Below are 54,982 nucleotides of genomic sequence, written 5' to 3' on the forward strand. Positions count from 1 at the left end.
CACGTGCGAAGGCGGACGGGATTCCGCCGGCCGCGGCGGCCGACCGGATCGCCGAGCAGCGCTTTCCCGTCCTGCGTATCGGCCTTGACACCTCACCGCATCTGACGGACAGTCAGAAATCTTCGCGAGGACGGTGGGAACCGGACCGGCGGCTGCCGTGTACCAGAAGTGTCTACGCGATGCGGACGGGATGTCGGACGACGAGGGGGCGAAGGTGAGCGACAAGTCGGGGGTGAGCGGCCTGGAGCAGCGGCTGCAGGCGTACGAGGGGCGGCCTTCGGCCGTCGCCGGCAGCGGCAAGGATCCCGTCAACCTGCCCATGATCCGGCACTGGTGCGAGGCCATGGGCGACACCAACCCGGCGTACACCGGCCCGGACGCCGTGGCCCCGCCCACCATGCTTCAGGCGTGGACCATGGGCGGCCTCTCCGGTCACACCGGCCGGACCGAGGCGTACGACGAACTGCTCACCCTGCTCGACGAGGCGGGCTGCACCTCGGTGGTCGCCACCGACTGCGAGCAGGAGTACGTGCGGCCTCTGCGACCTGGCGACGAGGTCACCTTCGACACGGTGATCGAGTCGGTGTCGGAGCGCAAGACGACCAGGCTGGGCGCGGGACACTTCGTCACGACCCGGACGGACATCCGGGTGGGCGACGATCTCGCGGGCACCCACCGCTTCCGGATCCTCAAGTACGCCCCCGCACCACACCGTGAGACACCCCCGCGTCCCCGCCCCGTCGTCAACCGTGACAACGCCGGTTTCTGGGAGGGCGTCCGACAGCACCGCCTGCTGATTCAGCGCTGCACCGGCTGCGGCACCCTGCGCCACCCCTGGCTGCCCGGCTGCAACACCTGCGCAGGCCCGGACTGGGACACGGTCGAGGCGAGCGGTGAGGGCGCGGTCTATTCGTACGTCGTGATGCACCACCCGCCCTTCCCCGCCTTCACCCCTCCCTACGCCGTCGCCCTGGTCGAGCTGGCGGAAGGCGTGCGGATGATCAGCAACGTGGTCGGGACGGCGCCCGACAAGGTGCGGATCGGCATGCCGGTCCGGCTCGCATTCCAGGAGTACGACGACGCGTTGGTGCTCCCCGTCTTCCACGCCCGCCAGGAGCCGCATGAAACCCGGTGACGCGCTGCCGCCCCTGGAGGTCCCGGTCACCCGCACGCTGATCGTCGCCGGGGCCCTCGCCTCCCGCGACTACCAGGACGTCCACCACGACGCCGAACTGGCCCGGCGGAAGGGCTCCCCCGACATCTTCATGAACATCCTGACGACGAACGGACTGGTCGGCCGGTACGTCACGGACCACTTCGGCCCCCGGGCCGAACTCCGCAGGGTGGCCATCAGACTGGGCGCGCCCAACCACCCCGGCGACACGATGGTGTTGACGGGCACGATCGAGGACGTGCGCGAGGACACGGACGGCGCCACCGCGACCGTTCGCGTGGTCGGCGTCAACGGGATCGGCAGACACGTGACCGGCACCGTGACGGTCACCGTGCCGGTGGGCGATGCGGGTGATGACGTGGGCGACGGGAGCGACGGGAGGGAGGCGGGATGAGTGTGCGCACCCGGGACGCCCTCGGAGGACGGGCGGCGATCGTCGGCATCGGGGCCACGGAGTTCTCCAAGGACTCGGGGCGCAGCGAACTGCGGCTGGCGACGGAGGCGGTACGGGCCGCGCTGGACGACGCCGGGCTGCGGCCGGCCGACGTCGACGGCATGGTCACGTTCACGATGGACACCAGCCCGGAGATCACCGTCGCCCAGGCCTGCGGAATGGGAGAGCTGGCGTTCTTCGCCCGCGTCCACTACGGCGGTGGGGCGGCCTGTGCCACCGTCCAGCAGGCCGCGCTCGCCGTCGCCGCGGGCGTGGCCGAGGTCGTCGTCTGCTACCGCGCCTTCAACGAGCGGTCGGGCCGGCGATTCGGCTCGGGCGTGCGGCACCGGGAGCCGTCGGCGGAGGGAGCCGCGCTCGGCTGGTCCCTGCCCTTCGGGCTGCTCACCCCGGCGTCCTGGGTGGCGATGGCTGCCCAGCGGTACCTGCACACGTACGGCCTGACTCCGGAGGCGTTCGGGCACGTGGCGGTCATGGACCGCAGATACGCGGCGACCAACCCGGCGGCCTACTTCCACGGCCGCCCGATCACCCTCGCCGACCACGCGGCCTCCCGCTGGATCGTCGAGCCGCTGCGGCTGCTGGACTGCTGCCAGGAGACCGACGGCGGCCAGGCGATCGTGGTCACCTCGGTGGAGCGGGCCCGCGAGCTGCCGCACCCGCCCGCCGTCGTCACCGCGGCCGCCCAGGGCGCGGGCCGGGCGCAGGAGCAGATGACCAGCTTCTACCGTGACGACCTGACGGGCCTGCCGGAGACGGGTGTGGTGGCCCGGCAGCTGTGGCGGACGTCCGGACTCGGACCGGCCGACATCGACGTGGGGATCCTGTACGACCACTTCACGCCGTTCGTGCTGATGCAGCTGGAGGAGTTCGGGTTCTGCGGGAAGGGGGAGGCGTCCGGCTTCGTCGCCGAGGAGCGGCTGCCGCTGAACACACACGGAGGACAGTTGGGGGAGGCCTACCTGCACGGCATGAACGGCATCGCGGAGGGAGTACGACAGGTCCGGGGCACGGCGGTGAACCAGATACCGGGAGCGAGCCGGGTCCTGGTCACGGCGGGGACGGGGGTGCCGACGTCGGGCCTGGTGCTGACCTCGGACGGGTGAGCCGCCCGGACGGCCGGCGGGATGACCCCCAGGGGTAATCCCGCAGTACCCCCGATCCGGTCGTCCACCTCCAGGAGGTGCAGCCAGCACCACCTCTACAACCTGAGGCGGACTCGTCTTCGGGACCTGCGGCCGATGAGCGGAAGGCGCCTGCGCTCATAGCGTGGAGCCATGACCACACCCGTCTGCACCAGCGCTTCGAAGGCCGCCACACCGGCGACGCAGACCCTTCCGTACCCCTCGTTCTCGTCGTACGTGAAGGCCCGCCAGCCGGTGCTGCTGCGTACCGCCCGGTCGCTGACCGCGAATCCGAGCGACGCGGAGGACCTGTTGCAGACGGCGCTCACCAAGACGTACGTCGCCTGGGAGCGGATCCAGGACCACCGCGCGCTCGACGGCTATGTGCGCCGCGCGCTGCTGAACACGCGCACCTCGCAGTGGCGCAAGCGCAAGGTCGACGAGTTCGCGTGCGACGAACTGCCCGAGCCGGAGTCCGTGCCCACCGGCGACGACCCGGCGGAGCAGCAGGCGCTGCACGACGCGATGTGGCGGGCGATCATGAAGCTGCCCGCCCGGCAGCGGGCGATGGTCGTGCTCAGGTACTACGAGGACCTCAGCGAGGTGCAGACGGCCGAGGTGCTCGGGGTGTCCGTGGGCACGGTGAAGTCGGCGGTGTCCCGAGCACTGGGGAAGCTGCGCGAGGACCCCGAACTGGTCGTGGCCCGGTAGCGAGGTCCCTATCCGGTCCTGTCCGTAGCGGGCACGGGCCCCCGAGCCGGCTCTGCCCGGTGGGGCGTCTGCCCATCCGGCCCTGGCCCGGTAGCGAGGGTCCTATCCGGTCCTGTGCAGGCGGCCCGGGACCGGACCGGCGGTTGCGGCGCGTCGACCCCGTACCGTCTCCACACGGCGAGTGCAACGTGACGTGATCGATCACTTTTCCCTAGTGACATACCGCGCGGTATGCGCGCAGAATCTGCGCAACCCCTTACTACCGCGTAGGCAATGTCGCCTCGGGAGGACGCCGTGCTGAGCACCATGCAGGACGTACCGCTGCTGATCTCCAGGATCCTGGCCCACGGGTCGACGGTCCACGGCACATCGCAGGTGATCACCTGGACCGGCGAGGACGAGCCGCACCGCCGCTCCTTCGCCGAGGTCGGCGCCCGTGCCGCCCAGTTGGCGCACGCGCTGCGCGAGGACCTCGGAGTCGTCGACGACGACCGTGTGGCGACCCTTGCCTGGAACAACGCCGAGCACGTCGAGGCCTACTTCGCGATCCCGTCCATGGGCGCGATCCTGCACACCCTCAACCTCCGCCTCCCGCCCGAGCAGCTGGTCTGGATCGTGGGCCACGCGGCCGACAAGGTGGTGATCGCCAACGGCTCGCTGCTCCCCCTGCTGGCTCCGCTGCTGCCGCACTTCAAGACGGTCGAGCACGTGATCGTGACCGGCCCCGGCGACCGCTCCCTCCTCGCGGGCGCCACCGTCCAGGTGCACGAGTACGAGGACCTCATCGCCGGGAAGCCGACCACGTACGACTGGCCCGAGCTGGACGAACGCCGGGCCGCGGCCATGTGTTACACCTCCGGGACCACGGGCGACCCCAAGGGTGTCGTCTACTCCCACCGTTCGATCTACCTGCACTCCATGCAGGTCAACATGGCCCAGTCGATGGGCCTGACCGACCAGGACACCTCGCTGATCGTGGTGCCCCAGTTCCACGTCAACGCCTGGGGCCTGCCGCACGCGACCTTCATGACCGGCGTGAACATGCTGATGCCGGACCGCTTCCTCCAGCCGGTCCCGCTCGCCGGGATGATCGAGAGCGAGAAGCCGACCCACGCGGCCGCCGTGCCCACCATCTGGCAGGGCCTGCTCGCCGAACTGACCGCGAAGCCGCGTGACGTCTCCTCCCTCACCCAGGTCACCATCGGCGGCTCGGCCTGTCCGCCCTCGCTCATGGAGGCGTTCGACAGGCTGGGCATGCGGGTGTGCCACGCCTGGGGCATGACGGAGACCTCGCCGCTCGGCACGGTCGCCCGCCCGCCGGCCCACGCGGTCGGTACGGAGGAGGAGTTCGCGTACCGGATCACCCAGGGCCGTTTCCCGGCGAGCGTCGAGGCCCGCCTCACCGGCCCCGGCGGCGAACGCCTCCCCTGGGACGGCGAGTCGGCCGGCGAGCTGGAGGTGCGCGGACCCTGGATCGCGGGCGCCTACTACAACGGCTCCGACGCCGAACCCCTGCGCCCCGCCGACAAGTACAGCGAGGACGGCTGGCTGAAGACGGGGGACGTCGGCACGATCTCCCCCTACGGCTACCTCACCCTCACCGACCGGGCCAAGGACGTCATCAAGTCCGGCGGTGAGTGGATCTCCTCGGTGGACCTGGAGAACGCGCTGATGGCCCACCCGTCCGTCGTCGAGGCGGCCGTCGTGGCCGTACCCGACGACAAGTGGGGCGAGCGTCCGCTGGCCACGGTCGTCCTCAAGGAGGGCGCCACCGCCGACTTCGCGTCCCTGCGCGCCTTCCTCGCCGACGAGGGCCACATCGCCAAGTGGCAGCTCCCGGAACGCTGGACGATCATCGAGTCGGTACCGAAGACGAGCGTCGGCAAGTTCGACAAGAAGGTACTGCGCAGGCAGTACGCCGACGGGCAGCTGGACATCACGAAGCTCTGAGAGCAGCACGCTCCGCCACCCCGCCACCCTGCTCCGACCAGGCCACACGCGCACGCCGGGCCGGCGACCTCACGGTCCCGACCCGGCGAACGCGCGCGCACGTCATCTCCGTACGGGCGAGCCCTCACCGTCGTACGGGCGAGCCCTCACGGTCGTACGGGCGGGCCCCCACCGTCGTACGGACGGACTCCCACCGTCGTACGGACGGCCCCCCAACCGTCGTACGGACGGCCCCCCGCCGTCGCGCGGACGGAGCCCTCACCGGATCTCTCGCCGCCGTACCGACGTACTCGCCCACCCCATCACCAGCCAGGCCCCCGCCACCGCGGAGACCCCGCTCCAGCCGAAGTGGGTGAAGGCCGGGGCGGCCAGGGCGGAGGCGAGGGCGCCGCCGGCGAAACCGGCGACGACGTAGGCCGTGTTGGCGGTGGCCGGGGTGGAGGTGGTGGTCAGTGCCAGGGTCTGGTTGGCCACGTGGGACGCCACCAGGGCCGCGTGGATCGCGATGGCGGCGACGAACAGGGCACCCATGACCTGCCCGCCGAGCCAGAACAGCGGTACGGACACGGCGGCGAGGAGGTACGCGGACCGGACGACCTTGGCGGCGCCGAAGCGGTCCACGAGCCCGCCCGCCAGGGGGGCCACCACGCTCGCCGCCAGGCCGAAGAGGCCGAAGAGGCCGGCGGTCGCGGTCGACAGGCCGTAGCCCGACCCGCCCGTCTCGGTCAGCAGCAGCGCGAGCGAGGTCCACAGGGCGCTCCAGGCGCCGTACATCCCGGCCTGGCGGACGCACGCGCGCCACAGGTCGGGCGAGCGGCGGACGACGGACGGCAGGGCGGCGAGGCCGGAGAAGAGGGAGCCGGTGCGGGTGCGGTGCTCGACGGGCAGGGCGTAGGCGGTCACCAGTCCGAGGACGGCCGTCAAGGCGGCCGCGCCCACGAACACCACCCGCCAGCCGAAGGCCTGGCCGATCAGTCCGCCGAGCACGCGGGCCGCCACGACACCGGTGAACAGGCCCGCGATGACGGCCGAGACATGGCGGGCGCGACGGTCGGCGGGGGCGCGCTGGGCGACCAGCGGGACGAGCAGCTGCGGGACGACGGTCGCTGCGGAGGCGACGAGGACGGTCCCGGCGAGGGCGGTGGTCCCGGTGGTCGTCGCGCCCGCGACCAGGGCGAGAGCCGCGACCAGCGACAGGACGGCGACCAGGCGGCGCCGGTTGACGCTGTCGCCGAGCGGGGCGAAGACGAGCAGGCCGGCCGCGTAGCCGAACTGTGCGACCGAGGCGATCCAGGCCACGGCCGAGGACGTCGAGCCGAAGTCACGGGCGATGAGGGGGAGCAGCGGGGCCGCCAGGTAGATGTTGGCGGCCGTGACGGCGGTGCAGAGGGCGATGAGGGGGAGGAGCAGGGCGGAGGCGGCCGTCCTGCCGGGCCCGGTGGGGGTCCGGACCTCGTGGGCTGCGGTGGTCGCGGATGGCATGAGCGGGAGTACTCCTTCGCCTGCGAGCGTCTCGGGGCCCGTTCTTCGAGCCGACTCCAACAACCAACTGGTTAGTTGGATGTCCGGCTCAACAGTGTGAGCCGCTCGCGCATTCCCGTCAACCAAACGGTTGGTTGCCCGGGCGGTACGCTGCCGTCATGGCAGTCAGGGACCCCGAGGCCACCAAGGCCCGGATCTTCGAGGCGGCGGTCGCCGAGTTCGCCCGCCACGGCATCGCGGGCGCCCGCATCGACCGCATCGCGGCCGCGGCCAAGGCGAACAAGCAGCTGATCTACGCCTACTTCGGCAACAAGGCGGAGCTGTTCACGCAGGTCCTCGGCGCACGGATGGTCGACCTCGCCGCCTCCGTCCCGGTCGACCCGGACGACATCGAGGGCTGGATCGACCGCCTGCTCGACTACCACGCCACCCACCCCGAACTGCTGCGCCTGCTGTTCTGGGAGGGCATCGAGTACGGCAGCGACGAACTGCCCGACGAGGCCGAGCGCCAGGACCACTACACCCGCAAGGTCACCGCCATCGAGGACGGCCAGGCCCGTGGCGTCATCACGGACGCGTTCCCGCCCCGCGACCTGCTGTTCCTGCTGACGGCCCTCGCCAACTGGGCCGCCGCCGTCCCGCAGATGCGCCGCGTCCTCACGGGCGCGCAGGACGCCGACCGGGAGCGGCTGCGCGCCTCGATCAAGCAGGCGGCGCGGCGGCTGATCGCGCCCTAGACGTACGCGTGAAGGACAGGCACCCGGCACAGGCCCTCGTCGCACCCGGCGCCGTGGCTAGTTGATGCCGATCCGGGCCAGCAGGTCCACGATCCGCGACTGCACCTCGGTACTCGTGGACCGCTCGGCGAGGAACAGCACCGTCTCGCCTGACGCCAGCCGCGGCAGGTCCGCCGGGTCGACGGCGGCGGTGTAGACGACGAGCGGGGTGCGGTTGAGCTGCCCGTTCGCCCGCAGCCAGTCCACGATCCCGGCCCGCCGCCGGTGGACCTGCATCAGATCCATCACGACCAGGTTCGGCCTGAGCTGCCCCGCCAGCGTCACCGCGTCGGCGTCGCTCGCGGCCCGCGCGACCTGCATCCCGCGCCGCTCCAGCGTCGCGGTCAGCGCCAGCGCGATCTCCGCGTGCTCCTCGATCAGCAGCACCCGCGGCGGATGCTGCTCGGTGTCGCGCGGCGCGAGCGCCTTCAGCAGGACGGCGGGATCGGCGCCGTACGCCGCCTCCCGCGACGCCTGACCGAGCCCGGCCGTCACCAGCACCGGCACCTCGGCCGCGACGGCCGCCTGACGCAGCGACTGGAGCGCGGTCCGGGTGATCGGCCCGGTCAGCGGGTCCACGAACAGCGCGGCCGGGAACGCCGCGATCTGCGCGTCGACCTCCTCGCGCGAGTGCACGACGACCGGCCGGTACCCGCGGTCGCTGAGCGCCTGCTGAGTGGTGACGTCCGGCGCCGGCCACACCAGCAGCCTGCGCGGATTGTCGAGCGGCTCCGGCGGCAGCTCGTCGTCCATCGGCTGCGGCCGAGGCGTGTCCGCCACCTCGACGGCACCGCCCGGTCCGTCCAACGGCTCGGGACCCTCGGCGGCGTTCACGTCGGGTGCCCCTATGGCGTACGACCGTCCCGTGCCCTCGGTCCCCTGCGCCAGCCGGGACTGCCCGGCCAGGGACGGCTGCGGCTGCTGCTGCGACTGCTGCGGTACGCCGGGCTGCTCGCCCTGCGGATGCGGACGGGCCGCCTGCTCCGGGTGTTCGGCGGCGGGATCGGTCCGCGTACCCAGTTTGCGACGCCGGCCGGAACCGCCCGGCTGCTGCGGGGGAGGCGTGGCCGACGGCTGCGGTGCGTGGGGATGCGGAGGGGCGGGGGACTGGCCCTGCGTCTGCCGCGTGAACGGTACGCCCTGCCCGAGCGTGCGCACGCTGATGGCCCGGCCCTGGGTCGAGTTGGGATCGACGGCGGGGTCGGGCGGTGCGGTGGGTGCGGTGGGGGTGGCAGGGGTGGCAGGGGTGGCCGGTGTGAGGGGCGCGGGCGCGGCCGACGGGGTCGCACCAGTGGCACCAGTGGCACCGGTCGCATCCGTCGCACCGGGAGCTTCTGCGGGCAGCGGCTGAGCGGCGCGGGGGTGGCCCGCGGTGGCCTGTGAGGGGAAGGGGGCGCCGGGGGGCACGGGTGCGCCGGGGGAGGGTTGGGGTGTCTGCGAGGGCTGTGGGACCTGTGCGACCTGTGCGACGTGTGCGGGCTGGTTGGGCTGGGGCAGCTGCGCGGCTTGGGCGGCGGCTTGCGGGCTCTGGGGAGCGGTGGGGGCGAGGGCGCCGTTCGGCGGTACGGGCATGCCGGCGCCGGACGTGCCCTGGGCGCCGGGCCACTGCTGGGGTGCGGGGGCGGTCTGCGCGGGCGTGCCTGGAGCGTGCGGGACCGGTGTCGGGGTGCCCGGTGCGGTCGTGCCCTGGGCCGGGGTGCCGTGCGGCGGAACGCCCTGCGCGGGGACCGGCTGCCCCGGGGTGCCCTGGCCGGCGGTGACGGCCTGACCAGGGGGAATCTGACCAGGGGGAACCTGGCCGGGGACGAGCTGGCCCGGGGCACCCTGACCGGGCGCGGGCTGACCGGGCGCGGCCTCGGCCGGCAGCGGCTGACCTGCGCCGGCGGGGCTGGCCACGCCTTCAGCGGCCGGAAGACCCTGAGCGGGGACACCTTGTGCGGGAACCCCCTGAGCCGGAACACCCTGAGCGGGTACGCCCTGGTGGGGCACGGCGGCCTGACCGGGCGGCATCTGACCCTGAGCGATCTGTTCCTGGGTGAGCTGGTTCGGTGCGGACTGCCCGGGAACGGGTGCGCCTTGTCCCGGTTGACCAGGTACCGGTTGACCAGGTACCGGCTGACCCGGTGTGACGTGCGCGGGCAGGCCGAGCTGCCCGGACGCGTGCTGCCCCGACGCGTGCTGCGCGGCAGCGGGGACGCCCTGCCCCTGGGCCGACGGCACCGACACCACGGGCGGGACCGCCGCGTCCTGCGCCACGACCGGCTGACCGGGCGCCATCTGGACCCCGTGCACGGTCGTACCCGGCGCGGGGACCGGAACCCCGGCCGGAACCCCGGCCTGAGCCGGCTGTCCAGCGGCCGGCACCGGCTGCCCGGGCAGCGACGCCGCCTGTCCTGCCGTATACCCCTGTCCTGCCGTAGGGCCCTGCGCGGCGACGGGAGCCCCCTGGGCGACGCGGGCCTGAGGCACGCCCGCCTGGACCGGCGTTCCCTGCCCGGCGGCTGCCTGCGCCGCGGCGCCCTGGGCGGGTACCTGCTGCACGGGCGCCCCGGCGGTCTCCGTCTCCGTCTCCGCTCGCTGGCCGACCGCCCGCCGACGGCGGCCCGTGGGCGCGTTCGTGGGATGCGGCTGCGGCGGCGTGTGGTCGTCGGCCTGGCTGTGCGGCACGGCGTCGTGCCGCCCGTCGCCGGCACCGGCGTCCGCGGGAACACCCTGACCAGGAACCTGCACTTGCCCCGCAGCCTGAGCCGGAATCTGAGCCGGAGCCGGGATCTGAGCCGGAGCCGGAGCCGCCGCTCCCGGCTGCCCCGCCGTCGCGCCCGTCGGGCGGTCCGCCTCGGCGGGCGGCAGGGCGAACACCGTACGGGGACCCGTCTCCTGCGTGGCCGCGCGCTCCGTGGCGGCGGCCAGCGCCCGCCGACGCCGTCCGGTGGGCTGCTGCGGATCCTCGGCGGAGCCGGCCGTCCCGGCACTCCGGGCCGGATCGGCGGAGGCCACGGCGGGCAGCGCCGGCGGCAGCGCGTGCTGCTCCCCGGAGTCGTGCCGGGCCCGCCGCCCGCCGGGCGCGGGCACGCCCTGCGGCGGCACCGTCCCGCCCAGCCCGGTCCCCGCGGCCGCGGTCCCGGCCGCATACTCGGCGGCGGTGACGACGGCACCTTCCGAAACCCCCGCGATACCGGCGATACCGGCGACACCTGCAGCACCGGCGACACCTGCAGCACCCGCGACGCCTACGACACCTCCGGCCGGTTCTGTCCCGACCGCGCTGTCACCACCGTCACCACCGTCACCAGGGCGAACGTCGTCACCACCGTCTCCGGCGGCGATCTCGGCGGGCCGTCCACGGCGTCGCCCGGTACCGCCGGATCCCTCAGAGGCCTCGTCCGCGGCCTGGGCGGGGAAGGGCGTGGGCTCCTGCGCGGCGGCGGCCCGGCGCCGGCGCCGTCCGGTCGGCGCCGCGGCCTCCGTCTCGCCGCCGTCCCCGTCGGCCGGTGCCTCGACGTCCAGGAAGGCGTCCGTGGAGGACCGCCGGGCCCGCCGCCGTCCGCCGCCGGAGGTGGCCTGCTCGGGCAGCGCGACCTCGCCGGGCGCCGCTTCCAGGGCGGCCGGGCCCGGAGCCGCGACGGCCCCCGCCCCGCCGCCGAGGGGCACTTCGAGGACGTACGCGCTGCCGCTCATGCCCGGCACCTCGTGCGTCTGCAGCACGCCGCCGTGCGCCCGCACGATCCCCCGCACGATCGGCTCGTGCACGGGGTCGCCGCCGGCGTACGGCCCGCGCACCTCGATCCGTACGACCTCGCCGCGCTGCGCCGCCGCCACGACGACCGTGTTGTCCATGTAACCGCCCGCCGAGACGGGCGCGTTGCCGGTCGCGTCGACGCCGGCGACGTCCGCGACGAGGTGGGCGAGCGCGGTGGCGAGCAGCCGGGAGTCGACCTCGGCCTCGATGGGCGGCGCGTGCACGGCGAACTGCACCCGCCCGGGCCCGATCAGCTCCACGGCCCCGTCGACACCCGCCGCGACGACGGCGTCGAGCATCACTTTCGTACGGGTGATGCCGTCCGTCCCGGTGTCGAGGCGCTGGTAGCCGAGGACGTTGTCGATGAGGGTCGTGATCCGCGAGTAGCCGGCCGACAGGTGGTGGAGCACCTGGTTGGCCTCGGGCCACAACTGCCCCGCGTCGTCGGCGGCCAGGGCGGACAGCTCGCGGCGCAGCTCGTCGAGGGGCCCGCGCAGCGACTGCGCGAGCAGCGTCAGCAGCTGCTCGTGCCGCCCGGCGAGGGCCTCGTAGCGGTCCTTCTCCCGCTCCCCGAGGGCGGCGTAGCGCTCCTCGCCCGCGGCGAGCTCCTCCTCGTGCTGCTCCTGGATCTCCTCCAGCTCGTTCACATGCTTCTGGCGCAGCGCGGTGAGCTCGGAGGCGTGCTCCTCGGAGAGCCGCTCCAGCTCCTCCTCGTGACGCTTCTCGGCGGCCGCCTTCTCCTCGGCGAGCAGGTCGTAGGGCCGCCGGTCGGCGAAGGTCATCACGGCGCCGACGAGTTGGTCGCCGTCACGGACGGGCGCGGTCGTCAGGTCGACCGGGACCTTGTCCCCCTTCTTCGACCACAGCACCTGCCCGCGCACCCGGTGCTTGCGCCCGGAGCGCAGGGTGTCGGCGAGCGGCGACTCCTCGTACGAGAAGGGGGTGCCGTCGGAACGGGAGTGGAGCACCAGACCGTGCAGCTCACGCCCGCCGAGGTCGCTGGCCCGGTACCCCAGTATCTGAGCGGCGGCCGGGTTGACGAGCACGATCCGCCCGTCGGTGTCGGTGCCCACGACGCCTTCCGACGCGGCCCGCAGGATCATCTCGGTCTGCCGCTGCGAACGGGCCAGTTCGGCCTCGGTGTCCACGGTGCCGGTCAGATCCCGGACGACGAGCATCAGCAGCTCGTCGGCGCCGTTGCCGTAACCGTCGTAGGCCTGCTGGCCGTTCTCGAGATTCGCGCTGGTGACCTCGACCGGGAACTCGCTCCCGTCGGTCCGCCGGGCGATCATCCGGGTCGGTTTGGTCCGCCCGCGAGGGTCCATGTGGTCGGGCCGTCGCATGGAGCCGGGGATGAGCTTGGAGTCGAACTGCGGCAGCAGGTCGAGCAGCCCCCGCCCCACCAGAGCCGTCCCCGGCGCCTCGAAGGCCTCCAGGGCGATGGTGTTGGCGTTGACGACGGTCCCGTTGGCGTTGACCAGCACCAATGCGTCGGGAAGCGCGTCGAGTATGGCTGCGAGGCGAGCAGCGCCTCGGGATGGCCTGCTGCTCACGAGACGCTTCCTCCCTGTTACCGCACCTTGCCGACCGCTCGGGCCATCTTGCCAACCGACCCGCAACGTGTCACGCGAGGGAGTCTAAGGGCAGCGGTTGCGCTCGCGACGCCGGATGAGAGGGAGGTCGCACGACGAAGTGACGTAGAACGTGTGACCGCATGCGCGACCGCACCCCTGGGCTCCCGGTTCCCCCGTGGCGTGACCTGGGCGGGATCATTCCGGGACGGGTACGGAGCCGGGGCATCCGCAGCGACAGTGCTTAGTGACAGCAGTAGCAGTAGCAGTAGCAGTATCAGTAGCAGAGCGGCTTGTCGTGTGAGGGCGGGGACGCCGGCTCGGGCGGGAGCAGCGGGTGGCAGCTGGTCCCGGACGGGGTCAGGAGCCCACCTCGGGCAGCAGCGGTACGAGCCGGTCCCACCGTTCGATCTGGCAGCCGTCGCCGCGGTCGAACGTCGCGTCGACGGGCCGTCCGGCCCAGGTTCCGGTGACGTGCGCGGTGGCGGGCCCGCCGTACTGCATGGTGCAGAAGCCGTCCTTCGGTGCGGGTGCGAAGACGTCCCTCCCCCACCGTGTGCTCCGGTCCACAGCGGCACAGGCGCCGCTCGCGTCGGGATGAGTCCCGCGACTGGGGTGACAGTCCACCTGGAACGTCCCGTCGGCGGAGGCACCCGCGTTCCGCACGGTGACGATGAGGTGATCACCGACGGGCGCCCGGTCCTCGCCCCGGACGGGCGGGGGCGCGAAGGAGGGGACGGCGGGAACGGCGGCCGCCGTGGGTACCGCGGCGATGGACACGACTGAGCTCACGGCGCCGGCGGAGCCGACGGCGAGGAGGAGCCGGGTGAAACCTGGGAACCGGCCGAGCCGGGTGACCTGCGACATGACCTGACTAACGCGGCGGATCACGGGACGTTGCGCGGCCCGGTAAGGACTTTGCCCTGCGGGCCGCCTGCCTAGTACCGTGGGAGGCGATTGGTGACACCCCGCTCGACTGTGTCATCATCTGCACGCACCACTCGCGCTCGCGCGAGCGGTTGTGCGGGAGGCGTCGCCTAGTCCGGTCTATGGCGCCGCACTGCTAATGCGGTTTGGGCCTTAAAGCCCATCGAGGGTTCAAATCCCTCCGCCTCCGCGCCTGATCACGAAGCCCCGGTCCACGGACTGGGGCTTCGTCGTTCCCGCCTCCCTCTTCTGACACGTTTCCGCAGGTCACAAGCGGTATGGCAAACGGATTTCACATGGCGGCGGCAGTCATGTAATGTTCTTCCTGTCGCCGCGAGCGGCCCAGAAGGGCCAAGAGCGGCGGAAAACAGAACAAGCACTCGTAGCTTAACGGATAGAGCATCTGACTACGGATCAGAAGGTTGCAGGTTCGAATCCTGCCGAGTGCACACAGGTCAAAGGCCCCGGATCACTCCGGGGCCTTTGGCGTTTCAGGGTGTACGGCGGGGAGAGGGCTGGGAACTCCCCGGGCAACCCCGTCCGGGCCCTCGGGAGAGCCGGTCGGTCGCGCCGGGCCTCCGCGGACGCCTCGTGCCTTTCGGGTGGGCCGCCTGGTCCGTCCGGTCCGTCCATTGCATCCGGTCCGTTCGGTCCGTTCGGCGGTCATCCGGCGAACGCCTGCGCTCTCACGAACGGAAGGTTCCAGTCGTCGTCCGTTCTGCGCGGCTGTGTGAAGTGGGGCTGCGGGGTGGTCGTCCTCGGCTCACGCGGTGTCCTCCGGTCGTGCGTCGCCGGCTGCTTGCGGTCGCCGGTCGTGAAGACGAACAGGCGCAGGACCAGGAAGCGGCCTATCCCGGCGAGACCGGACGCGGAGAGGTACACCGCCTGTTGCCACAGCATGCTCGGCGACGACTGGAGCGCGTGCAGCAGGAACACCGCGGCGCAGGTCACCACGTACGCGGCCGTGGCCGAGCCCGCGGACTGCAGGTGCCGGCGCCAGCCGGCGCGGCGGCCCGTGCCGAAGGTGAAGAGCGCGTGCAGCTCGGTGCACAGCAGGGTGGACGCGACGGTGATCACCGCGTTCGCGACCGCCCAGGGCATCGTCCGGGCGAGCAGCGGTACGGCGAGGCCGGCGAGGAGGCCGATGCCGCCGCCGCAGATCACGAACCGGATGAAGGAGGCGAAGGGGCCCGGAGCCGTGGTGGACGCCGTGGACGCCGTGGACGCCGTGGACGCGGGGGATGTGGGGGACGCGGGGGACGTGGTGGGTACGGAGATCGCGGAGGTCACGGGCGTCGTGCGGGCCGCTCGTGGCTCGCCGCGCGTGGGCTGCGGCTTCGGCGTGAGCAGCGACTCCATGACGATTCCTTCCGGACGGGCCTTGAACCTCGTGGATTCAGCTGACACCGGCCGGACTTCAATCGGCCTTCAGTCGAGCTTCAGCTGGGATCAGCCAGGTTCAACGATGCCCTCGTCCGCTAGCGGGAACGATGGAGCGCCCTACCGGATCGGGGGTGGAGCCAGCCCCACCATGCCCGGGGGGTCACCCCCGACGCCGCTCACCGCAGGAGCCGCAGAAAACCGCCGTGTGCCGCGCCCGAGCCCAGCAGTTGGGGCCAGTCGATCTCTTCGGGCATCCGGTCGAGGGACAGGACGATCGCGCCGCCCGCCTGTTCCGCGTCACCGCGCCAGGCGGCCATGGCGTCCATGCCGTCCTCGCTCGCGCCGGTCCCGTCGAGGACCGGGGCGACCATGGCCGGGATCATCACCCCGGCCTCACCCGGGCCGTCCACCACGCACACGGTGAGTTTGGGGAGAAGGCTCCAGCCCTGGCACAGGGGCACCGAGCCGTCCGGCGCGGTCACGGACGGCAGTTGGCCGTGGAGGACGGGGGTGTCGGAGAGGAGGAGTACGGGAGGACCGGGCGGCGTGGCTCTTATGAACAGGGTGTTCTCGGGATTCATCAGCACCGGGCCACTTTCGCAGGGGCACCGGGCGTGACGCGCCCTCGGTCCGCCTGTCGTGCGCGCCGGGTTTCCCGCTTCGGCACTGCGTCCGGTGTCACTCCCCCTTGGCGTCGCGGTCGCGGAGTTCCTCGATGTACCCGTGCGCCAGAGCCGTCGCGCGGGTGAACCAGTCGGTGATGGCGGCGAGTTCGCCGGTGGAGTAGTCGGCGAAGAGGTCGGTCAGGCGGGCGTAGTGGGGGGCGTAGAGGGCCACGACGCGGGTGACCGCGTCCGGCACGGCGGCCACGCGGACGCGGCGGCGGTCCGCCGGGTCGGGGACGCGGGTGACGTAACCGGCGCGTTCGAGGCGGTTGAGGATGCCGGTCACGCCGCCGGTGGTGACGTGGGCGCGTTCGGCGATCTCGCCGGCCGTCAGGAGGTTCTCGCCGGCCTGGAGGACGTAGGCGAAGCACAGGAGGTCGGTGACGTTCAGGCCCAGTCGCTGGGCCATCTCCTGCTGGCCGAGCAGGTGGGCCGCGACGAGGGAGTCCATCGCCGAGAGCGCCTGGGCCGGAGTGGCGGCGGGGCGCGACGTGGCTGGCATGACGAGTTCCTGTTTCCCTTAGCTTGTGAGAGGTTTAGGCGGTAAACTTCTTACGTCGTGAGGTACCCGTACGAGAGGAAGGCGGGCGGGCACGTGAGCGCACATCAGTATGACGAGGGGCACACGGTCGCGGGCTGGACCGGGTTCGGCATCGCGACCGTCGGGACCACGGTGCTGGGTCTGGGGGTGTGTCTGGTGTCGGTGCCGCTCCTGGTGGCCGGCGCCGGGATCGACGTCGTGAGCCTCCTCGTCACCTGGGTCCTGCATCTCACCGGCTGGGGCAAGCCGCCGGGGATCCGGCCGAGGGGGGAGTGGGGAATGCGGGTGCGGGACAGGGGAGCGCGTGCCGGGCACCCCGGGTGTGTCGGGTGCCGGCTGGCGGGGCGGGGGGTTCGTCGTACGGCGGTGGTGGCCGCATCCGGGGCGGGGGTCGTGTCCGGGGCGAGGGCCGTGTCCGGAGCTGGAGCTGGGGCCGTGTCCGGAGCCGGGGTCGTGTCCGGGGCCGGTGAACCGGTGCCGGCCACCGCTCCCTCCGGGGGCTGACGTCCGCGCCCCGGCCTCCGCGGGGCCGCCGTTGTCAGTGGTGCCCTCTACGCTCGGGAGGGATGGCACAGGCATGGAAGTGCTCGGGGCTGAGGTGGTCGGCGGACGGTCCCGTGCTGATGTGGGACGGCGGGCGGCGCACTGCGCTGACCTGGGGGAAGCGGGTGGCCTTCGAGGTCGCGGAAGGGGGCGTGCGGACATGTGTGGGAGCGCGGGGGCATCCATGTCCGAGGCGGGCGGCCGTCGCGGGGCGGAGTACGGGGGCGCGCTGCGAGGAGTGCGCGCGGCTGGACCGGGCGCACTCCGTCGCCGCCGACACGCTCGCGGACGACCCGCGGCCGTACCGGGTGTATCTGGCGTGGTTCGGGCCCGGTCTGCTCAAGGTCGGCATCACCGCCGAAGAGCGAGGCTCCGCGCGCCTGCTCGAACAGGGCGCCGTCTGCTTCAGCTGGCTGGGCACCGGCCCGCTGATGGCGGCCCGGCGCACCGAGGAACTGCTGCGTGCCGCACTCGGGGTGCCGGACCGCATCCCGTACGCGGAGAAGCGGGCGGTCCGGGCCCGGTTGCCGGGATCATCGGCGGAACGAGCCGCTGAGATCACGGAGGTGCACGCCCGGGCCGTGGCACTCGGCGGATGGCCGGAGTCGCTCACGCCCGCGCCCTGCGGGCCCGTCGATCACGTGGGCGTGTTCGGACTCACCGGCCTGGCCGTGCTCACCGGTGAGGTGAGCGAGCTCGTCGCCGGCGGTGCGGTCGGCGGGCGGCTGGTGGCGGTGGCCGGGCCCGACCTGCACCTGGAGACGGGCGACGGGGTGGTGGTGCTCGACACGCGGCTGATGACCGGGTGGGAGCTGGTTCCCTCCACGAGCGGGCAGCTGTCCGTGCCCGTGCGGGCGTTCAGAGGACCGGCAGTCGTGCAGGACGAGCTGTTCTGAGTCCCCGGGCAGCCCGGTTCCGCGAGAGGCGTACCCCGACCATCCGACCGCCCTCGACCATCCGGCCGCTCCGACCACCCGACCGACCTCGACCACTCGGCCGCCCCTGCCCGCTTCCAACCACCCGACCGCCCTCGACCACCTGACCGCCTCCGACCACCCGACCGACCTCGACCACTCGGCCGCCTCCGACCACCCGGCCGCCCCTGCCCGCTTCCAACCACCCGACCGCCCTCGGCCACCTGACCGCCCCCCGTCCACCCCGTGTGTCCGGTCCCACATCGCGCTTCCTGGTGGGCTTCCTGCCCCGGCGGTGGCCGAACCGGTGGGGTTCCCAGGACTTCCCTGAGAGTCACCTGTGCGTTTCTCAGGAAAATCACAGACAGCCGAAAGGGTGTTCTCAGGGGGCCCCGACAAGGTGTCCATCATGACCACGACCTCGCCCCAGGGGCGCACCGAACTGCTGAGGCCGGACGGGAGCCCCGTCCGAGTGCTTGTGGTGGACGACGAGTTGTCGATCACCGAACTGCTGTCCATGGCCCTGCGCTACGAGGGATGGCAGATCCGGAGCGCGGGTGACGGAACGGGCGCCATCCAGACCGCCCGTGATTTCCGCCCCGACGCCGTCGTCCTGGACATGATGCTGCCGGACATGGACGGGCTGACCGTTCTGGGCCGGCTGCGGCGTGAGCTGCCGGACGTTCCCGTCCTGTTCCTCACCGCGAAGGACGCCGTCGAGGACCGCATCGCCGGGCTGACCGCCGGGGGCGACGACTACGTCACCAAACCGTTCAGCCTGGAAGAGGTCGTCGCCCGGCTGCGCGGGCTCATCCGGCGCTCCGGTGCCGCCGACCGGCGCTCCGAGTCCACGCTGGTCGTGGGTGACCTCACCCTGGACGAGGACAGCCACGAGGTGTCGCGGGGCGGGGAGAACATCCACCTCACCGCCACCGAGTTCGAGCTGCTGCGCTTCCTCATGCGCAACCCGCGCCGCGTGCTCAGCAAGGCCCAGATCCTGGACCGCGTGTGGTCCTACGACTTCGGCGGCCAGGCCAATGTGGTGGAGCTCTACATCTCCTACCTGCGCCGCAAGATCGACGCCGGCCGTGAGCCGATGATCCACACCCGGCGCGGCGCCGGCTACCTGATCAAGCCCGCCGCCTCATGAGCGGGCGACGACGGCCGCGTACGCAGAAGAAGCGAGCGGGCAAGCCGCGCACCCTGCGGAGCCGGCTCGTCGTCGCGTCGGTGGTACTGATCGCCGTGGTCTGCGCGGTGATCGGCACCGTGACGACAATCGCGCTGCGGTCGCATCTGTACGAGCAGCTGGACGGGCAGGTGTACGAGGCCGCGGCGCGGGCGTCGGGTAACTTCGAGCCGCCCGGCGGCACCCCGGGCGGACAGCCGCCGCCCAGGAAGACCCTCGACCAGCTCGTCACGAACGGTCCGCAGCCGAGGGGCACCGTCGCGGCGGAGGTCGCCAACGGCTCCGTCACCGAGGGCAGGGTCGGCGAGAAGAGCGCCGAAGACTACGAGACGGACGCGGTGAAGCTCACCGCGGCCCAGCTGAAGGCGCTCGACTCCGTCCCCAAGGACAACAGCGCGCACACGGTGGAGATCCCCGGGCTCGGCGACTACCGCGTCACGTACGCGGACGGCCCCAACGGCGCCTACTACGTCGCCATCCCCACCGCCGACACCGACAGCACCGTCAACACCCTGATCCTCGTCGAGCTGAGCGTCACCGCCGCCGGCCTGGTCGCGGCCGGCATCGCCGCGTACGTGCTGGTCGGCGTCGCCACCCGCCCCCTGCGCAAGGTCGCCGCCACCGCCACCCGGGTCTCCGAACTCCCCCTGCACACCGGCGAGGTCAACCTCAGCGAGCGGGTGTCCGACTCCGAGACCGACCCGCACACCGAGGTGGGCCAGGTCGGCGCGGCGCTCAACCGGATGCTGAACCACGTCCACGGCGCGCTGCACGCACGCCAGCAGAGCGAGATGCGGGTACGGCAGTTCGTCGCGGACGCCAGCCATGAGCTGAGAACACCGCTCGCCTCCATCCGCGGGTACGCCGAGCTGACCCGGCGCGGCAGAGAGCAGGTCGGGCCCGACACCCGGCACGCCCTGGGCCGGATCGAGTCCGAGGCGGGGCGGATGACCTTCCTCGTGGAGGACCTGCTGCTGCTCGCCCGCCTGGACGCCGGGCGGCCGCTGCGGTTCGAGCAGACCGACCTCGTACCGCTCGTCGTGGACACCGTCAGCGACGCGCGCGCGGCCGGGCCGGACCACAACTGGCGGCTCGACCTGCCCGACGAGCCGGCGCTCGTGTCCGCGGACGCGGCCCGCCTGCAGCAGGTGCTGGTCAACCTGCTGGCCAACGCCCGTACGCACACGCCACCCGGTACGACCGTCACCGCGCGCGTGCAGCGGCGCGGGCCGTGGCTGTGCGTGGACGTGGAGGACAACGGCCAGGGCATCCCGCCGGAGCTGCTGCCACGGGTCTTCGAACGGTTCGCGCGCGGCGACTCGTCGCGTTCGCGTGCCTCCGGGTCCACCGGGCTGGGGCTCGCGATCGTGCAGGCGGTCGCGACCGCGCACGACGGCGCGGTGACCGTCGACAGTGTTCCCGGGCGCACCGTCTTCACCGTCCACCTGCCCGCACTGGGTCCCTCGGCGCCCCATCCGGCGCCCGAAACGAACTGGCAATCGCACTCACAGGCGCAGCACAGCGCCGCCATATGGGTGCAACAGCGGGCTTGACCAGAGTCGTTGACATGCGAACCGACTCTTCTCCCGGCACGCTGCCGGCGCGGGAGCACCTCCCGGCCACAGACGCCGGTACGCCTGTCCTGGACGTAGTGATCCCCGTCTACAACGAGGAGAAGGACCTCCAGCCGTGTGTGCTGAGACTGCACGACCATCTCCGGCGCACCTTCCCGTACACGTTCCGCATCACGATCGCGGACAACGCGTCGACGGACACCACCCCGCAGGTCTCCGCACGGCTGGCGGCGGAGCTCTCGGAGGTGCGGGCGTTCCGGCTGGAGCAGAAGGGCCGCGGCCGGGCGCTGCGGACCGTCTGGTCCGCCTCGGACGCCCCGGTCCTCGCCTACATGGACGTGGACCTCTCCACCGACCTCAACGCCCTGCTGCCGCTGGTGGCACCGCTGATCTCGGGCCACTCCGACCTGGCGATCGGCTCCCGGCTCGCCCGTAGCTCGCGGGTGGTCCGCGGGCCGAAGCGGGAGTTCATCAGCCGCGCCTACAACCTGATCCTGCGCGGCTCCCTCCAGGCCCGCTTCTCGGACGCGCAGTGCGGGTTCAAGGCGATCCGCCGCGATGTCGCCCAGGTGCTGCTGCCGCTGGTGGAGGACACCGGCTGGTTCTTCGACACCGAGATGCTGGTGCTGGCCGAGCGGGCGGGCCTCAGGATCCACGAGGTGCCGGTGGACTGGGTCGACGACCCGGACTCCACCGTCCACATCGTCAAGACGGCGACCGACGACCTCAAGGGCGTGTGGCGGGTGGGCAAGGCCCTGGCCACCGGTTCGCTGCCGCTGGACCGGATCGCCCGTCCGTTCGGCGACGATCCGCGCGACCGCGAGATCCAGGACGTACCGAAGGGGCTGGCCCGCCAGCTCGTCGGCTTCTGTGTGGTCGGCGGTCTGTCCACCCTCTTCTACCTGCTGCTGTACAGCGTCTTCCGGCAGTTCGGCGGCGCGCAGCCGGCCAACGCGCTCGCGCTGCTCGTCTCGGCGGTCGCGAACACGGCGGCCAACCGGCGCCTGACCTTCGGGGTGCGCGGGCGGGGCGGCGCCGTCCGGCACCAGGCGCAGGGCCTGGTCGTCTTCGGTATCGGCCTCGCGCTGACCAGCGGCTCCCTCGCCGCCCTGAACGCGGCGAGCGCCGCCCCGGAGCACTCCACCGAGCTGGCGATCCTCATCGCCGCCAACCTCGCGGCGACGGTGCTGCGCTTCCTGCTCTTCCGGGCGTGGGTGTTCCCCGACCGGCGCGACGGCCAGCCCTCACCGGTGGTGGCCGGCCACACCCCGTCCCCGTCCCCGTCCGCCTACGTCGCGGTGCCGCCCGCGCTCCGGTACGAGCGGCAGCCGCACCCGCCACTGCCGCAGCGCCCGACGGCGAACCGGTACGCCACGGCGCCGCACGCCTCGTACGAGACGGCATACGACACGGCACGCGAGACGGCACACGAGACGGCATACGACACGACGTACGACACGGCATACGACACGGCGTACGAGACCACCGACCCGAGGGACCCCCGATGACCACGCACACCGACCAGCCGGCCCCGCGGGGTCCCGCCGCGTGGGAGCCACCGGCAGCCGGTACCGACACGGCCGTTCAGGAGCCCGTGGCCACCCAGGCCCCGCCCGCCCCCGCATCCGGTGAGCCCCGGCAGCCCTTCGTCCGCGGACTGTGGCGGGGCCGGCCCGAGGACCCCCGCTGGGCGCGCCCCGCGTTCCTCGGGCTGCTGCTCGCGACCGCCGTGCTCTACCTGTACAACCTGAGCGCCTCCGGATACGCCAACTCCTTCTACTCCGCGGCCGTCCAGGCCGGCAGCGAGAGCTGGAAGGCGATGTTCTTCGGCTCGCTGGACGCGGGCAACGCCATCACCGTCGACAAGCCCCCGGCCTCGCTGTGGCCGATGGAGCTGTCGGTGAGGATCTTCGGCTTGAACTCGTGGGCGATCCTGGCCCCCGAGGTCCTGATGGGCGTGGGCACGGTCGCCGTCGTGTACGCCTGCGTGCGCCGCCGGTTCAGCCCCGGGGCCGGTCTGATCGCGGGCGCGGTGCTCGCGCTCACCCCCGTCGCGGCGCTGATGTTCCGGTTCAACAACCCGGACGCGATGCTGGCGTTGCTGATGGCGCTCGCCTGTTACTTCGTCACCCGGGCCCTGGAGGACGGCCGGACCAGGTGGCTGGTGTGGGCCGGTGTCGCGATCGGCTTCGCGTTCCTCGCGAAGACGCTCCAGGCCTTCCTGATCCTGCCGCCGCTGGCGATCGTGTACGCGGTCTGCGCGCCGGTGGCGCTGAGGAAGCGTTTCGGGCAGCTGGCCCTCGCGACGGTTGCGCTGGTCGTCTCCGGCGGCTGGTGGGTCGCGATCGTGGAGCTGTGGCCCGCGTCCTCCCGCCCGTACATCGGCGGCTCGCAGAACAACTCCTTCCTGGAACTGACCTTCGGCTACAACGGCTTCGGCCGGCTGAACGGCGAGGAGACCGGCAGCGTCGGCGGGGGCGGCGGGGGCGGGGGCACCGGACAGTGGGGCGAGACCGGCTGGGACCGGATGTTCAACTCCGAGATCGGCAGCCAGATCTCCTGGCTGCTGCCGGCCGCGCTGATCCTGCTGGTCGCGGGCCTGGTGGCCACCCGCAAGCGCGAGCGGACGTCCGCGACCCGCGGCGCGTTCCTGGTGTGGGGCGGCTCGCTGCTGATCACCCTGGTCGTCTTCAGCTACATGGCGGGCATCTTCCACCAGTACTACACGATCGCCCTCGCCCCCTACCTGGCCGCCGTGATCGGCATGGGCTCGGCGGTCCTGTGGGAGCGGCGCGCGCAGCTCTGGGCGTCCCTCACACTCGCGGCGGCCGTCGTGGCGAGCGCCGCCTGGGGGTACGTCCTCCTCAACCGCACTCCGGACCACCTGCCCTGGCTGAAGTGGCTGGTCCTCGTCGGCGGCCTGGTCGCCGCGCTCGGCCTGATCTTCGTGGCCCGGCTGGGCCGGCGACTCGCGCTCGCCGCGGTGGGCCTGGGCATCGCGGCCTCGCTGGCCGGTCCGACCGCGTACACGCTGAGCACCGTGAACTCCGCGCACACCGGCTCCATCCCCACGGCCGGTCCGGCGGGCGCGAGCATGATGGGCGGCCGGGGCGGCGGTCCCGGCGGCGGTGGCGGCATGGGCGGCGGTATGCCCGGCGGTGGCCAGAACCAGCAGAACGGCAACGGGACGCAGGGAGTCCCGGGCGGCGGCACCGGCGGCACGGGCGGCTTCCCCGGCGGCGGCATGCCCGGCCAGAACGGCAACACCCAGGGCCAGGCCCCGCAGGGCAACGGCTTCCCCGGCGGGGGAGGTGCGGCCTCCGGCGAGGGCGGCCGGACGGGCGGCGCGGGCGTGGGCGGCCTGCTCAACGGTGCCACCGTCACCGCCGAGGCCAGGAAGCTGCTGGAGGCCGACGCCGACCGGTACACCTGGGCCGCCGCGGCCATCGGCGCGCAGAACGCCGCGAGCTACCAACTCGCCACGGGTGACGCGGTGATGGCGATCGGCGGCTTCAACGGCACCGACCCGTCGCCGACGCTGGCCCAGTTCAAGAAGTACGTGGCGGACGGCGACATCCACTACTTCATCTCCTCCGGCTCCGGCTCCGGGGGCGGCACGGGCGGCAGCGGCGACGGCACGTCCGCGCAGATCACCTCGTGGGTCGAGGCCACCTTCAAGAAGGTCACGGTCGGTTCGGCCACCTTCTACGACCTCACGCAGAAGGCGTAGGCGGCCGGCTCCGGAAGTCCGACCTCACAGAAGGGCCGACCTCACAGAGGTCCGACCTCACAGAGGTCCGACCTCACAGAAGGGCGGTGGCCGTGGGCCACCGCCCTTCCTCAGTGCTGCCTTGTACGCCGTATGGGAACTGTTCTACGGTGTACAGCATGACGACGTCTCCCCAGGAACAGGCCCCCGAGCGGACCCAGGACGGCGGTCACCCCCAGCGCTGGCTGATTCTCGGGGTCATCTGCCTCGCCCAGCTCACCGTCGTGCTCGACAACACCGTCCTGAACGTCGCGATCCCCTCGCTCACCCGCGAGCTGGGCGCGGCCACCTCCGACATCCAGTGGATGATCAACGCGTACGCGCTGGTGCAGTCCGGGCTGCTGCTCACCGCGGGCAGCGCCGCCGACCGCTACGGCCGCAAGAAGCTGCTGACAGCGGGCCTGGCGCTGTTCGGCACGGGGTCGCTGGCCGCCGGACTGGCCGACTCCACGGGCCAGTTGATCGCGGCTCGGGCCGGCATGGGCGTCGGCGGCGCGCTGCTGCTGACCACCACCCTCGCCGTGGTGATGCAGATCTTCACGCCCGAGGAGCACGCCAGGGCGATCGGCATCTGGGCCGCGGTCAACGCGCTCGGCTTCGCGTGCGGCCCGCTGGTCGGCGGGTTCGTGCTGGACCACTTCTGGTGGGGCGCGATCTTCCTGATCAACCTGCCGGTCGTGGCACTCGGTCTGGCCGCCGTCGTCACACTGGTCCCCGAGTCCAGGAACCCCCAGGGCGACCGGCCCGACCTGCTCGGCGCGCTGCTGTCGACGATCGGTATGACGGCGTCCGTGTTCGCCATCATCTCCGGTCCCGAACACGGCTGGACGTCGGGCCGGGTGCTGGGCACGGTGGCCGTCGCGGCCGTGGTCCTGACCGCATTCGCGTACTGGGAGAGCCGGATCCCGTACCCCATGCTCGACCTGCGGTTCTTCCGCAACCGCCGGTTCACCGGCGCGGTCGCGGGCCTGGTCCTGATCACCTTCGGCATGACCGGCGCGCTCTTCCTGCTCACCCAGCACATGCAGTTCGTGCTCGGCTACGGCCCTCTGGAGGCGGGCGTGCGGACGGCACCGCTCGCGCTGACGGTCGTGGCGCTGAACTTCTCCGGCCTGTCGGCGAAGTGGACGGGCCGGCTCGGCCTGCCCGTCTCCATCGGGCTGGGCATGGTGCTGATGTCGGCGGGCCTGGTGTCGATCGCGACGATCGCCTCCGGTGGATACGCCGGCACGCTGCTGGGGCTGTTGCTCATCGGGGCGGGGTGCGCCCTGGCCAACCCGGCGATGGCGCACGCCCTGATGAGCGCGATACCGCAGGAGAAGGCGGGGGCCGGCGCCGGTATCAACGGCACGCTGGCGGAGTTGGGGAACGGGCTGGGGGTCGCGGTGCTGGGCGCGGTGCTGAACGCGCGGTTCTCGGCGCTGATTCCGGCCGCGGCCGCCTCATTGCCCGCCGCGTTGGCCTCCGCCGGGTCGGCGCGGGAACGGGCGCAGGTCATCGACGCGTTCTCCTCCGGGCTGGCGACCAGCCAGTTGGTGGGGGCGGTGGCCGTGCTGCTGGGGGGACTGGTCGCCGCCGCGTTGTTGCGCAGGGCGGAGCGGGCAGACTCCGGGGTGGTCGCCTAGGAGCGCGCGGGGCTGGGCAGGCGGGCGGCTGCGGGTGCGTCCCGGCTGGTCGGCAGCCGCGCGGGCGGAGCCGTTCAGGGACACGGCCTCGCGCCCCCGGGGGCGCCTAAGCTGGGCCGGCATCGGAAGATCAAGGAAGGTGCGCCATGGTGGAAGCGGCCCGGCGGGCGGCGCGGACCAGTGTCTGGCTCGCGGGCAAGGCGCGCCGCAGCGGGCGCGGCGGCGGGCAGCCGTCCGGGCTGGACCGGGAGCGGATCACCGAGGCCACCGTGCGGCTGCTGGACGCCGAGGGACTGGCCAGGTTCTCCATGCGCCGGCTCGCCGCCGAGCTGAACGTCACGGCGATGTCCGTCTACTGGTACGTCGACACCAAGGACGATCTCCTCGAACTCGCCCTCGACGCGGTCTTCGGCGAGCTGGACCTGCCCGATCCGGAGACCGGCGAGGACTGGCGCGACCAGTTGCGGGCCCTGGCCCGGGAGTACCGGACGCTGCTGGTCCGCCACCCCTGGCTGTCGCCGCTGGTCGGCACCTACCTCAACATCGGCCCGAACAACCTCGCCTTCTCCCGGGTCGTCCAGCGGGTCCTGCGCAAGACCGGCCTGCCCGCGCACGGCGTCGCCGGGGCCATCGCGGCCGTCTTCCAGTTCGTGTACGGCTACGGCACGATCGAGGGACACTTCTTCGCCCGCGTCGCGGACACCGGCATGACCCCGGACGAGTACTTCCAGGACACCATGAGCACGGTCACGCGGTCCCCGGACGCCGCCGAGGTCGTCCAGGAGTCCACGAGGATCATGGAGGCCCGCGGCGGCGACACGGTCGAGGAGATGATGGAGCGCGACTTCGCGTTCGCCCTGGATCTCCTGGTGGCCGGGATCGAGGCGATGGTGGACCGGGGCTAGGCGGGGCTAGGCGGGGCTCGGTGAGGCTAGGCGGGGCTAGGCGGGGCTAGGGGGTGTCGTCGGACACGAGCCGCGCCGGGAAGCCGCCCGTGGCCACCGGGCCCCACCGCTCCGGCGTGACCCGGATGATCGACTTGCCCTGCTTGAGCATGGCCGCCCGGTACTCGTCCCAGTCGGGGTGCTCACCGGCGATGTTCCGGTAGTACTCCACGAGCGGTTCCACGGAGTCGGGCGAGTCGATGACCTCGGCCGTGCCGTCGATCTGCACCCACGGCCCGTTCCAGTCGTCGCTGAGCACCAGCACGCTGACCCGCGGATCCCGTGTGGCGTTGCGGGTCTTGGCGCGTTCCGGGTAGGTCGAGACGACGATCCGCCCGGAGTCGTCGACCCCGCAGGTCAGCGGGGATCCCTGGGGGCCGCCGTCGGCGCGCCGGGTCAGCAGGATCGCGTGGTGGCGGGGCCGTACGAAGTCCAGCAACTCGTCCAGCGATACGGAGGTGTTGGTCGCGATGTTCGGTGCCATGGCGTCAGCCTAGGACCCCGGCCCCGAGCGCTCGTTCAGGACACCGGCGGGACACCCACACGGAACGCCCGCCAGAACGCCCGCACGGACGCCCGCACGGAAGACCCGCTCCGGGCGCCGGTCACGCCTTCAGCGCCTCGCCGAGGTCGTCGTAGACCGGCACGTCCCGCCGCACGCTCGTCAGCTCCAGGACGCGGCGGGCGACGCCGTCGGGTGCCGCGACCACCCGCAGCCGCACCCGGGGCGGGAGGCCGCGGCGGACGTCCTCGACGAGACGGACGCCCTGGGAGTCCATGAAGCCGGTCCCGGTGAGGTCCAGGACCAGCAGCCGCAGCCGGCCGGCACGGGCGTCCACGGCGGACATGACCCGGTCCAGCAGCTCCGTGGCGTTGCAGAAGTCGATCTCGGGCGGGAGGACGAGCAGGGTGGTGCGGTCGGGCAGATCGCGAAGATCACGCAGCTCGCACGGGCTCGGGAAGAAGGTCACGGCACTCACCTGGCAGACAGAGATCGTCCGGATTCCGGGGGAGGCCACTTCCTGACCTGTCGCCCCCATTTCATCACGCCGGGGAACGTGTCCGGAAGTGCCCCGGCCTCCGACGACCGGACGTCACTTCTGCGCAACCGAGCAGCTAAAGTGCTGTCCGTCCTGTGCTCGCAGTCGGGAATGTGCTGCGGAGCTCTCCTGCGCACGTCCGTTCGGTCGTGCATGCCGAAGAGGTTCGTGGTGGCTGCGTCCGAGTTTCCTGATTTGCCCCGTTTTCCTGCTGGTTTCGAGCTGGCAGAAGCCCTGACGGTGGCGGCTCAGCAACTGCACGACACGGCGACCCCCCACAACACCATGCGCACCGCGGTCCGCCTGGCCGTACACCTGCTGCCCGGCGCGGACCACGCCGGCATCTCGGTGATCGAGCGCTCCCACCACCGCCGTACGGTCGCCTGGACCGACGAGGTCGTGCGCTCCGCCGAGACCGGGCCCGCCGGACACGAGCAGGCGCCGTACTGGGAACACCTGTGGACCGCGCCCGTCGTACGGCTGGAGGACAGCGAGTCCGACGGCGGCGGGGCCCCGCTGGCGGAGCTGGGCCTGCGCTCGGCGCTGTCGCTGCGGCTGCGCGCAGAGCGCCGCCGCCTCACCGTGCTCACGGCCTACGCCCACAAGCCGCGTGCCTTCGACGAGGCCGCCACCCGCGTCGGCCGGCTGTTCACCGCGCACGTCAGTCTCGCCCTGGACTCGGCGACCGTACGGGAGCAGCTGACCGAGGCCATGCGCACCCGGGACCTGATCGGGCAGGCCACCGGGATCCTCATGGAGCGGATGGACATGGACGCCGCGGAAGCGTTCGAGTCGCTGGTCAAGGCCTCACAGCGGGAGAACGTCAAACTGCGCGACCTCGCCCGCCGCATCGTCGACACGAGTCACGCCCCCTGACGGGCCGGGCGGCGCGAGGCGTTAACGGGCGCCGAGGGGATATCAGTACGTTCATGAGCCCGGAGACGCCCGACACGCTGGAGATGGCCATCGTGCGCAGCAGCGGCCTCGACACGCTGCTGCGCGATCTGACCGACCGCGCGGTGCAGGCGGTGCCCGGAGCGGCCGCGTGCAGCATCACGGTGCGCCGGGCCGACCGGCTGCTGACCCTGGCCGGCAGCCGCGGCCTGCCCAGCGGGCTCGACCAGCGCCAGTACGAGAACGGCTCGGGGCCATGTGTCGAGGCCGCCGAGACGGACATCGAGCAGTACGCCCCCGACCTGGCCGACGAGCCTCGCTGGCCCACGTACACGGAGTACGCGCTGTCCGTCGGCGTGCGCTGTGTGCTGGCGATCCCGATCGCCGTGGAGGGGGAAAGAGGCGCCGCCCTCAACCTCTACGGCGTCGAAGCCGGCGCGCTGGACGAGGGCCGGGACGCGGCCCGGGCGTTCGCCGCCCGGGTGAGCGACGCGATCGACGTCGCCCTGCGGGTCGAGCGCCGCCGGGAGTCGGCGACCGATGTGCGCACGGCGCTGCTCTCCCGCAGCGTCATCGACCAGGCGATCGGCATCCTCATGGCGCGGGAGCGGATCGACGCCCGGATCGCGATGGAGCGCCTGCGCCGCGTCTCGCAGGACCACAACGTCAAACTCCGGGACCTGTGCAGCGACCTGGTGGCGCGGGTGACCGACGACGAGCGGTCCGCACGCGGCCGGAACTGAGGGGCGTTCAGTTCGAGCGGACGCCTGCGAGGCCGTGCCCGCAGCGCCTACCGTGGCCCGCATGAGCGCGGGAGACCTCAGCCCCGAGGCACAGTGGCCGCTGCCACCCGCCTGGTTGTGGGACTGCGCCGAGTGCGTCCGCCGTTACGAGGCGATGAAGCACGTACAGGCCGTCATCGCCGGCCTGACCGCGGACGACCCGGGCGTCGACTGGGACGTCACCGACTCCGTCGTCGGCACGCAGATCAGCCTGAGCCGTCATCTGGCCGAAGCCCACCGCGCGGCGCTGCCCGACTGGGACCCCTCCTGCCCGACCTGCGCCGGCCACCGGGACGTCCTGGCCAGGGCACGGGAGCGCACCCCCGCTCTGCCGCCGGGCGCGGTCATGGCCGCCGAGGAACACCGCGCCCGCCACCTGTTCGCACCGCCACGCATCGTCGGCCTGCTGTAGGCCCCCCGCTCGGGTGGGCGACGGCGACGGCGCCCGTGCGGTCGGGCCCACAGCAGCGATGACCCGGCCCGAGCTCGCGCCGGCGGTCAGCCGGGCGGACGCCCGCAGCGGCGGCGGTGGCCGTGAGGTCCGCGGGAGCGGCCTCGCTGCTGACACTCGCGGCAGCGGCCGGGCGCGCCGGCCTGCGCGGGCAGGTGCGCGGCAGCGGACGGCCGATGTTTTCAGGCCTGCGGCAGGGCGTCTCCCTGGACCGTTTGGATGTCCAGTTCCACCTTCAGTGTCGTCCCGATGGCGGCGATGCCGGCCTGGACGACCTGGTTGTAGTTCATGGCGAAGTCCTCGCGGTGCAGTTCCGCCGTCGCCCGGAACGCGGCCCGGGTGCCGCCCCAGGGGTCGGAACCGGTGCCGAGGTAGGCCAGGCTCAGGTCGACCGGGCGGACGACGCCGTGCAGCGTCAGCTCGCCGTGCACGGTCCAGCGGTCCGAACCGGCCGCCGTCAGCCCGGTCGAGCGGTAGGTGATCTCCGGGAACCGCTCGACGTCCAGGAAGTCCGCCGACCTCAGGTGGGTGTCGCGCATGCCGTTGCCGGTGTCGATGGACGCGGCCCGGATGACCGCCTCCACACGGGACTTGGTCACGTCGTCCGGGGCGATCTCGACGGAGCCCGCGAACTCCGTGAACCGGCCGTGCACGCTGGAGATCCCCAGGTGCTGGGCGACGGCGGCCACGCTGGAGTGCGCCGGGTCGACCGTCCAGGGCCCGGGCGGCGGCAGCTCGGTGCCGCCCTGCCGGGCCAGCGTCACGGTGCCGACCTCGGCCCGCCCGCTCGCCGTGACGAGCGCGCCGACGGCGGCGGGCGCGTATCCGACGGCCGTGACGATGACGGTGTACGCCCCCGGAGCCAGCGGGTTCACGTCCCGCACCACCCCCTCGGTGTCGGCCTCGGCGCGCAGCACCTGCGAGCCGGTCATGTCGGTCACCGTCACGACCGCGTGCGACACGGCCCATCCGTCCCGCGTACGGATCCTCGCGGTCAGTCCCATCCCGTTCTCTCCCTGCGAAAGCCTTGCGAACTGGTCATCACGCGACCGGCCCGCGACGGGCACGCCTCCGCTCGGAGCGTGCCCGTCAGGGGCCGGGTTCACCTACTCGTCGGGGTGGGTGAGGGTGATGTCGTGGCCGTCGACGCCCTGGCCGGTGACGGTCAGCGCGGTGGCCACCGGCGGGTAGCCCGTCGCGATGACGGTGTACTCGCCGCTGTCGAGGTCGGTGAACGCGTACGCCCCGTCCACGCCCGTGGTGGCGGTGCCGACCACGTTGCCGGCCGCGTCCACCAGAGTGACGCGGGCATCGGCCAGCGGGCCGTGCGGCGCCTTCACGACGCCCTGGAGCTGGGCCCCGGCGTCCAGGTCGACCTCGAGCCGGGTCACGCCGGTGCCGCCGACCTCGACGGGCAGGGCCCGCGGCCGGTACCCGGCGGCGTTGACGGCGACGGTCACCGCACCGGGGACGAGCTCGGCGAAGGAGAACTCGCCCCGCTCACCGGTGGTGCCGGTGGCCAGCAGATCCCCGCGTACATCGGTGACGATCACCATCGCGTCCTTGACCGCGTCCCCGCTCTGGGCGGCGCGCACCAGGCCGGTCAGGCCGCTGGTGCCGCTCAGGAGGATGTCGTACGCCACCGGCTCGCCGTGGACGACGACGGTGGACGCCTGGGGCTGGAACCCGTCCGCCGACGCGATCAGCACGTAGGAGCCCGCTCCCGGCGCGTCGAGCGCGTAGGAACCGTCGTCCTGCGCGACCGACCGCCCCAGCTGCCGTCCCGCCAGCGAGATCAGCGTCACCGCGGCCCGCGCCACCGGCGCCGACTCCGCACCCCGCACGAACCCACGCACCGGCACTCCGCCGGAGACGCCCGTGGACTCCTCGGGGCGGGCGGCCGTGGCGACGGCCGCGAGCCGCTGCGTGCCCTCGGGACCGGTCTCGGCCGTGGAGGCGGCGACGGCCCAGCTCGGGACGTGCTCCCCGGCGGGAGCCTGCGCCGCGTCGGCGGCCGGAGCGGCGGCCTGCGCCGGGGTCTCCGGAGAGGCGGCCTGGGCCAGTGCGCCCTTCGTCCGCAGCGGGACCTCCTTGATGAACAGCGTGATGAGGAAGGCGACCAGGGCGAGGGCCGCCGCGATCAGGAAGACGTCGGCGATGCCGTGGCCGTACGCGCTCTCCATGACCGTGCGCAGCGGCACGGGCAGCTTGTCCATGTCCGGGATGGAGTCACCGGAGCTCGAACCCGACGCGAGAGAGGCGTACTTGGGGTCCAGGCCGGCGATGCCGTCCTCGGCGTAGCCGGTGATGCGGTGGGCCATGACCGCGCCGAGCGCCGAGACGCCCATCGCACCGCCGAGGGACCGGAAGAAGGTGACCGTGGAGCTGGCCGCGCCGAGGTCCTTCGGGTCGACCTGGTTCTGCGTGGACAGCACCAGGTTCTGCATCATCATGCCGATGCCGAGACCCATCAGCGCCATGAAGACCGCGGTCTTCCAGTACTCCGTGTCGTAGCGGATGGTGCCCAGCAGGCCGAGGCCCGCCGTGATGAGCACGCCGCCGCCGACCAGCCAGGCCTTCCACCTGCCGGTGCGGGTGATGAACTGCCCGGAGACGGTGGAGGAGACGAACAGGCCGCCGATCATCGGGATCGTCATGACGCCGGACATGGTCGGGGACTTGTCCCGGGCCAGCTGGAAGTACTGGGCGAAGAACACCGTGCCGGAGAACATCGCGACGCCCACGAACATCGAGGCGATCGACGACAGGGTGATGGTGCGGTTGCGGAACAGCCGCAGCGGGATGATCGGTTCCTTGGCCTTCGACTCGACGAGCACGAAGACCAGGCCGAGCACGACCGAGCCCGCGACCATCGCGTACGTCTGCCAGGACAGCCAGTCGTACTTGTCCCCCGCGAAGGTGACCCAGACCAGCAGCAGCGAGACCGCCGCCGAGATGAAGAACGCGCCGGCCCAGTCGACCTTCACGTCCCGCTTCACGACCGGCAGGTGCAGGGTCTTCTGCAGCACGATCAGCGCGATGACCGCGAAGGGCACGCCGACGTAGAAGCACCAGCGCCAGCCGAGCCAGCTGGTGTCGGTGATGACACCGCCGAGCAGCGGACCGCCGACGGTGGCGACGGCGAAGGTCGCGCCCAGGTAGCCGGAGTACCGCCCGCGCTCACGCGGGGAGATCATCGCGGCCATCACGATCTGCGCGAGGGCGGACAGACCGCCGACGCCGATGCCCTGCACGACACGGCAGGCGATCAGCATCCCGGCGTTCTGCGACAGACCGGCGGCAGCCGAGCCCAGCACATAGACGACGAGGGCCAGCTGGACGAGCGCCTTCTTGTCGTAGAGGTCGGCGAGCTTGCCCCACAGGGGAGTCGTCGCGGTCATCGACAGCAGGGTGGCGGTGACGACCCAGGTGTAGGCGGACTGGCCGCCGCCGAGGTCGCCGATGATCTCCGGGAGGGCGTTCGAGACGATCGTGGACGACAGGATCGCCACGAACATCCCGAGCAGCAGCCCGGAGAGCGCCTCCATGATCTGCCGGTGCGTCATCGGCGCGCCGTCGGAGGAACCCGGGGAGCCCCCTCCGTGCCTGGCGTGGGCCCGCACACCGGTCGGTGTGGTCGTTGCCATGGGTGTCCTTCTCTTACGTGGTGGTCGCGGGTGTACGGGTGGACCGGTCCGTGGACCGGTCGAGCACGGGCTCGGTGGGCGGCCGGGGCTCCGGATGCGCGGTACGGCAGTCGTCGAAGCTCGACCTGAGCCGTGCCATGAGGCGGGTGAGCTGTCCGACCTCGTCGTCGGTCCAGTCGCTCAGCCGGTCGGCGAGCATCCGGCAGGTCCGCCGGGACAGCTCGTCCAGCCGGTCGCGGCCCGTGGGCGTCAGGCGCAGGATGCGCGAGCGCTTGTCCGCCGGGTCGGGGGAGCGTTCGATCCAGCCGCGCTCGGCGACGTGCGCGACATGGCGGCTGGTGACCGACATGTCCACGGCGAGCAGCTCGGCGAGCTTGCTCATGCGCATGTCTCCGTGGCGGTCGAGGAGCGTCAGCACGGCGGCGGATCCGCTGGGGCAGTCGGACGGCATGACGCGTCCCATCTCCCTGCGTACGGCGCCGAAGGCGCTGAACTGACGGATCAGCTCCTCGTACTGCGCCTGCTCGGCCATCACACCTCCCGTGTTCGTTGCTTAGGGCAACCATAAAATCAGTTGGTTGTTACAGGCAAACGAGAGAGGCCTCATGCGGACAAAAACTTGGCAAAGGCAAGTATTGCGAACGTAAACGCGCAGGTAAGGGGATGTGGTGAGGAATCGAGGCTTCCACTTGGGCCCCACCCGCGGATTCGCTAGGGTCTCGGGGCATGGCTAACACCCCGGGCCCCCAGGGCCACCAGGACCCCGCCGGCAGCACCCAGATGTTCCGCGCGTTCGTCGACGAGGCCCCCCAGGGCCGTCAGCAGCAGGCCGCCACCTCCGGCGGTCCCCGCCTGGGCCTGATCATCGGCGTGATCGTCGCGGTGGCGATCGTCGCCGCCGTGGCCTGGCTCGCGCTGAAGTGACCACCTCCGGCTGAAGCCGCCACCCGCACCGGACGGCCACGTCCCGCGTCTCCCCCGGTGAAGGCGCGCGGGTGGACGGGGCAGCCCGCTGTCCGGCGTAGCGCTGCCCGGCGTACCGCTCCCGGGGGCGAGCCGCCCGCGTCGGTCGACGGATGTACGGGGCGTGCCCGTCGGCGGCTTCCCGCCGCGCGGCTCCGCCGTCATGCCCCGTCGACACCGCCGACGGACCCGAGGGGCCGTCTCGGGGGACCCGTACCCGAGGGGCCGGGGCGGATCGCCCGCCGGGCCCCGCGCCACCCACCACCGCCGGCCGCTCGGACTGCCACCCGTCTCGTCCTGTCCTGTCCGGGAAGCGGTTCCACACGCTGACAGGCCTGGCCGGGCAGGCTGCCCCGCACGGTGAACTCCTGCCCGCCGTCGCCTGCGCCCGTCCCGTCGCCGGTGAGCTGGCGCAGCACCGTCTCACGTGGGTACCGCGACCGCATCGCCATCGGCACGGCCACCACGGTCCGCGACCCCCTGCGCGACCCCCTGCGAGGCCCGCGTTCAGCGGCCCGTGCGGCCCGCCGAGACGGACGACGGCCGCCGACGCGCCGATCAAGGCGCCCCGACGGCCATGTGTCCACGTCGCTGTGGCTCACAGCGTCGCGCCGGGACGGCTGACGCTGCTTCAGGAAATCGCTGCCTCAGGAAGGAAGACCCGGGCCGGAGTCGGCCGGGGCCCACGTCCGGGTTCCCGGTCGTCCGGTCGTCCTCAGTCCGAGATGAGACCCTCCCGCAGCTGCGACAGTGTCCGCGTCAGCAGCCGGGAGACGTGCATCTGGGAGATGCCGACCTCCTCGCCGATCTGTGACTGGGTCATGTTGGCGAAGAAGCGCAGCATGATGATCTGCCGCTCCCGGGGCGGGAGTTTGGCCAGCAGGGGCTTCAGGGACTCGCGGTACTCGACGCCCTCCAGCGCGGTGTCCTCGTAGCCGAGGCGGTCCGCGAGGGAGCCCTCGCCGCCGTCGTCCTCGGGAGCCGGGGAGTCAAGGGACGAGGCCGTGTACGCGTTGCCGACCGCGAGGCCGTCGACGACGTCCTCCTCGGACACCCCGAGCACCGTGGCGAGTTCGGCGACCGTCGGCGAGCGGTCCAGCTTCTGGGAGAGATCGTCGCTGGCCTTGGTGAGGGCGAGCCGCAACTCCTGGAGGCGGCGCGGGACGCGCACCGACCAGGAGGTGTCCCGGAAGAACCGCTTGATCTCGCCGACCACCGTCGGCATCGCGAACGTCGGGAATTCCACGCCCCGTTCGCAGTCGAAACGGTCGATCGCCTTGATCAGGCCGATGGTGCCGACCTGGACGATGTCCTCCATCGGCTCGTTGCGCGAGCGGAAGCGCGCGGCCGCGTAGCGGACCAGCGGGAGGTTGAGCTCGATGAGGGTGTCCCGGACGTAACCACGCTCGGGGCTGTTCTCGTCGAGTGCGGCGAGCCGCAGGAAAAGGGAGCGGGACAGGGTGCGGGTGTCGAGAGCTCCCGAGGTCGGGAGGGCCGGGGCCGGCGCGGCCTCGACGGCCGTAACGTCGTCGAGCGCGGGCGCGGGCTCGCTCTTCGTGAGCATGAGCACCTTCGAGCTGCCCTGGACTGCGGACATGCCACCCCCTTTGGGTCGCGAGGACGGTCGCGGCAAACGCTCCCACTTCAGGAGCGCAGCCTTCACCTGAATACCGGAGCCGGAGCTCCGGCAAACGCGCTTCCCGCAGAATGTCACATGTCGGCAACACGCTGTAGTGACATGTCGACATGTGAGACGTGAATACGCCCTGGAAGAAGGGGGTCTGACGGTTTTTCGGCACAGAACCTGCGGGATCGGCGCTGGTGAGCGATTCGCTCGCACCGGTGACATGTCGATACCGCATTCGGTTCCGCGTCGACCGGTGCTGTTCTTATGCCTCGCTCACGTCGTGCTTACGCCTTGCCCGCGCCCTGACATAGAACCGGCTTACGGGCTGGCTTACGAGTTGGCTCAGGGCCTGGCTTCCGCCCCGGCTTACGGCCTGGCTTCCGGTCTGCCTTACGCCTCGATCCGGTTCGCGGAGCGCAGCCGCTGGAAGCTGCGCGCGAGCAGCCGCGAGACGTGCATCTGGGATACGCCGAGTTCCGCGCTGATCTGTGACTGGGTGAGATTGCTGTAGTAACGCAGCAGCAGAATGCGCTGCTCCCGTTCCGGCAGCTGGACCAGCAGATGCCGGACCAGGTCGCGGTGCTCCACGCCGTCCAGCGCCGGGTCCTCGTAGCCGAGCCGGTCCAGCAGCCCCGGCATGCCGTCGCCCTCCTGCGCGGCCTCCAGCGAGGTGGCGTGGTACGACCGCCCGGCCTCGATGCAGGACAGCACCTCCTCCTCGGAGATGCGCAGCCGCTCGGCGATCTCGGCGGTCGTCGGCGTGCGTCCGAAGGCGGTCGTCAGGTCCTCGGTCGCGCTGTTCACCTGCACCCACAGCTCGTGCAGCCGACGCGGTACGTGGACCGTGCGGACGTTGTCCCGGAAGTACCGCTTGATCTCGCCGACCACCGTCGGCATGGCGAACGTCGGGAACTGCACGCCCCGCTCCGGGTCGAAGCGGTCGATGGCGTTGATGAGCCCGATCGTGCCGACCTGGATGACGTCCTCCATCGGCTCGTTGCGGGAGCGGAAACGGGCGGCCGCGTAGCGCACGAGCGGAAGGTTGGCCTCGATGAGCGCCCCGCGCACCCGGTCGTGCTCCGGAGTGCCCGGCTGCAGGTCCTTGAGCTGGCCGAAGAGCACCTGAGTCAGGGCCCGGGTGTCGGCACCGCGGCTCCGTTGGGGTGCGGCTGCCGCCGGGGGCTGGGCGGGAGCCTCTTCCTGGGGCGGCGCAGTACTGGCCGACACGGTCAACGCCACCTCTTCATCGGTCTTCAGCGGTCAACTCATCCATCAAAAGCGGTCATAGCATCACAAGACATGTGCACTGTGTGCAAGCACCGCATAACCCCGTGTTGAGGGAAGAGATGTTCGGAATTCGGGCGAACTCCGTCACAAGACGCGAGAAAGCCCCCGCCGTTGCGGCGGAGGGCTTGGATGTACGAGGGCTCAGTTCGCTCCGTCGGCGACCCACGACATGAAGTCGCCGATGGCCTGCGCGGCGTCCGAGATGCCTTCGAACGCTATCTGGACGTAGTCCGCGGCCTTCGCCGGATCGGTGATGATCACGTAGAGCGTGAAGACCACGAGCACGTAGACGGCGATCTTCTTCGACTGCACCGCCATCGCGGCCTCCCCTGTCGCTGATATGGCCCAACGAGCGGCCATGATCGCACGAAGGGCCCCGTCTGACGACGGGGCCCTTCAGAAGCGGTAGCGGAGGGATTTGAACCCTCGGTGACTTGCGCCACACTCGCTTTCGAGGCGAGCTCCTTCGGCCGCTCGGACACGCTACCGAGAGAGACCTTACATCACGGCGGGGCGTGGTTTGAAATCCGTTTCCCGGTCCCGCGAGGGGCGCGAGCCGGGCTTCAACGGGTGCGGAAGAAGTCGGTGAGGAGCCGGGCGCACTCCTCGGCGAGCACGCCCTCGATCACCTCGGGCCGGTGGTTGAGGCGCCGGTCGCGGACGACGTCCCACAGGGAGCCGGCCGCGCCCGCCTTCTCGTCCCGGGCGCCGTAGACCACGCGGTCCACGCGGGACTGCACGAGGGCTCCCGCGCACATCGTGCACGGCTCCAGCGTCACGACCAGCGTGCAGCCGGACAGCCGCCACTGTCCCCACTCGGCGGCGCCCCGCCGCAGCGCGAGGACCTCCGCGTGGGCCGTGGGATCGCCGGTGGCCTCGCGTTCGTTGTGCCCGGCCGCGAGCACGGTCGTACCGTCCGGGGACAGCAGGACGGCACCGACGGGGACGTCCCCGTCGCGGCCGGCCCGCTCGGCCTCGGCCAGGGCGAGCCGCATCGCGGCCCGCCACGGCTCGCGGACCGGATCCGGCGGTCCCTGGCGGGGCTGACCGGTCAGCGGACGGTCTCCAGGGTCTCCGAGGCGCCGAGCGCCTCGGCGATCTCGGTGACCGCGTCCGTGGACAGCGCCTTCAGTTCCTTCTCGGCGACGCCGAGATCGTCGAGGATCCCGGTGTCGCCGACCGGGCCGTGCGGCACGGCCTCGGCGGAGCCGCCGCCGCCCTCGGTGGCGTCGTCCCCGTCCTCGTCCTCACCGTCCTCGGTCCCGTCGAGGTCGAGGGAGTCCAGGTCGGCGACGTCGTCGTCACCGCCCGGATCCCGGCCGAGCAGCTCGTCGGTGAGCAGGATCTCCCCGTACGAACTGCGAGCGGCGGCGGCGGCGTCCGAGACGTAGATACGCGGGTCCTCCTCGCCGTCGAAGCGGACGACGCCGAACCAGGCGTCCTCCTGCTCGATGAGCACCAGCACCGTGTCGTCCTCGGACGAGGCCTCACGGGCCAGGTCGGCCAGATCCGACAGGGTTTCCACATCGTCGAGCTCTTTGTCGCTCGCTTCCCACCCGTCTTCGGTGCGCGCGAGCAGTGCGGCGAAGTACACCGTGACTCTCCCACTGGTCCTAGGCGTGCCGGTTGGGGGTCCCCCCGGCGGAGGTTGCGGGCGGGGAGAGCTGTGCTCCGAGCCCCACCCACTCGGAATCGTGGCAGAAACACGGCGCTCAGGGGACGTCTTCGGCTCCCTGTGTGTCCGGCCGCCGTCGATCTCGTGGCAGCCGAGGGTCCGTCGAGGTCTCACCAGCGCACTCGTTGCCGCCAACAGCGGATCGTACGCGGCTTTTCCGGGCGGTCACGCACGGCCACCCGGACAACCGCCGCGCGCCCCGCGATCTTTTCCCCGCCGCCCTCTCGGCGTGTCCCGGCGCTCACCGGGTCCTCACCAGCGGAACGTCCGCATACGCATCGCGTGCCGCAGCCGGGCGGTCTTCACACGGCGGGGCTGGACACGGTCGCGCAGTTGGCGGGCCTCGGCGAGTTCGCGCAGGAACTGGGCGCGGCGCCGTCGGCGCTCGGCGTCGGTCTCCGGCCCGTCCGGCCGCCGCGGCAGGCCCGGTATCTCCGGTACGCCCGCGGCGGAGGCCGTCTCCGGCCGTTCGTGTGTGCCCGGCCGCGTGCGCGGCGACGCGTTCTTGCGGTTCTGCCGGTCAGACATGCGTTCACCACCCCAGTCTTTCCTCTCCCGACTTCCCCCGGACGGCCGGTTTGACGCCCCCGGGCGGATGCCGGGCGGGGCCGGTGTCCGCTCCGTCCGTCCGGGGACGCCGGGCTCCACGGGCCCGGTTACTGTTGTGGACATGCGTCTCCACGTCGTCGACCACCCCCTGGTCGCCCACAAGCTCACCGCGCTGCGCGACCGGCGCACCGACTCCGCGACCTTCCGCCGTCTCGCCGACGAGCTGGTCACCCTGCTCGCCTACGAGGCCACGCGCGACGTGCGCACCGAACAGGTCGACATCACGACGCCGGTCGCCCCGACCACGGGCGTGAAGCTGTCCCACCCGCGCCCGCTGGTGGTGCCGATCCTGCGCGCCGGCCTCGGCATGCTCGACGGCATGATGCGGCTGCTGCCGACCGCCGAGGTGGGCTTCCTCGGCATGATCCGGGACGAGGAGACGCTCCAGCCGGCCACGTACGCCACCCGTATGCCGGAAGACCTGTCCGGCCGTCAGGTGTACGTGCTCGACCCCATGCTCGCCACCGGCGGCACGCTGGTCGCGGCGATCCGGGAGCTGATCAAGCGCGGCGCCGACGACGTCACCGCGGTGGTGCTGCTGGCCGCCCCCGAGGGCGTGGAGATCATGGAGCGCGAGCTCGCCGGAACCCCGGTCACCGTGGTCACGGCGGCGGTCGACGACCACCTCAACGAGCACGGCTACATCGTCCCCGGCCTGGGCGACGCCGGGGACCGGCTGTACGGGGTGGCCGAGTAGGCCGCAGCGCCTGCGACGGACCTCTCAGCAGGTCTTCTTCGATGTGGTGGACGCCGGTTCCGGCCGGGCCAGTGCGGCCAGGGCCTTGTCGGCGTCCGCCTTCGGCGTGAGGCTCTTGAAGCCGGTGCCGATGACCAGGTCGAGGTCGCTGCCCTTGCGGGCGGCGTCGGTGCCGCGCTCGGCCGAGGCGAGCTGGGTGGCCAGCACGGGCAGCGAGGTCTTCAGCGAGGACGCGGGACCGATCAGCAGGCCGGTGCCCTTGACCTTCTTGTCGTGCTCCTTGGCCGCGTTGCCCACTTCGCCGATCCTGAAGCCGCGCTTCTTCAGCTCGTCCGCGGTCTTCTTGGCGAGGCCGCTGCGGGGCGTGGCGTTGAGGACGTTGACGGTGATCTGAGCGGGCCTGGGCGGAGCCGCGGCCGTACCGCCGGGCGAGGGGCTCGCCTTCGTTGCGCAGTTCGTCCTGGCGCCGGCCGCCGAGGCCTTCCTGCCGCCGCCGCTGAAGACGTCGATGAGCTGGACAGTGCCCCAGCCGATCAGGCCGAGCGCGGCCGCCGAGGCCACCAGCCCGAACACGAGCCTGCCGCGTCGCCGGGGCCGGCGCATCCGGGGGTACTTGTCTCCCGTGATCCGGTACTTGCCGCCCATGCCGGGGGGAGTCAGCATGCTCATGGGCGCAGCGTAGTGCGCCTGGGCGATGATGCCTACTAGATGATCATTGGACGCCGCGCAGTCCAACCCGAAAGGGCCAACGCCGAAAGGGCCGGCCGGGAACGTGCGGGTGCGCCGGTGCCGGGTCTCAGTCGAGTTCGAGCACGCGCGCGTGCAGCACCTGGCGCTGCTGGAGGGCCGCCCGGACCGCGCGGTGCAGGCCGTCCTCCAGGTACAGGTCGCCCTGCCACTTCACGACGTGCGCGAAGAGATCGCCGTAGAAGGTGGAGTCCTCGGCGAGCAGGGTTTCCAGGTCGAGCTGGCCCTTGGTCGTCACGAGCTGATCGAGGCGGACCGGGCGCGGCGCGACGTCCGCCCACTGCCGGGTGCTTTCCCGGCCGTGGTCGGGGTACGGCCGGCCGTTTCCGATGCGCTTGAAGATCACACGGAAAGCCTACCGGTCCTGACGTTCCGGGCGCAGCCATGGCGACGGAGTGTGAGGCTGGAAAAGACGTCGTAAAGCGGGGCGAAACGGGAACAGGGGCCTGGCGTGAGCGACGCGGAGACCGTGCCCGGGGCATTCTCCGGAGCCATGTCCCCGGCCGCCCCCGGTGCAGCCGCCGCGGCGCGGGGCAGCGCCCGGGCCCTGGCCGGGCCGGCCCCTGGAAGTGGCCGCCGGGTGCGCCTCGCGCCCGGCGGCCGGGAGCCCCTCCGGGCCACCGTGCGGACCTTCCCCGGCTCGGCGTACGACCTGGAGGAGCCGCTCACCGGGCTCGGGACGGGGGAGGCCGTGGTCGCCGTCCTGAGCGAGAGGGGCGCCCGACGCCCGACGCCGTTCGCCGCGACCCGGCTGCGGGCCCCGAGTCCCTGATGGCCCGGTCGGGCCGACGGCACTGGACCCGGCGGTCGGCGTCCCCGCCCCTGCGGGCGTTACGCACAGGCTGTGGACCGGGAGTCGGCGTACGAGAGGCTGGACGCCGCGCGGGGGGCCACGGGCCCCGACGAGCTGCGGCGGAGGAAGCCGGAGGGGGCGGGAGAGGGCGTGCGAGGCTTGGGGGAGCCCTCCGTCGTCGACAACAGGTCGTCGGCAGCGGCGTGTTCGCGTCCCTGGCCCGCTCGGTCGGCAGGCAGGCCGGCCGCGAGTTCACCCGCTCGGCGTCCGGGACGGCCCGGCGGAGGCGGGGCACCGCCTCCGCCGACCGGTCAGCGGCGGCCCCGTTCCTTCGGGGGTCGCTGCGGTTTCGCTTCCTTCACGTGCGGTTTCGGTGTGCTGCGTGCGGCCTCCGCGCGCAGCAGCGCGCGCAGGACCGCGTACGGGTCAACGGGCATGTTCGTGTCCTTGCGTCGTGCTGGGAGACGTCCGGCCAAGGCCGGCCGAGGGGCCGTGGGCCGATTCCGTCAGCAGCGCAGGACCACGGTCCGCAGGGCGCGCAGGGCGTACGGCGGCCTCGGGGGCGCGGGGAGCGGGCGGCTCTCCGGGACGCCGGGCGCCGGGCCGGTCAGGGGCGCGGGGCGCAGGGGTACGGCCGGGCGGTGGGCGCCGCGGGCCGGTGGCCGCAGGACCGTGTCCAGGGCGTCGTACTCGACGAGTTCCGCCGCGGCCACCGGTGTCGCGGACACCTCGGCGGGGGAGCCCGGCACCAGCAGGGCGAGCAGCAGCACGAGCAGCCGCGGCCAGGCGCGGTGGCGCGGGAGGCGGGGGCCGGTCCGGCGGAGCGTGCCGGGGACGCGGGGGCCGGCGTCCCCCTCCGCCGTGTCGCCGGCCGCCGGCTCCGCCCTGCCCGGCCGTGCCCGCGGTAAGGGTTCCCGGACCCCGCTCACCCGCGGCGACGAGGTGCCGCCGATGTCCTGCGGCCTGACCCGCCGGACAGGCCCTCGTGCGGTGTTCATGGCAGGTCATCTCCCCGCGACACGCCGGGCGGTCAGCACGCCGGGGGCGAGAACCGCCCGTTCGGCGGACGGCACGCCTCACACGGCGTGGGCGACCTGCCGGGCCCGGTCCCGGATGCGGAGCGCGGTGACGATCTCGACCGCGCCGACGACGACCAGCCAGCTGCCGCCGACCAGGGTGAGGACGGCGACGGACTCGAAGGGCGCGTCGATGAGCACGACACCGCCGACGAAGGTGACGATCCCGAGGAGGACCTGCCAGCCGCGCGCGGGCATCGACCGGTCGGAGAGGGCGGCCAGGCTCTGGGTGATCCCGCGGATCAGCCAGCCGATGCCGATCCAGAGGGCGAGCAGCAGGATCGACTGCATGGGGCGGCGGAAGCAGAACAGGCCCAGCAGCAGGGACAGGGCGCCGCTGACGAAGGCGAGGACGCGCAGCGAGGTGGTCCGGTGGGTGCCGAAGGCGGCGATGAGCTGGAAGACCCCGCTGATCACCAGATAGACGCCGAAGAGCACACCGGCCGCGACCAGGGAGGCGCCCGGCCACACCAGGACCAGGACGCCGAGCACCAGTGACGCGGCACCGGTGACCAGGACGACCTGCCATGCGGCGCGGGAGAGGGCGTGCAGGGGGCCCTCGAAGGGCGGTTCGGGCTCGTGGCCGTTCGGGTGGGCGGTCGCGGGGTGGCCGGCCACGGCGTGGGCGGTGCGGGCGTGGACCTTGCGGTCGTCGTAAGCCGGGCCCGTGGTGGCGCCGGTCGGTGGCTCGGTCATGGTCCATGCTGGGACCGGGCCGGGACCCGACGCCATCCGGGGCGGGCCACCCGGCTTACTTCTCGGCGGCCTTGGCCGCCTTGGCCGCCTTGGCTTCGGCCTTCATCTCCTGCTTGTGGGCGCGCACCTTGGTCAGCGACTCGGGTCCGGTGATGTCGGCGACGGACCGGAAGGACTCCGGTTCGCCGTAGGCGCCCGCCGCCTCGCGCCAGCCCGTCGGCCGCACGCCGAGCTGCTTGCCGAGCAGGGCGAGGAAGATCTGGGCCTTCTGCCTGCCGAAGCCGGGCAGCTCCTGCAACCGCCTCAGCAGCTCGCGTCCGTCGGCCACGCCCTTCCAGACCAGCTCGGCGTTCCCGTCGTAGTGCTCGACGAGGTACTGGCACAGCTGCTGGACGCGCTGGGCCATCGACCCCGGGTAGCGGTGCACGGCCGGCTTCTCCGACAGCAGCGCGGCGAAGGCCTCCGGGTCCTGCGCGGCGATCTCACGCGCGTCCAGGTCGTCGGCGCCGAGACGGTCGGCGATGGTGCGGGGTCCCTTGAACGCCCACTCCATCGGAACCTGCTGGTCGAGCAGCATGCCGACCAGCGCGGCGAGCGGGGAGCGCCCGAGCAGCTCGTCGGCCTCGGGGTCCTGGGCGAGGTGAAGAGTGACGTCCATGCCCTCGATCATGCCGTCTGCGGCGGCGGGTCGCTCCCCAGGTCACGGCCGCCGGTACCCCAGCGCGTGCATCCGCTGCTTCGGCGGTCCCAGTTCCGCGCGGACGTACGACGACCGGGTCCGGGTCGTCGTCGTGTCGCGGGCGATCCAGGCGTACGGCTGCGGGGTGGTCCCGAGCAAGGCGGGCGGGCCGACCTCACCTCGGCGGCCAGGCGGTCGCCGGCGGCCTGCCGGGGCACCCTGCGGGCCTCGTGGTGGGCCGGGTCGGTGCGCAGGGGCAGGGCGGTGTCATCGGGGGCGCTCTCGGACCAGACGGTCGCCGGGACGGAGTCCAGGACGCCGAGCAGGGAGTCGAGCGCGGGCAGCGAGGCCGGGTCGCCGAGCGCGAAGACGTGCGTGGGCTCGGGCCGGGGCCGCTCGAAGCCCGTCCCGCGCACGGTCGCCTCGATCGTGTCCCCCGGCTTCCGGGCCCGCGCCCAGTCGCCTGCGCACCCCTCGTGCAGGGCGAACTCCAGGCTGAGGGTGCCGGCCGCGGGATCCGGGCCGGCCAGGGTGCAGGCGCGCTGGTGCGGTCGGCCGGCGTTGCCGAACCAGAGCCGGACCCCCATCGTCGGGTGGACGCCGGTCGCGGCCGGCATGCCGCCGTCGGTGAGGTGGACGCGCCGGTAGCTCGCTGACGTCCTCCGTGCCCGTCACGGTGAACGCGAAGTCCCCCGCACGCCGCAGTCCGAGGACCGCGCCCTCCCAGCCGTGCCCCTGCCCCAGCGCGTCCTCACCCTTCGCGTACGATTCCCCCACACCGGACTAGTTAGGCAAACCTAACCTTCACGTGGGAAGGGGCACTGGGTGATCACCGAGATCTACCGCGACGCCTGGGGGATACCCCACCTCCGCGCGGGCAGCGCGACAGAGCTCGCCCGTGCCCAGGGCCGGGTGACGGCCCGCGACCGGGCCTGGCAGCTGGAGGTCGAACGGCACCGCGCCCAGGGCACCTCGGCCGCCTTCCTCGGCCCCGGGGCCCTCGCCTGGGACAGATGCGCGAGACGGGCCCGCCTCGACGACACGGCCAGACGCTGCTTCGCCGCCCTGGAGAGACGGGACCCGGAGACGGCCGACTGGGTCCGGGCGTACACCGACGGCGTCAACGAGGGGTTGCGGAGCACGGCCGCTCCGGAGTTCGCCCGGGCGGGTCTCGCCCCCGGCCGCTGGGAGCCCTGGACCCCGCTCGGCGTGTGGCTCGCCACCCACATCCTCTTCGCCGGCTTCCCGGCCAAGCTCTGGCGCGAGCAGGTCGTCCGCCACCTCGGCCCCGACGCCGTCCGCCTCTTCGCCACCGACGGGCCCGGCACCTCCGGCAGCAACGGCTGGCTGGTGAGCGCGGAGCGGACCACGACCGGGCACGCCGTCATCGCGGGCGACCCGCACCGCTTCATCGAGGACCCCGGCGTCTACCAGCAGATCCGCCTGTCCTGCCCCGAGTTCGACGTGGTCGGCCTCGCCGTCCCGGGCGTCCCCGGCATCGCCCACTTCGGCCACACCGGGACGGTCGCCTGGGCCATCACCAACGCCATGGCCGACTACCAGGACCTCTACCGGGAGCGGCTGCGGCGCACCGGCGCCGGTGTCGAGGCCCTCGGCCCGGACGGGGTCTGGCGCCGGGCCGTCCGGCACACCGAGACCGTCGAGGTGGCGGGCGAGGAGCCGGTCGAGGTCGAGGTGATCGAGACCGAGCGGGGGCCGGTGATCATCGGCGGGCCCGAGGGGATCCCGGAGGGCCCGGACGACGGCCTCCTGGGCGACGGCCTCCTCGACGACACGGACACGCCGCCGGTCGCCGTCAGCCTCCGCTACCCGCCCCGCGTCACCGGGGACCTCGGCTTCAGCGCCCTCCTCCCGCTGCTGCGGGCCCGCCGGGTCGCCGACGTGGACCGCGCCCTCGACGCGTGGGCCGAACCCGTGAACGTCGTCCAGGCCGCCGACACCGAGGGCGGCCTGCTGCACCGGGTCGCGGGCCGGGTGCCGCTGCGCTGCGACGCCAACCGCACCCGGCTGGTGCCCGCCTGGGAGCCCGGCCACGAGTGGGAGGGCTGGCACGAGATGCCCCGCGCCGGGCTGACCGACGGCATCGCCGTGATGGCCAACCAGCGCGGCCCCGCCACCCCGCTCGGCGTCGAGTTCGCCCCGCCGCACCGCGCCGACCGCATCACCGCCCTGCTGACGGAGAAGGACCGCTGGTCGCCCGCCGACCTGCCGGTGATCCACATGGACACCCGGCTCGGCTCCGCCGAACCGCTGCTGGACCACCTGGCGGCGCTGGACGGGCTGACCCCCGAGGCCGCCCGGGTCCGGGACACCCTGCTGCGCTGGGACCGCCGCATGGACGCCGGCAGCACCGACGCGGCGCTGTTCGCGGCGGTGCGCGGTGCCGTCGTACGGCGGCTCGCGGCGCACCCGGTGTTCGCCGCGCTGACGACCCCGCCCGCCTACCCGGAGGTCTTCCTGCCCTGGCTCCACCTCGTCCCGCGCATCGGCTTCGCCCTCGAACACCTGCTGCGCGCCGACGAGCTGTACGGGATCGACCGGGCGGAGGCCGTGCGGGCGGCCGTCGAGGAGGTGGCCGCCGAACCGCCGGCCGCGCGCTGGGGCGACACCCACCGCCTCGCCCCCTGGCGGGCGTTCACCGGCACGCCCTTCGACGAGGAGCCCGCGGACGGCGAGGAGCCCGGCCTGTCCGGGGACCATGACTGCGTGCTGTGCACCTCCGCCGTGCCCGGCTGGACGGACCGCAGCGCGCGCGGCCCGGCCGCCCGCTACGTGTGGGACCTGGCCCGCCGCGAGGACAGCCTGTGGGTGGTGCCCTTCGGCGCGTCCGGCGTGCCCGGCTCCGCCCACCACCGCGACCAGCTCCCCTTGTGGACCGAGGGGGATCTCGTCCCGGTCGTCACCGACTGGGACCGACTCAAGAAGGAGACCGATGTCTGACGCGTACGCCCCCACCCGCGAACCCGTCCACGAGCAGACCGTCGACGGCTTCGGCACCGTCCGCGTGCTGCCCCTCGACGCGCACGCCGACGCCGGGACCGTGCACGCGTGGGTGAGCGAGGAGCGGGCGTCCTTCTGGGGCATGAACGGCCTGACGCAGGACCAGGTGGCCGACGTCTACGCCCACCTCGCCACCCTGGACACGCACCACGCCTACCTGGTGCTGAAGGACGACGAACCGGTCGCCCTCCTGCAGACCTACGAGCCGGCGGCCGACCGTGTCAGCGAGTGCTACCCGGTACGGCCCGGCGACATCGGCATCCACCTGTTGCTGGCCCCCGCGGGGCGGGACGGTGCCCGCCCCGGCTGGTCGGCGGCGCTGCTCACCGTCGTCACGTCGTACGCGCTGGTGGGGCTGGACCGCGGCCGCATCGTGGTCGACCCGGACGTGCGCAACGAGAAGGCCGTCGCACGGTTCCTGAAGCAGGGCTTCACCGCGGGCCCGGTGGTCGTCCTGCCGGAGATCGACCTCCCGGACGTGTACCTGCCCGAGAAGCACGCCCAACTCGCCTTCCTCGACCGGGAGGTAGCCTTCCCGGCGTGACCCCAGACGACCTCGTCGCCCACTACGGCCTGGAACCCATCCCCCGCGAGGGCGGGCTGTTCCGACGTACCTGGGCGGGACCGCAGGGGCCGGACGGCCGCCCCCAGGGCTCGGCGATCGTCGCCCTGCTGACCTCGGACGACTTCTCGGCCCTGCACCGCCTGCCGCACGACGAGATCTGGCACTTCTACCGGGGCGACCCGCTGGACCTCCTGCTCCTCGCCCCGGACGGCACCTCCCGTACCGCCGTCCTGGGCCCGGACGTCCTCGGCGGCCAGCACCCGCAGCTGACCGTCCCCGCCGGCACCTGGATGGGCGGCCGGGTCGCGGCCGGCGGCGCGTGGACCTTCTTCGGCTGCACGATGGCGCCCGGGTTCACCTACGCGGACTACGAGCACGGCGACGCGGCGGATTTGGCGGCGCGTTATCCGGCACAGGCGGACCGGATCGCGGGACTGTGCCGTCCATGAGACTCCTCGACGGGCAGGCCGTCCTGGTCACCGGCGCGGGCGGCGGCATCGGGCGGGGCATCGCGCTGCGGTGCGCCGAGGAGGGCGCCGCGGTCGCCGTGCACTGCCGTACGGCGGTGGAGGCGGCGCGGGACGTGGCGGACCGGGTGCGGGAGCGGGGCGGGCGGGCCGTCGTGCTGCGCGCCGACCTCACCGACGAGGACGCGTGCCGGCACCTGGTGCGGGAGGCGGCCGACTGGGCCGGCGGACGGCTGACGGCGCTGGTCAACAACGCGGGCGTGCAGCCGGTGCGGCCCCTGCCCGGGATGACGGCGGCCCAGTGGCGGGCGGTGGTGGACACCAACCTGTCGAGCGTCTTCGCGTGCACCCAGGCGGCGGCGGAGATCATGCGGGCGGGCGGCGGGGGCTCGGTGACCCACATCGCGTCGATCGAGGCGGGCCACCCGGCCCCGGACCACGCCCCCTACTCGGCGTCCAAGGCGGCCGTGGTGGCGCACGCGCGGGCGGCGGCGCAGGAGTACGGGCCCCACGGCATCCGCGTCAACACGGTCTCGCCCGGACTCGTCCACCGGGAAGGGCTGGCGGAGGACTGGCCGCAGGGGGTGCGGCGGTGGCGGGAAGCGGCGCCGCTCGGCCGGCTCGGGCGACCGGAGGACATCGGCGACGCGTGCGTGTTCCTGGCCTCGCCGCTCGCGTCCTGGATCACCGGGCACGACCTGGTCGTGGACGGCGGGGTGTCGGCGCGGCCCACGTGGTGAGCACACGGGCGCTCGCGTCCGTACGTATCCGGAAGGCGGAAGGTCCACAGACGGAGACTCGGCGTGGAGCGTGACGGTGACCTCAGGACCAGGCGACGACACCGGCGATTTCAACAGCTGGTGCTGCTGGGCACCGTGCTGGTCCTGCTCCTCCTCGGCGGCGCGGGAACCGCGTCGGCGCACGCCGCCCTCCGCTCCACCGACCCCGGCGACGGAACCGTCCTCAAGTCCGCCCCCCGTCAGCTCACCCTGACCTTCACCGAGTCCGTCGGCCTGCTCGACGACTCCTTCCGCGTCCTTGGCCCCGGCAACCGGCGGCTGGACCTCGGCGGCGTCCGGCACGCGCCGGACGGTTCCGACACCGTCCGGGCGACCCTGCCCCCGAAGCTCGCCCAGGGCACCTACGTGGTGGCCTGGCGGGTCGTGTCCGCCGACAGCCACCCGGTCTCGGGCGCCTTCACCTTCTCCGTCGGCACACCCTCCCCGACCCCGCCCGCCGTGGACACCGGTCCGGCAGAGGACCCGGCGACCGCCGCCCTGCACAAGATCGCCCGCTATCTCGCGTACCTCGCCGCCGGTCTGCTCCTCGGCACGGCCGTCTTCGTCACGGTGTGCCGTCCGCCGGACCCCGGCCCGCTGCGCCGCCCCCTGTGGACGGGCTGGTGGACCCTGCTCGGGGCCACGGTCGCCCTGCTGGTGCTGCGCGCCCCCTACGAGTCGGGCGCGGGCCCTGCGGCGGCCTTCGACGCCTCCGCCTTCGAACGCACCCTGACGACCCGCCCCGGCGTGGTCCTGCTGATCCGCCTCGCCCTGCTGCCGGTGGTGGCCTTCTTCCTCGTACGCCTGGGGCGGCGGGAGTCCTGGTCCCGCGCCCGGCTCGGCGCCGGAGCCGCGCTCTGCGTCGCCCTGGCGCTGACCTGGGGGGCCGCCGACCACGCGTCCGCCGGGATCCAGGTGCCGGTGGCGATCACGTCGGCCGTGCTGCACGTGCTGGCCATGGCGGTGTGGCTGGGCGGCCTCGCGGCCCTGCTCATCACGCTGTACCGCTCGCCGGCGGTCCCGGCCCGCACGGTCGCCCGCTTCTCCCGGCTCGCCTTCGCCGCCGTGGTCACCCTCGTCGTCACCGGCGTCTACCAGTCCTGGCGCGGCCTCGGCTCCGGGAACGCGCTCACCGACACCCCGTACGGCCGCCTCCTGACCGCCAAACTGGCCGCCGTGATCCTGCTGCTGGCGGCGGCACGGGTGTCGCGGCGGTGGACGGCACGGATGGCGGAGCCGGCACCGACGCCGACGCCGGCGACCGGGGGCGTGGCGATCGCGGGTCCGGCGACCGGGGGTCTGGCGACTGCCGGGGGCGTGTCGACCGAGGGTCCGGCGGACGAGCGGGCCGTGGCGGCGGAGGTCCAGGCCGGGATGGCTGTACGGGAGCGGGTGCCGGAGCGGGTCGGAGGGCCGGCGGGGCCGACGGGGCCGGGCGGGGGCGGGTCGGCCGGGGAACGTCCAGGCGGGGAAGGTCCAGGCGGGGACCGTCCCGGTGGGGAAGAGGTGGTCGAGCGTGAACCGTCGGCCGACGGAGCGTCCGGGGAGGGCCCGGCCGGGGAAGACCGGCCCGGGGACCGGGCGTCCGGGGAACGGCCCGTGTCCGGGGCACGGTCCGTGTCCGCGGAACCCCGTGCCGGTCAGCCGCTCGCCGTGGACCCCGGCCGCCGGCGGCTGCGTCGCTCGGTGCTGGCCGAGGTGGCCGTCGGTGTCGTCGTGCTGGTGATCTCCACGGTGCTCGCCGGCACCCTGCCCGGCCGCGCGGCCGCCGAGGCGGAGCGGTCGGCGCGGACGGCGCAGTCGGGCGGGGTGCAGACCACGTCCGTCACCATGGTCCCCTTCGACGTCGGCACGCCCGGCGGCCAGGGCAGGGCGCAGATCACCCTCATCCCGGGCGCCACCGGCCAGTACGCGGTCGAGGCCGTGGTCTACGGCCCCGACGGCGGCCTGTCCACGGTCCCCGAACTCCGTCTCTCCTTCACGCTCCCCGCGCAGGACGTCGGCCCCATCGACGCCGAACTCACCGACCGGGGCGGCTACTGGGCCGCGGACGCCCTCGACCTGCCCCTGCCCGGCGACTGGATGATGAAGGTGACGGTCCGTGTCTCGGAGATCGACCAGGTCAGCGAGTCGGCGACGGTACGGATCGGCTAGGACGGGTCCCGTGGCGTGAGCAGGCGGGACATGCTCTCGGCGGCGCGTACGGCGGAATCGGCGCAGCAGTTGTTGAACAGGACGTGCACCTCGTCCACCTGCCCGGCGAGGGCGCGCAACCGGGGCGTCCACTCCTGGAGTTCGGCGGTGGAGTAGGCGTGCCGGAACCGGTCCTCCTTGCTGCCGGTTCCCCAGGCGGGGCTGCGGCCGTGGAACCGCACGACCGACAGGCGCGGTGTGGTGACGGGGGTGACGGGCGGTATGGAGGAGGGCAGTTCCGGTGACATGTCGACGGCTACGGCCGTGAAGCCGTGCCGGGCGAGGAGGGCGCGGGTCTCCTCCGGTCCGTCCCGCCACCACCGCGGATCCCGGAACTCCACGGCGACCGGCCACCCGGCCGTCCGTGCCGCGCACTCCTCCAGGAACGCCTCCGATCGCGCTCCCGGCCGGAACCACGGCGGGAACTGGAAGAGCACGGTGCCGAGCCGGCCGGCTGCCCGGAGCGGCTCGATCCCGGCGGTGAACCGCTTCCACACCGTGTCGAGCACCGCCGGGTCCCCGGCGTCGGCGGGCAGCCCGTCCGGCATCACCGCGGCCCGGGTCGGATGCCCGGTGAGCAGCGAGAAGGCCTTCACGTCGAACACGAAGCCGTCCGGCGTCCGCTCCACCCACAGCCGGCTGTTCCGCTCGCCGGGCAGCGCGTAGTAGCTCGCGTCGACCTCGACGACCGGGAAGCGCTCGGCGTAGTACCGCAACCGCCCCTCGGCGTCCCGCCGCCCGGTCGGATACCAGCCGCTGCCGACCAGGGCGCGGTCGGTCCAGGAACACGTGCCCACAAGGACGTTGGTCATGGGTCAGCGGTTACCCGGCCCCCGGGAAGGGACGCCCCGGCCACCGCCGGGCATTCATCCCGGTGATGATCTCCGCGATGGCCGTCGTCTCTAGTCTCGTCACCGCGACTGCGACTGCGACCGCGACCCCGACTGCGGGCCTTCGGGACGGACGGACCGCAAAGCCTCAGGACTGGTACGGCTGTTGCTGCGGCTGTCCGTGCGACGGGGCGCCGGGCCCACCCGAGCTCTGCGCCAGCAGCTGCTCCGCCTGCTCCTTGGTGATCTTCTGCTCCGCCCCGCAGAAGGTGCACTGCGTCGCGTACTTGGTGGAGAACGGGAACAGCGGCACAAAGAACAAGGTGAACTTCGTGACCCGCTTTCTGAGCGTGTGGGCGGAGGGATTCCCGCACTGCGCGCACACCAACGTCAGTATCGCGAGCTGGTAGAGGTACCCCTTGGTGCCAAAGATGATCACGTTGTCGATCCTTTCCGGTCAACGCCTGCCGACAAGGTGCCGGTCGGGCGACGGTACTTGTCGGCGCCGGCCCGTACCACCGAGGGGGCCCGCCCGATGACTGCGGCGACGCGGCACGGTCCGCCGGCCTGTCTGAGGAGTACCCTGAAAAACACCGAGGATATTTCGCGCACCGGCCTCCACGCCCGTGTCGTTTTCGGCGATCGACGACGCCGAGCCGGTCGCGATCGGCCCGGGGCAGGGCATGCGCGTCATGACTGCGATCATTTCCCACCCGCCGACCCTCGAGGACCGGCCCGCCTCCCTCTCCCCGCGGCTCTCCCCGCGGCTCTCCCCGCGGCTCTCTCCGCGCCTGTCGCTGGCCCCCGCCGGTTCAGCACCGGTCCTGCTCGACGGCGCCTGGTGGCCCCGCACCCGCGACCTCACCGCGGAAGTCCCCTCGCTGACGGCCGTACTCGATCCGCTGTGGGGACGGATCACCCGGATCACGGTGAACCCCGTCCAGTGGCCGGAGCCCCCGCGCACGGTGCCCGTCGCCGGGCATGTGGTGAAGATCGGCTGGTTCCTGGCCGAGCAGGACCCGCACGAGCTGCTGCTGCTCTCGTACCGTCTGGGCCGCTGGAACCTCCTGGTGATCCCGCCGCGGACGCCTCCCGAGACGGCCGCCTGGCTGATGGCCGCCGCGAGCGACCCGCTGGGCACGTCGACAGGGAGCCGGCTGATGAAGGAGGCGGAGCGTCCGCGCACGGCGACGGAGGCCACGGCCGTCGTCACCGCCGCCACTCCGGCCGCGACCGCCGCGACGACCGCTCCCGCGACGACCGCTCCCGCGATGCCGGCTCAGCCGAACAGGACGTGAGCGGCATGCCACAACACGTGACCGGTCGCACCTCCCCCCGCAGCCCGGGACCCCGGCCGCAGCCTCGCACCTGACAGGCCGGGCCTTCCCCTGTCCTGTGCCTCCCCGGCCGCTCGGCCTCGGGCTCGGGGGCGGGCCTCGGACGCGCTCGGGGACGGCACCGACGTACGGAATACGGAACGGAATACGGAACACGAAAGGGAAGGGGAGAGCCATGGGCGCCCTGATCACCGGACCGATCGCCGCCGCTGCCGGCTCCGGCGTGTACCGGGTTCACGTCCCGTCGGCCGGTGCGCTGTGACGGCCCCCCGGTGGGAGCCGCCGCGGAACGGGGAACGCCCACCGTCCGCCGCCGACGCGCTGCGGCTGCGCCGGCTGAACCGCTGGCAGGCCGAGACCCTGCGGGAGGACCTGGCGGATCTGTACGTGGAGTCCTCCCTGGCACGGGCCGGCGAGGAGTACCGCGGCAGGGAGGCGTTCCTGCGACGGCTCACCGACGACATCCGACGTCCCGGCTTCGCCCTGCTGATCGCGGAGAACACGTCCTTCGCCGGGTGCGCCTACGGATTCCCGGTACGACGCGACGGCACATGGTGGCGGGGCTTCGACGGCACCCTTCCGCAGAGCGTCGAGCAACTCACCGCGTCCGGACACGTCTTCGCCGTCACCGAGATCCTGGTCCACCCCCACACCGGTGACCAGGGCCTGGCCCGCCGGCTCCAGGAGCAACTGCTCGCCGACCACCACGCCTCGCTCGGCGTGACGATGGTGGCCCGGACCGACACGGCGGTCTTCGACGCGTTCCTGTCGTGGGGCTGGCAGGACATCGGGTCGATCCGCCGTCCCCAGGACCCCGCGGCCCTCCGCCCCTCGCCCAGCGCGCCGCTACGGGCCCTGGTCCTCCCCCTCGGCCCCCGCACACCCTCCCACCCCGACGGCCTCGCCCACGAGAACCGCACGCAACGCCCTGAGTGACGGGGCTGAGTGCCCGGGGCTAGGGACCGGGCGCTGGGGACTGGGGCACATGGCCTGAGGCACATGGTCTGAGGCACATGGCCTGAGGCCGAAGAACGGCGAAGGTTCGCACCGCTCTCCGAAGCGGTTGGCGCGCAGG

General features: G+C 72.8%; 51 protein-coding genes, 3 tRNA genes and 2 pseudogenes. 29 read left to right on the forward strand and 27 right to left on the reverse strand.

The window, feature by feature from the left end; translation table 11 throughout:
- Positions 1-190: 190 nt before the first annotated feature.
- The 5 genes from ACWD0J_RS19950 (at position 191) to ACWD0J_RS19970 (ending at position 5,410) form a co-directional block, all read left to right on the forward strand.
- Positions 191-1,135 (forward strand): bifunctional MaoC family dehydratase N-terminal/OB-fold nucleic acid binding domain-containing protein, encoded by a 945-nt coding sequence (locus ACWD0J_RS19950; RefSeq protein ID WP_451497133.1) that lies wholly within the window; start codon positions 191-193, stop codon positions 1,133-1,135.
- Positions 1,122-1,568 (forward strand): MaoC/PaaZ C-terminal domain-containing protein, encoded by a 447-nt coding sequence (locus tag ACWD0J_RS19955; protein WP_451497134.1) that lies wholly within the window; start codon positions 1,122-1,124, stop codon positions 1,566-1,568. The genes ACWD0J_RS19950 and ACWD0J_RS19955 overlap by 14 nt, the downstream gene beginning before the upstream one ends.
- Positions 1,565-2,731 (forward strand): lipid-transfer protein, encoded by a 1,167-nt coding sequence (locus ACWD0J_RS19960; protein WP_451497135.1) that lies wholly within the window; start codon positions 1,565-1,567, stop codon positions 2,729-2,731. The genes ACWD0J_RS19955 and ACWD0J_RS19960 overlap by 4 nt, the downstream gene beginning before the upstream one ends.
- Positions 2,732-2,902: 171 nt before the next feature.
- On the forward strand, positions 2,903-3,460 hold the full coding sequence (locus tag ACWD0J_RS19965) for a SigE family RNA polymerase sigma factor (protein ID WP_451497136.1): 558 nt from the start codon (positions 2,903-2,905) through the stop codon (positions 3,458-3,460).
- A 273-nt stretch (positions 3,461-3,733) separates the two neighbouring features.
- On the forward strand, positions 3,734-5,410 hold the full coding sequence (locus ACWD0J_RS19970; protein ID WP_451497137.1) for a long-chain fatty acid--CoA ligase: 1,677 nt from the start codon (positions 3,734-3,736) through the stop codon (positions 5,408-5,410).
- Positions 5,411-5,668: 258 nt separating this feature from the next.
- On the opposite strand, the gene ACWD0J_RS19975 is transcribed toward ACWD0J_RS19970, so the two are convergent.
- Positions 5,669-6,892 carry an MFS transporter gene (locus ACWD0J_RS19975; RefSeq protein ID WP_451497138.1) on the reverse strand — a complete coding sequence of 408 codons (1,224 nt, stop codon included), beginning with the start codon at positions 6,890-6,892 and terminating at the stop codon, positions 5,669-5,671.
- 158 nt (positions 6,893-7,050) lie between these two features.
- On the opposite strand from ACWD0J_RS19975, the gene ACWD0J_RS19980 reads away from it, so the two are divergent.
- Entirely contained in the window at positions 7,051-7,629 is a 579-nt protein-coding gene (locus tag ACWD0J_RS19980; RefSeq protein WP_451497139.1) for a TetR family transcriptional regulator, read from the forward strand.
- A 57-nt stretch (positions 7,630-7,686) separates the two neighbouring features.
- On the opposite strand, the gene ACWD0J_RS19985 is transcribed toward ACWD0J_RS19980, so the two are convergent.
- Positions 7,687-12,960, reverse strand: a complete 5,274-nt coding sequence (locus ACWD0J_RS19985; protein WP_451497140.1) for a PAS domain-containing protein — start codon at positions 12,958-12,960, stop codon at positions 7,687-7,689.
- 378 nt (positions 12,961-13,338) lie between these two features.
- Positions 13,339-13,845, reverse strand: coding sequence for an SSI family serine proteinase inhibitor (locus tag ACWD0J_RS19990; RefSeq protein ID WP_451497141.1), 507 nt, complete (start codon positions 13,843-13,845; stop codon positions 13,339-13,341).
- A 159-nt stretch (positions 13,846-14,004) separates the two neighbouring features.
- Between ACWD0J_RS19990 and ACWD0J_RS19995 the strand changes: the two genes are divergently transcribed.
- Positions 14,005-14,095 (forward strand) — tRNA-Ser (locus tag ACWD0J_RS19995).
- A 186-nt stretch (positions 14,096-14,281) separates the two neighbouring features.
- A tRNA-Arg gene (locus tag ACWD0J_RS20000) sits at positions 14,282-14,354 on the forward strand.
- 214 nt (positions 14,355-14,568) lie between these two features.
- Here the strand turns inward: ACWD0J_RS20000 and ACWD0J_RS20005 are convergent.
- From ACWD0J_RS20005 to ACWD0J_RS20015, 3 genes are all read right to left on the reverse strand, one after another.
- Positions 14,569-15,078: a GtrA family protein gene (locus ACWD0J_RS20005; protein ID WP_451497205.1), complete on the reverse strand. Its 510-nt coding sequence runs from the start codon at positions 15,076-15,078 to the stop codon at positions 14,569-14,571.
- 386 nt (positions 15,079-15,464) lie between these two features.
- The gene (locus tag ACWD0J_RS20010) at positions 15,465-15,869 is read right to left on the reverse strand and encodes a hypothetical protein (RefSeq protein ID WP_451497206.1); all 405 of its coding nucleotides are present in this window, start codon (positions 15,867-15,869) and stop codon (positions 15,465-15,467) included.
- A 97-nt stretch (positions 15,870-15,966) separates the two neighbouring features.
- Positions 15,967-16,455 carry a MarR family winged helix-turn-helix transcriptional regulator gene (locus ACWD0J_RS20015; protein WP_451497142.1) on the reverse strand — a complete coding sequence of 163 codons (489 nt, stop codon included), beginning with the start codon at positions 16,453-16,455 and terminating at the stop codon, positions 15,967-15,969.
- Positions 16,456-16,548: 93 nt separating this feature from the next.
- Here ACWD0J_RS20015 and ACWD0J_RS20020 point away from each other — a divergent pair, with 93 nt between their 5' ends.
- The 8 genes from ACWD0J_RS20020 to ACWD0J_RS20055 all read left to right on the forward strand — a co-directional run bounded on the left by ACWD0J_RS20020 (position 16,549) and on the right by ACWD0J_RS20055 (position 27,013).
- Entirely contained in the window at positions 16,549-16,998 is a 450-nt protein-coding gene (locus ACWD0J_RS20020) for an HGxxPAAW family protein (RefSeq protein ID WP_451497143.1), read from the forward strand.
- 62 nt (positions 16,999-17,060) lie between these two features.
- Positions 17,061-17,933, forward strand: a complete 873-nt coding sequence (locus ACWD0J_RS20025) for a DUF2797 domain-containing protein (RefSeq protein WP_451497144.1) — start codon at positions 17,061-17,063, stop codon at positions 17,931-17,933.
- Between the two features lie 427 nt (positions 17,934-18,360).
- Complete coding sequence (locus ACWD0J_RS20030) at positions 18,361-19,101, forward strand: response regulator transcription factor (protein ID WP_451497145.1); 741 nt, start codon at positions 18,361-18,363, stop codon at positions 19,099-19,101.
- Positions 19,098-20,693, forward strand: coding sequence for a sensor histidine kinase (locus tag ACWD0J_RS20035; protein WP_451497146.1), 1,596 nt, complete (start codon positions 19,098-19,100; stop codon positions 20,691-20,693). The genes ACWD0J_RS20030 and ACWD0J_RS20035 overlap by 4 nt, the downstream gene beginning before the upstream one ends.
- Positions 20,694-20,707: 14 nt before the next feature.
- Entirely contained in the window at positions 20,708-22,222 is a 1,515-nt protein-coding gene (locus ACWD0J_RS20040; RefSeq protein WP_451497147.1) for a glycosyltransferase, read from the forward strand.
- Positions 22,219-24,444, forward strand: coding sequence for an ArnT family glycosyltransferase (locus tag ACWD0J_RS20045; protein ID WP_451497148.1), 2,226 nt, complete (start codon positions 22,219-22,221; stop codon positions 24,442-24,444). The genes ACWD0J_RS20040 and ACWD0J_RS20045 overlap by 4 nt, the downstream gene beginning before the upstream one ends.
- Positions 24,445-24,602: 158 nt before the next feature.
- Entirely contained in the window at positions 24,603-26,108 is a 1,506-nt protein-coding gene (locus ACWD0J_RS20050; RefSeq protein WP_451497149.1) for an MFS transporter, read from the forward strand.
- 146 nt (positions 26,109-26,254) lie between these two features.
- Complete coding sequence (locus tag ACWD0J_RS20055; RefSeq protein WP_451497150.1) at positions 26,255-27,013, forward strand: TetR/AcrR family transcriptional regulator; 759 nt, start codon at positions 26,255-26,257, stop codon at positions 27,011-27,013.
- Positions 27,014-27,059: 46 nt separating this feature from the next.
- On the opposite strand, the gene ACWD0J_RS20060 is transcribed toward ACWD0J_RS20055, so the two are convergent.
- Positions 27,060-27,536, reverse strand: coding sequence for a PPOX class F420-dependent oxidoreductase (locus ACWD0J_RS20060; protein ID WP_451497151.1), 477 nt, complete (start codon positions 27,534-27,536; stop codon positions 27,060-27,062).
- Between the two features lie 121 nt (positions 27,537-27,657).
- Positions 27,658-28,023 carry an STAS domain-containing protein gene (locus ACWD0J_RS20065; RefSeq protein ID WP_451497152.1) on the reverse strand — a complete coding sequence of 122 codons (366 nt, stop codon included), beginning with the start codon at positions 28,021-28,023 and terminating at the stop codon, positions 27,658-27,660.
- A gap of 222 nt (positions 28,024-28,245) precedes the next feature.
- Between ACWD0J_RS20065 and ACWD0J_RS20070 the strand changes: the two genes are divergently transcribed.
- The 3 genes from ACWD0J_RS20070 (at position 28,246) to ACWD0J_RS20080 (ending at position 30,180) form a co-directional block, all read left to right on the forward strand.
- A complete protein-coding gene (locus ACWD0J_RS20070) occupies positions 28,246-28,968 on the forward strand; it encodes a GAF and ANTAR domain-containing protein (RefSeq protein WP_451497153.1) in 723 nt (240 codons plus the stop codon).
- Positions 28,969-29,021: 53 nt separating this feature from the next.
- Positions 29,022-29,729: a GAF and ANTAR domain-containing protein gene (locus ACWD0J_RS20075; protein WP_451497154.1), complete on the forward strand. Its 708-nt coding sequence runs from the start codon at positions 29,022-29,024 to the stop codon at positions 29,727-29,729.
- A gap of 61 nt (positions 29,730-29,790) precedes the next feature.
- Positions 29,791-30,180 carry a hypothetical protein gene (locus tag ACWD0J_RS20080; protein ID WP_451497155.1) on the forward strand — a complete coding sequence of 130 codons (390 nt, stop codon included), beginning with the start codon at positions 29,791-29,793 and terminating at the stop codon, positions 30,178-30,180.
- Positions 30,181-30,401: 221 nt separating this feature from the next.
- Here the strand turns inward: ACWD0J_RS20080 and ACWD0J_RS20085 are convergent, their stop codons facing one another.
- The 3 genes from ACWD0J_RS20085 to ACWD0J_RS20095 form a co-directional block, all read right to left on the reverse strand.
- Positions 30,402-31,223, reverse strand: coding sequence for a YceI family protein (locus ACWD0J_RS20085; RefSeq protein ID WP_451497156.1), 822 nt, complete (start codon positions 31,221-31,223; stop codon positions 30,402-30,404).
- Positions 31,224-31,325: 102 nt separating this feature from the next.
- Positions 31,326-33,866 carry an MFS transporter gene (locus tag ACWD0J_RS20090; protein WP_451497157.1) on the reverse strand — a complete coding sequence of 847 codons (2,541 nt, stop codon included), beginning with the start codon at positions 33,864-33,866 and terminating at the stop codon, positions 31,326-31,328.
- Positions 33,867-33,879: 13 nt separating this feature from the next.
- Positions 33,880-34,398: a MarR family winged helix-turn-helix transcriptional regulator gene (locus ACWD0J_RS20095; RefSeq protein WP_451497158.1), complete on the reverse strand. Its 519-nt coding sequence runs from the start codon at positions 34,396-34,398 to the stop codon at positions 33,880-33,882.
- Positions 34,399-34,592: 194 nt separating this feature from the next.
- On the opposite strand from ACWD0J_RS20095, the gene ACWD0J_RS20100 reads away from it, so the two are divergent.
- Positions 34,593-34,790 carry a hypothetical protein gene (locus ACWD0J_RS20100; RefSeq protein WP_451497159.1) on the forward strand — a complete coding sequence of 66 codons (198 nt, stop codon included), beginning with the start codon at positions 34,593-34,595 and terminating at the stop codon, positions 34,788-34,790.
- A 754-nt stretch (positions 34,791-35,544) separates the two neighbouring features.
- On the opposite strand, the gene ACWD0J_RS20105 is transcribed toward ACWD0J_RS20100, so the two are convergent.
- From ACWD0J_RS20105 to ACWD0J_RS20135, 7 genes are all read right to left on the reverse strand, one after another.
- Positions 35,545-36,426, reverse strand: coding sequence for an RNA polymerase sigma factor SigF (locus ACWD0J_RS20105; protein ID WP_451497160.1), 882 nt, complete (start codon positions 36,424-36,426; stop codon positions 35,545-35,547).
- A gap of 420 nt (positions 36,427-36,846) precedes the next feature.
- Positions 36,847-37,689, reverse strand: a complete 843-nt coding sequence (locus tag ACWD0J_RS20110) for an RNA polymerase sigma factor SigF (protein ID WP_451497207.1) — start codon at positions 37,687-37,689, stop codon at positions 36,847-36,849.
- 195 nt (positions 37,690-37,884) lie between these two features.
- A complete protein-coding gene (locus ACWD0J_RS20115; RefSeq protein ID WP_451497161.1) occupies positions 37,885-38,061 on the reverse strand; it encodes a hypothetical protein in 177 nt (58 codons plus the stop codon).
- Positions 38,062-38,146: 85 nt separating this feature from the next.
- A tRNA-Ser gene (locus ACWD0J_RS20120) sits at positions 38,147-38,231 on the reverse strand.
- 75 nt (positions 38,232-38,306) lie between these two features.
- The gene (tadA, locus tag ACWD0J_RS20125; RefSeq protein WP_451497162.1) at positions 38,307-38,738 is read right to left on the reverse strand and encodes a tRNA adenosine(34) deaminase TadA; all 432 of its coding nucleotides are present in this window, start codon (positions 38,736-38,738) and stop codon (positions 38,307-38,309) included.
- 56 nt (positions 38,739-38,794) lie between these two features.
- On the reverse strand, positions 38,795-39,337 hold the full coding sequence (locus ACWD0J_RS20130; protein WP_451497163.1) for a tRNA adenosine deaminase-associated protein: 543 nt from the start codon (positions 39,335-39,337) through the stop codon (positions 38,795-38,797).
- A 333-nt stretch (positions 39,338-39,670) separates the two neighbouring features.
- A complete protein-coding gene (locus ACWD0J_RS20135; RefSeq protein ID WP_451497164.1) occupies positions 39,671-39,946 on the reverse strand; it encodes a hypothetical protein in 276 nt (91 codons plus the stop codon).
- Between the two features lie 142 nt (positions 39,947-40,088).
- On the opposite strand from ACWD0J_RS20135, the gene upp reads away from it, so the two are divergent.
- Positions 40,089-40,724: a uracil phosphoribosyltransferase gene (gene upp / locus ACWD0J_RS20140; protein WP_451497165.1), complete on the forward strand. Its 636-nt coding sequence runs from the start codon at positions 40,089-40,091 to the stop codon at positions 40,722-40,724.
- Between the two features lie 24 nt (positions 40,725-40,748).
- Here upp and ACWD0J_RS20145 read toward each other — a convergent pair whose 3' ends face one another.
- Together ACWD0J_RS20145 and ACWD0J_RS20150 are read right to left on the reverse strand one after the other, a co-directional pair.
- Entirely contained in the window at positions 40,749-41,393 is a 645-nt protein-coding gene (locus ACWD0J_RS20145; RefSeq protein WP_451497166.1) for a LytR C-terminal domain-containing protein, read from the reverse strand.
- A 127-nt stretch (positions 41,394-41,520) separates the two neighbouring features.
- On the reverse strand, positions 41,521-41,817 hold the full coding sequence (locus tag ACWD0J_RS20150) for a type II toxin-antitoxin system VapB family antitoxin (protein ID WP_003999914.1): 297 nt from the start codon (positions 41,815-41,817) through the stop codon (positions 41,521-41,523).
- A gap of 225 nt (positions 41,818-42,042) precedes the next feature.
- Between ACWD0J_RS20150 and ACWD0J_RS20155 the strand changes: the two are divergent.
- Positions 42,043-42,554: pseudogene (locus ACWD0J_RS20155) on the forward strand (helicase HerA-like domain-containing protein); the annotation flags it as partial.
- Between the two features lie 21 nt (positions 42,555-42,575).
- Here ACWD0J_RS20155 and ACWD0J_RS20160 read toward each other — a convergent pair.
- The 5 genes and pseudogenes from ACWD0J_RS20160 to ACWD0J_RS20180 form a co-directional block, all read right to left on the reverse strand.
- Complete coding sequence (locus tag ACWD0J_RS20160) at positions 42,576-42,701, reverse strand: hypothetical protein (protein WP_451497167.1); 126 nt, start codon at positions 42,699-42,701, stop codon at positions 42,576-42,578.
- 69 nt (positions 42,702-42,770) lie between these two features.
- Positions 42,771-43,262, reverse strand: coding sequence for a hypothetical protein (locus tag ACWD0J_RS20165; RefSeq protein ID WP_451497168.1), 492 nt, complete (start codon positions 43,260-43,262; stop codon positions 42,771-42,773).
- A gap of 78 nt (positions 43,263-43,340) precedes the next feature.
- Positions 43,341-44,036: an HdeD family acid-resistance protein gene (locus ACWD0J_RS20170; protein WP_451497169.1), complete on the reverse strand. Its 696-nt coding sequence runs from the start codon at positions 44,034-44,036 to the stop codon at positions 43,341-43,343.
- A gap of 55 nt (positions 44,037-44,091) precedes the next feature.
- Positions 44,092-44,694 (reverse strand): HhH-GPD-type base excision DNA repair protein, encoded by a 603-nt coding sequence (locus ACWD0J_RS20175; RefSeq protein ID WP_451497170.1) that lies wholly within the window; start codon positions 44,692-44,694, stop codon positions 44,092-44,094.
- Positions 44,695-44,736: 42 nt separating this feature from the next.
- A pseudogene (locus tag ACWD0J_RS20180) lies at positions 44,737-45,459 on the reverse strand (siderophore-interacting protein).
- 81 nt (positions 45,460-45,540) lie between these two features.
- Between ACWD0J_RS20180 and ACWD0J_RS20185 the strand changes: the two are divergent.
- The 5 genes from ACWD0J_RS20185 to ACWD0J_RS20205 all read left to right on the forward strand — a co-directional run bounded on the left by ACWD0J_RS20185 (position 45,541) and on the right by ACWD0J_RS20205 (position 51,701).
- Complete coding sequence (locus ACWD0J_RS20185; protein ID WP_451497171.1) at positions 45,541-47,676, forward strand: penicillin acylase family protein; 2,136 nt, start codon at positions 45,541-45,543, stop codon at positions 47,674-47,676.
- The gene (locus ACWD0J_RS20190; protein ID WP_451497172.1) at positions 47,669-48,280 is read left to right on the forward strand and encodes a GNAT family N-acetyltransferase; all 612 of its coding nucleotides are present in this window, start codon (positions 47,669-47,671) and stop codon (positions 48,278-48,280) included. Before ACWD0J_RS20185 ends, ACWD0J_RS20190 begins: the two co-directional genes overlap by 8 nt.
- Positions 48,277-48,750 (forward strand): cupin domain-containing protein, encoded by a 474-nt coding sequence (locus ACWD0J_RS20195; RefSeq protein ID WP_451497173.1) that lies wholly within the window; start codon positions 48,277-48,279, stop codon positions 48,748-48,750. Before ACWD0J_RS20190 ends, ACWD0J_RS20195 begins: the two co-directional genes overlap by 4 nt.
- On the forward strand, positions 48,747-49,508 hold the full coding sequence (locus tag ACWD0J_RS20200; protein ID WP_451497174.1) for an SDR family NAD(P)-dependent oxidoreductase: 762 nt from the start codon (positions 48,747-48,749) through the stop codon (positions 49,506-49,508). The genes ACWD0J_RS20195 and ACWD0J_RS20200 overlap by 4 nt, the downstream gene beginning before the upstream one ends.
- Before the next feature lie 120 nt (positions 49,509-49,628).
- Entirely contained in the window at positions 49,629-51,701 is a 2,073-nt protein-coding gene (locus ACWD0J_RS20205) for a copper resistance CopC/CopD family protein (RefSeq protein ID WP_451497208.1), read from the forward strand.
- Here ACWD0J_RS20205 and ACWD0J_RS20210 read toward each other — a convergent pair.
- Positions 51,698-52,552: a DUF72 domain-containing protein gene (locus ACWD0J_RS20210; RefSeq protein ID WP_451497175.1), complete on the reverse strand. Its 855-nt coding sequence runs from the start codon at positions 52,550-52,552 to the stop codon at positions 51,698-51,700. The genes ACWD0J_RS20205 and ACWD0J_RS20210 overlap by 4 nt on opposite strands.
- A gap of 166 nt (positions 52,553-52,718) precedes the next feature.
- On the reverse strand, positions 52,719-53,009 hold the full coding sequence (locus ACWD0J_RS20215) for a zinc-ribbon domain-containing protein (protein WP_451497176.1): 291 nt from the start codon (positions 53,007-53,009) through the stop codon (positions 52,719-52,721).
- Positions 53,010-53,262: 253 nt separating this feature from the next.
- Between ACWD0J_RS20215 and ACWD0J_RS20220 the strand changes: the two genes are divergently transcribed.
- Both ACWD0J_RS20220 and ACWD0J_RS20225 read left to right on the forward strand, forming a co-directional pair.
- Positions 53,263-53,868, forward strand: a complete 606-nt coding sequence (locus tag ACWD0J_RS20220) for a DUF5994 family protein (protein WP_451497177.1) — start codon at positions 53,263-53,265, stop codon at positions 53,866-53,868.
- Positions 53,869-54,165: 297 nt separating this feature from the next.
- Positions 54,166-54,843, forward strand: coding sequence for a hypothetical protein (locus ACWD0J_RS20225; RefSeq protein WP_451497178.1), 678 nt, complete (start codon positions 54,166-54,168; stop codon positions 54,841-54,843).
- Positions 54,844-54,982: the final 139 nt, after the last annotated feature.

The sequence above is a fragment of the Streptomyces sp. NPDC003011 genome, assembly GCF_053591515.1.

Coding starts and splice junctions, on each gene's coding strand:
- ACWD0J_RS19950 (WP_451497133.1), top strand. CDS start 191: ATGTCGGACGACGAGGGGGCGAAGGTGAGCGACAAGTCGGGGGTGAGC.
- ACWD0J_RS19955 (WP_451497134.1), top strand. CDS start 1,122: ATGAAACCCGGTGACGCGCTGCCGCCCCTGGAGGTCCCGGTCACCCGC.
- ACWD0J_RS19960 (WP_451497135.1), top strand. CDS start 1,565: ATGAGTGTGCGCACCCGGGACGCCCTCGGAGGACGGGCGGCGATCGTC.
- ACWD0J_RS19965 (WP_451497136.1), top strand. CDS start 2,903: ATGACCACACCCGTCTGCACCAGCGCTTCGAAGGCCGCCACACCGGCG.
- ACWD0J_RS19970 (WP_451497137.1), top strand. CDS start 3,734: ATGTCGCCTCGGGAGGACGCCGTGCTGAGCACCATGCAGGACGTACCG.
- ACWD0J_RS19975 (WP_451497138.1), bottom strand. CDS start 6,892: ATGCCATCCGCGACCACCGCAGCCCACGAGGTCCGGACCCCCACCGGG.
- ACWD0J_RS19980 (WP_451497139.1), top strand. CDS start 7,051: ATGGCAGTCAGGGACCCCGAGGCCACCAAGGCCCGGATCTTCGAGGCG.
- ACWD0J_RS19990 (WP_451497141.1), bottom strand. CDS start 13,845: ATGTCGCAGGTCACCCGGCTCGGCCGGTTCCCAGGTTTCACCCGGCTC.
- ACWD0J_RS20010 (WP_451497206.1), bottom strand. CDS start 15,869: ATGAATCCCGAGAACACCCTGTTCATAAGAGCCACGCCGCCCGGTCCT.
- ACWD0J_RS20015 (WP_451497142.1), bottom strand. CDS start 16,455: ATGCCAGCCACGTCGCGCCCCGCCGCCACTCCGGCCCAGGCGCTCTCG.
- ACWD0J_RS20025 (WP_451497144.1), top strand. CDS start 17,061: ATGGCACAGGCATGGAAGTGCTCGGGGCTGAGGTGGTCGGCGGACGGT.
- ACWD0J_RS20030 (WP_451497145.1), top strand. CDS start 18,361: ATGACCACGACCTCGCCCCAGGGGCGCACCGAACTGCTGAGGCCGGAC.
- ACWD0J_RS20035 (WP_451497146.1), top strand. CDS start 19,098: ATGAGCGGGCGACGACGGCCGCGTACGCAGAAGAAGCGAGCGGGCAAG.
- ACWD0J_RS20040 (WP_451497147.1), top strand. CDS start 20,708: ATGCGAACCGACTCTTCTCCCGGCACGCTGCCGGCGCGGGAGCACCTC.
- ACWD0J_RS20045 (WP_451497148.1), top strand. CDS start 22,219: ATGACCACGCACACCGACCAGCCGGCCCCGCGGGGTCCCGCCGCGTGG.
- ACWD0J_RS20050 (WP_451497149.1), top strand. CDS start 24,603: ATGACGACGTCTCCCCAGGAACAGGCCCCCGAGCGGACCCAGGACGGC.
- ACWD0J_RS20055 (WP_451497150.1), top strand. CDS start 26,255: ATGGTGGAAGCGGCCCGGCGGGCGGCGCGGACCAGTGTCTGGCTCGCG.
- ACWD0J_RS20060 (WP_451497151.1), bottom strand. CDS start 27,536: ATGGCACCGAACATCGCGACCAACACCTCCGTATCGCTGGACGAGTTG.
- ACWD0J_RS20070 (WP_451497153.1), top strand. CDS start 28,246: ATGCCGAAGAGGTTCGTGGTGGCTGCGTCCGAGTTTCCTGATTTGCCC.
- ACWD0J_RS20075 (WP_451497154.1), top strand. CDS start 29,022: ATGAGCCCGGAGACGCCCGACACGCTGGAGATGGCCATCGTGCGCAGC.
- ACWD0J_RS20080 (WP_451497155.1), top strand. CDS start 29,791: ATGAGCGCGGGAGACCTCAGCCCCGAGGCACAGTGGCCGCTGCCACCC.
- ACWD0J_RS20085 (WP_451497156.1), bottom strand. CDS start 31,223: ATGGGACTGACCGCGAGGATCCGTACGCGGGACGGATGGGCCGTGTCG.
- ACWD0J_RS20090 (WP_451497157.1), bottom strand. CDS start 33,866: ATGGCAACGACCACACCGACCGGTGTGCGGGCCCACGCCAGGCACGGA.
- ACWD0J_RS20095 (WP_451497158.1), bottom strand. CDS start 34,398: ATGGCCGAGCAGGCGCAGTACGAGGAGCTGATCCGTCAGTTCAGCGCC.
- ACWD0J_RS20100 (WP_451497159.1), top strand. CDS start 34,593: ATGGCTAACACCCCGGGCCCCCAGGGCCACCAGGACCCCGCCGGCAGC.
- ACWD0J_RS20105 (WP_451497160.1), bottom strand. CDS start 36,426: ATGTCCGCAGTCCAGGGCAGCTCGAAGGTGCTCATGCTCACGAAGAGC.
- ACWD0J_RS20115 (WP_451497161.1), bottom strand. CDS start 38,061: ATGGCGGTGCAGTCGAAGAAGATCGCCGTCTACGTGCTCGTGGTCTTC.
- tadA (WP_451497162.1), bottom strand. CDS start 38,738: ATGCGGCTCGCCCTGGCCGAGGCCGAGCGGGCCGGCCGCGACGGGGAC.
- ACWD0J_RS20135 (WP_451497164.1), bottom strand. CDS start 39,946: ATGTCTGACCGGCAGAACCGCAAGAACGCGTCGCCGCGCACGCGGCCG.
- upp (WP_451497165.1), top strand. CDS start 40,089: ATGCGTCTCCACGTCGTCGACCACCCCCTGGTCGCCCACAAGCTCACC.
- ACWD0J_RS20145 (WP_451497166.1), bottom strand. CDS start 41,393: ATGAGCATGCTGACTCCCCCCGGCATGGGCGGCAAGTACCGGATCACG.
- ACWD0J_RS20160 (WP_451497167.1), bottom strand. CDS start 42,701: ATGCCCGTTGACCCGTACGCGGTCCTGCGCGCGCTGCTGCGCGCGGAG.
- ACWD0J_RS20165 (WP_451497168.1), bottom strand. CDS start 43,262: ATGAACACCGCACGAGGGCCTGTCCGGCGGGTCAGGCCGCAGGACATC.
- ACWD0J_RS20170 (WP_451497169.1), bottom strand. CDS start 44,036: ATGACCGAGCCACCGACCGGCGCCACCACGGGCCCGGCTTACGACGAC.
- ACWD0J_RS20175 (WP_451497170.1), bottom strand. CDS start 44,694: ATGGACGTCACTCTTCACCTCGCCCAGGACCCCGAGGCCGACGAGCTG.
- ACWD0J_RS20190 (WP_451497172.1), top strand. CDS start 47,669: ATGTCTGACGCGTACGCCCCCACCCGCGAACCCGTCCACGAGCAGACC.
- ACWD0J_RS20200 (WP_451497174.1), top strand. CDS start 48,747: ATGAGACTCCTCGACGGGCAGGCCGTCCTGGTCACCGGCGCGGGCGGC.
- ACWD0J_RS20210 (WP_451497175.1), bottom strand. CDS start 52,552: ATGACCAACGTCCTTGTGGGCACGTGTTCCTGGACCGACCGCGCCCTG.
- ACWD0J_RS20220 (WP_451497177.1), top strand. CDS start 53,263: ATGACTGCGATCATTTCCCACCCGCCGACCCTCGAGGACCGGCCCGCC.